The following is a 56237-nucleotide window of genomic DNA, read 5'->3' as shown; positions in this document are numbered from 1 at the left end:
GATCCCGTCAGCGCGGCCGATCGCGTCCAGGCCGAGTTGTCAGCGGTGGTGGCGCACCCGCACGAGTGAACGCGGAGCGTGTGCGGCCAGGTAGCCGGACATCACCATCACCGTGATGACCGCGATTCCGGCGGCGGCAGTCGCGAAACCGAGCATGGGGACCTCCTCGAGTTGCAGCTGTCGACCAGCGTGCCGGGCGAAGCTGACAAGACCCTGTGTCCCGGATGGTAATGACGTGTGCGGCCCGCCGCTGTCCGGCGCGCTCTAGGAACCAGCACAATGGGGACGTGACGGATGGCTCGGACATCGCCGTTCGGCGGGCGCGACCGGCAACTGTGCTGGTCGCCGCCGCGATCGCGATCGCGGGGCTCTGCTATTCGTCCTGGGTGCTCCAGTTCGCGCTGAAGATCGATCTCGACCCGGTCGACACGTTCCTCAGCGAACTGGACGCGGAGGGCAAGCCGTACCGGGAGGTGTTCGCGACCGCGGACCTGATCGTCGGGGTGTCGCTCATGCCCGCCGCCGTCGCGGGACTGCTGTTGTTCCCGCGCCGCAGGATGACCACCGTCGGCTGGATCGCGCTGTTCTGCTTCGGCGCGGCGACCATCGCCGACGTCCTGCTGCCGCTGCGCGACTGCACGCCCGGCGAGAGCGGGTGCGGCGGCCCGAGCGAACTGTTTCCGCAACTGCATCAGCCGCACGCACTGACGAGCACGCTGGCGGTCACCTCGATCGCGGTCGCCGCGTGCGCCTTCAGCCTCGCCGCTTTCCGCTACCGGCGCTGGCGGGTGTTGCGTGAATTCGGCTTCGTCGTGTTGGTGATCGGCGCGCTGGCGACGACCTGGATGCTGGTGGCCGACAATCTGCCGGGCAACTACGCCCTCGGGATAGCGCAGCGGATTCAGGTGGGTGCGATGTCGCTGTGGTTGATCACCTTGGCCGTGGCGGTGGTCTTGGAAGGTCGGGAGCGTGCCGAGCCGAGGTGATCCTCCACCGTCTCCCGTGGGTCGAGTCGGCCGGGACGGCACTGACAACTGCGAGTCAAGGGGTACGGAAAGCGGATGACGCTCCGCCGTGCACGGCGATCACCTTGCTCGTGCCTCGACTGTCCGGCACATGGTCCCGCTGAGCGCCCGTGCGATGCTTTCGCCCATGAGCGATCGCGTGAACATCTCCTCGGGTTCGGAGTTCGAAGACCTCGTCGGCTACTCGCGGGCGGTCCGGCTCGGCAATGTCGTCGCGGTCAGCGGAACCACCGCTTCGGCCCCCGGCGGCACGGCCGTCGGCGGCGACGACATCGGCGAGCAGACGAGGGAAACCCTGCGGCGCATCGGCTCCGCGCTGGAGGAGGCGGGCGCGAGCCTGGCCGACGTGGTCCGCACCCGCATCTTCGTCACCGACATCGCCCGCTGGCCCGAGGTCGCCGAGGCGCACGCGGAGGTGTTCGGCGAGATCCGTCCGGCGACGGCCATGTACGAGATCAAGGGCTTGATCACCCCGGCCCTGCTGGTCGAGATCGAAGCCGACGCGATCGTCGCCGGGTAGGGCGCCGAGCGGCGCACACCCTTCGCGTGCCGCCGTCCGCGAGCACACTGGTCGACGAGCTGATCGTGCTCGACTGCGGTCCGCCGACCGGACCCGCGATCGCCGGTGACCGCTGCAAGGGGGCGCCCATCACGCCACGCGGGCCCTCGGATTCCGGGTGGTCTCGGCTCACGTTCCCAGAACGAACCCGGCCCGTCGTTCGCGACGAGCCGGGTTCTCTCTCGCTAGGGTCGAAACCGTGACCACCGCCTCGCAGACCGCCGTGCAACTCGACACCGTCGCCGAGGCGACCACCCGCCTGCTCGACACCATCCGCTGTCTCGACGAGCACGCCGTCACCGAACCATCCTCGCTGCCCGGCTGGACCCGCGGCCACGTCATGGCCCACCTCGCCCGCAACGCGGACAGCCTGGTGAACCTGCTGCTGTGGGCCCACACCGGCGTCGAAATCCCGCAGTACGCCAGCGCTTTCCTGCGCGACAGCGACATCGAAGCGGGCGCGCCCCGCCCACTCTCCGAGCAACTCGCCGACAACGAGGCCGCCGCCACCCGCTTCCTCGGCCTCGCCCGCTCACTCACCGACGACGCTTGGCAAGCCCAGGTCCGCACCCGCCAGGGCCGCCCCATCCCCGCGACCGAAGTCCTCTGGATGCGCCTGCAAGAGGTCGAAATCCACCACGTCGACCTGAACGCGGGCTACACCCCCGCCAACTGGCCAGCCCCCTTCGTCGCCCGAATCCTCCCCCAGGCCACCGCCGACCTCACCCGCCTCACCACCGACACCCCCCTCGCCCTCCACGCCACAGACTCCGACTTCACCGCCACCATCGGCCCAACCCCCGCCACCCACACCATCTCCGGCCCCGCCTCCTCCCTCGCCGCCTGGCTACTCGGCCGCAGCCCCGGCTCGGACCTCACCGGCGACCTGCCGAACCTCCCCGCCTGGAAATAGCCCCCTCTCCCTGCCTGCATGAATATTGGCCCGTATGCCTCGGAGTGGGTCACCATTGCCAGGGGAGGTCTTTAGCCCACACAGGAACGTGCCGCCAGATTGGCTTCTGAACGATGAAATCGGTTGGACCCACCCCCTGAGGCAAGGGCGGCGCTGTGAGCAGCGGCGGAAGTCGGTTATCGGTCGCGAGATATTTCACGTGAGCGTTCCTGCCCTTGCCCAGTGCCGCCACGCACAACGCCTGGCGCATGACCAGGTGGCTCCCGCACCGCCGCTGATGGTGGTTGCGCTTGGCCGAGTTCGAGAAGCTTCACCACTTCCGGCGGCACTCCCCGGGCTTGGAGGCGTGCCAGTTCTCCAGCGCGTTCTTTGTTGTCGGCTGCCTCGCGGGCAGTGCGGGCTTCTTCGCGCGCTTTCTCCTCCGCTCTGCGGGTGTCGGCTGCTGCACGCTCCAAGCTGGCGGCGTCGGCTGCCTCTCGGGCCGCCTGTTCCCCAGTATCGGCGGCTTCCCGTAGCTGAAACTGTTCGGGCACCGGGAATTCCAGCGCCACCCGTTCGGCAGCCTCACGTTCGATCCGTGCACCGGGTGTTTCGCGCGCCTGCCTGGCTAGCTTGGCTTGTTCGTGCGCTTGTCGCTCGCGCTCGACTCGCGCGGAGGCTGCCGAACGGCCACGCGTAGCTCCGTCGCGGAATCTCAGCAGACTCCGGAACTTCTCGGCTCGCTCGCGTGCCTTCTTCGCCAGCTCCGCCAATTTCCCCCGCTGCTCGCGCTGCTGCGCCTTTTGCTGCCGCGCCTTCTCGCCGACACCAGGCAATTCGAGCTGCTGACCCCGCTCCAATTGCAGCCCGCGCGCCCAGATTTCGCGGGCATCCGCTCGGGGAATTATCTGATGCGTGAACCGGTCCCCGAAATCCTGAATCAGTCCTCTGATCAGTTCTTGAGCATTTTTCGAGATGAACTCGCCTTCGACCGAACGCAGCGTGTGATGATTGATCTCTCTGTTGTCGAGAAGTTCTCTGATTCCCCTGAGCTGCTTCTCGTCCTTCCGTCCTTCGATGCGGCCCGACTTTTCTTCGATAGAATCGGCACGGCTCCGGTTATGCTCGTTTTTGATCTTGTCGAACTGGATTCGTTCTATGCGGCCGTTGCGGTCTCGGAACTCATATTTGCGCGATCCCCGCGTGTATCCGTTTTCACGATCACGAAAGAATCTGTCGGTGCCGTTCTCGAAGATCCTGCCGCGCTCGTTCGGTTCGAAATCGTCGCGATCCCTACTGTAGCCGTCACCCATTGAGGCCTACATCAGATTGTAGTATTTCCTTCGCAGGTCGGCAGTGATGTGAATGAAGCCGTCACCGTATTCCATATTGTGGTGGATCATGGAGTCGATGTAGTCGAATACCGTGCATTCGTCTTCGTCACCGTCGTAATCCACCCATCGCAATGCCGGATTCACGCCGCCGCCATAGAACGATTTATCGTGACCATATTCAGTGTGGTCGACCCATTCGCCATCCACGTATTTCTCGAAACATGCGCCGAGGAAGCAAATGAATGCATCGGTCATATCCTGGTTTTCGGGAAGGTACGGCGTGTCCGGATCCGGGAACAGTTCTCTGCATACATCGTTCAGCCGGTCCAGGTCCGGAGAGTCTTCGGGCCACAGCTTCGAAGGAAGGCGTTGCAACCCCGCATGGTTCAAGAACTTCCGCACCTGCGCCGCACGCCGGTCGGGATCGACCCATTTCCCCCATTCGGTCTGCTCGACGGGTACGCCGAGGTCCATGGTCAACTGCTCGTCAGTCCCCATGCCTAGCTCCTTCTCGTCATGGTCCGAACAGGTCAGTGTCGCGCGTGCACGGTCACCGGGCAAGGAGCATCATCGCTCGATATACAGCCGTTCACACGGCAACCTGGGCCAGCCCTCAGCACTATCAGGGAGCACGTTCACGGCGTCGACGTAGTGCCGTTCCCGATGCTCCTGAACGAACAGTAGGGCGGCAGTGAGGCAGGCCGCGAAGTCGAACCGTGCGCCGTGCAGGAAAACCGACAGATGCACATCCGGTTCGTTCGGCAGCGGAGAAGTCATCACATGCCCCGTTCCCGGAACCACCGGTAGTCATCGCGAATCACGATCTCCGCCGCCACCCGAGTCGAACACTGCAACGGGTCGCAACCCTCTCGCATGTCCAGTGCCTTATCCGCAGCGTCACGGTTCATCAGCGGCAGTGCCGGGTTGCTGTGCGAAGTCAGCCGGTCATGCAGCCGCGCTAACGCCGCCTCAACGTCGAATCTGCGCGACTTGCCGCCCTGGAGTAGTCGCAGGTTAGGCCTGTTCGGGCTCATCACTGTCCGGCATAAGCCAGTACCCGCCGACGTTGCGCCCGCTTCGCTGCCGCGATGTCCCGTATTGCCCGCACTATCAGCCACCCGGAAGGGCGAACGTGGCTGTCGGGGCGCACGATCCACGCACGGAACGCGGTCCCGCGATCGGCTGGGCTCGGCAACCCGATCGTTCCGCCGTCGCGCACGATCGACACGTTGAATCGGAACATCTCAGCGAACAACGGCACATCATCGGGCACGTCCGGGCGGATGATGAACGTCCAGCGTTGCGACCGCGGATGCGACAGGATCGGCCCCAGCTTGTAACCCTGTTTCTGCATCCGGACTTTCACGTCGTGCCCCAATACGGCGGGCATGGTGATCGCCCACACAGAGCCGCAGCGGGCCACGATACGGCCCACATGCGGAGGGTCAACTCTCGCCGGTATATCGCACCCGTTCCGGTAGTAGTGACATCGAGACATCGGTGTGTCCCCGAACGCTTCTCGGCGCATCTGGCTCCCCTGCTCATACTCGTCGTAATAGGCGCACCCGGCCCCGGCAACCCCTTGATCGGTATTTGGGACAGGAACGGATTGCGGTAAGGGGCTCGCGGTTCCGTACCCCTGCCGGACGCATATTCAGATGACCACGGAACATGCACCGGGGAAACCGAATCGGCGTCCACAGCGCATCCACAACTAGCTGTGTGCGGGTCCGTGACCGGCTAGATTCGGCGGTATGGACGGTCACGCCGCTATCGTCGGTGCGCAACTCCGAGCGGCCCGAGAAGCCGCTGGAATGTCCCTGGCCGCACTGTCTGCTCAGATCCACTACAGCAAGTCGGTGCTTGCCTACTACGAGACCGGAGAACGCACACCGACGCTCGATGTCATAGCGTGTTACGAGAAGCATTTCGGTCGCATCCAAGACCCGGTAGCGGGTTTGCTCAACCTCGGAAAGGCTGATGTGGAACGGCGCTCTTTCCTACGTGTCGGATACTCCACAGCACTCAGCGCATCCGTCCTGCTGCCAGGCGGACTCGACCACCCGGCTGCCCTTCCGCGCAAGGAATCCCGAGTGCGCTACGTGGGGGAAGCCGATGTAGCCGCTGTACGAGACGTGATGCTCGTGTTCTCGCAGATAGATCAACGACTCGGCGGCGGACACGGGCGCACAGCCGTCGTCCAATATCTGACCAACGAGGTAACCGGCTACCTGCGGGGGTCCTTCGCCAGCGAGACCGTGCGCCGCCAGATGTTCTCCGCAGCGGCGGAAATGGCTTACCTCGTCGGGTGGATGGCATTCGACAACGACGAACACGCGGCCGCACAACGCTACTTCGCCACATCGACGCAGCTCGCCGCCGAGGCGGAAGACGCGCCGCTGGCCGGTCACGTGATGCGCGCAATGGCGCACCAGGCCGTCGACCTAGGACACCCCGAGCAGGGCCTACAGCTGGCCGAAGCATCCGTCAACGGCGCTCGCTATCGGTTGGCCTGCCCCCGCGAGCGCGCACTGCTGAAGGTCGTACACGCGAAAGCATTGAGCGCGGCCGGTCGGCCCGCCGAGTCAGCGAAAGCTCTTCTCCAAGCTGAGCAGGATCTCGCGGCAGCCTCCGACTCCGATCCCGAACCCACTCGGGTGTTCTTCTTCTCCGAGGCGAGCCTCGCCCACGAAACCGCGTGCGCACTGCGGGACGCGGGCAACCTCGCCGGGGCCGCTGACCAATTCCAGCTCAGCGTCCGCAAGCGCAAGGCCACCGCGTTCATACGAACCCATGCGGTGACTCTTGGTTACCTCGGCACGGTGCAGGCCCGCAGCGGCGAAATCGAGCAGGCTTGCACCACCTGGCGTTCGGCACTCGGCGCGATGGGCAGGGTGCAGTCCGGGCGCACCCGGAACGTGGCCCGCGACATACGCTCAACGCTGGCACCGTACCGCGACCAGTCCATTCCCGGTGTCCGCGAGACTGACGAGCAAGCAGCCGAGTATCTAGTCGCAAACAAGAAGTGAGACAGGGGTTCGTATGGCTGACGAAGTGTTCGAGGTAGCGCCGGTCGCGCACGTCGTAGGTGGCCGACGCGAACCAACCGATGATCACTGGGGCGGCACCGAGGCAATCATTCGCGTCGACGCCCGCCGGTTCACCGAAGAGGCGGTACAGGGGTTGGAGGAGTTCAGCCACCTGGAGATCGTGTTCCGGTTCCACCTGACCGACCCGACGGACCTGCACTTCGGTGCGCGCAGCGCACGCGACAATCCCGAATGGCCGAAGGTCGGCATCTTCGGGCACAGGAACATGCGACGCATCAACTGGCTCGGCGTCTCGCGCTGCCGCCTGCTCCGAGTGGACGGCCTGGACCTGCATGTCGCCGAGCTGGACGCCGTCGACAGCACGCCCGTGCTGGATATCAAACCCTGGTTCACGGAGTTCGGCCCTCGCGGAGACGTCCGACAAGCTGCATGGTCCACGGAAATGCTCAAAGACTACTTCTAGGTCGCACACAGAAACTCGAGCGCGGGTTCGTTCATCGCACTCTCGCTCAGCTGGTGCAGGAGGCGCGCGCTCGGACCGCTCCGGCTGCATGATCCGCGCGCCTCGTGCGCGACGTTGTTGTTCACGATCGGCGCGGAGGCGGCGACGGTCCAGCGCATCCTGCGGCACCGTTCGATCACCGTGACGACGCGCACCTACATGGACGTCATCGACGCCGTCAAGCGCGGCGCGGTGACAGGTAGGAACGCGCTGTTCGAGCGACATTGTCGTCAAACGGCGTCGTCAGAGATGCGAGAAGGCCCCTCCGTTGATACCGGAGGGGCCTTCTACCTGCGTGCGCCCGAAGGGATTCGAACCCCTAACCTTCTGATCCGTAGTCAGATGCTCTATCCGTTGAGCTACGGGCGCAGGTGTTATTCAGTTGTACCCGGTTTCCCGGGCTTGGCGGAGGCGAGAGGATTTGAACCTCCGGTCCCCGTGAAGGGACAACTCATTAGCAGTGAGTCCCATTCGGCCGCTCTGGCACGCCTCCTGGAGCCTTCTCTTCGAGGGCACCGGTCCTTTCGAACCGCCGAGCCAAAAGGTTACAGGAGCTACCGTCCAGATCACAAAACGGCTGGTCAGCGTAGGTTACTGTCGAACCAATCGAAGATTCTGGTCTGGGAATCGACCGCATCGTCCCCGTCATCCGCGTCTGAGGTGTCGGCGCGGTGGTGCGAGCCGGGGTAGGTGACGACCAGGCTGGCGACCGCGGCGCGAGCGGTGGCGTCCCGCAGCTGGTCGACCTGGGCGGGCGGGGTGGCCGGGTCGTCCACGCCGAACAGGCCGAGCCACGGCGCCTGGAGGTTCGGAGCGGCGCGCACCAAGGCATCGGCCTGGTCGGTGAGCGGCTCGATGATGCCGGGTGACGCGACGCTCACCGCGGCGCCGATCGGACGATTGGTCGCGACCAGGAACGCCGCGGTGCCCGCGGAATCGAAGCCGAGCACGCCGATGGTGTCGGGGAACACCCCGCGCCGGGTGAGCCAGTCGAAGCAGGCGTCGAAGTCGTCGAACAGCTCCTCGCCGAAGACTCCGCCGCCCGGTTGGCCGCCTCTCCGATGGAAGAGTTTGGGTGCGACAACCGTCCAGCCCTCGCCTGCCAGCGCGTCCATCAGGTCGCGCAATCGGCCGGTGAACTCGCTGGACTCGTGCAGCAGCACGATCCCGCCGCGTGCGTTTCCTTCCGGCTCCACCACCGTGATGGGCACCTGCCCACCGCTGGCCGGCCGCTCGTCTTCCTGGTCGCTCGCCCGCAGCGGGGCCGAATCGTCGTAGGTGCCCGACATGAAACCAGCGTAGGGCGCGTTGCCGATCTTCGGTAGAAATTGCACGTGAGGGCGTATAGACCAGAGATTTTCCGGTACGCCGATCGGGCTTTCCACGGCGCCGATTAGGGTTGGAGTGTGACAGCGCAGATCCGGCCGGACCTCGAATCGATCCCGGCGTACACCCCCGGCCGCAGCAATCCCGGCGCGGTCAAGCTGGCCAGCAACGAGACGACCGTCGGTCCGCTGCCCGCCGCCGCCAAAGCCATCGCCGAGGCGGCCGAACTGGCCAACCGGTATCCGGACAATCAGGTGACTGAGCTGCGCACGCTGCTGGCCGAGTTCCTCGGGGTCGGTTTCGAGAACGTGGCGGTCGGCTGCGGCAGTGTGGCGCTCTGCCAGGAGCTGGTGCAGATCACCTGCTCGTCCGCGTCCGACGAGGTGCTGTTCGCGTGGCGCTCCTTCGAGGCGTATCCGATCGTGACCAAGGTGGGCAACGCCACCGCCGTGCAGGTACCCCTCACGCCGGGGCAGGTGCACGATCTGGACGCGCTGGCCGCCGCGGTCACCGAGCGGACCAAGCTGGTCTTCGTCTGCAACCCGAACAACCCGACCGGCACCGCCGTCGGCAAGGCCGAGCTGGTCCGGTTCCTGGACTCGGTGCCGTCGCACGTGCTGGTGGTGCTGGACGAGGCGTACTACGAGTACGTCCGGCTGGCCGACCACCCCGACGGCGTCGAGATCGGCCGGAGCAGGCCCAATGTGGTTGTGCTGCGGACCTTCTCCAAGGCCTACGGCCTGGCCGGGCTGCGGGTGGGTTACGCGGTGGGCGACCCGGCCGTGATCACGGCCCTGCTGAAGGTGCACATCCCGTTCAGCGTGAACCGCCTCGCGCAGGCGGCGGCGATCGCGTCGCTGGAGGCGCGCCACGAATTGCTGGATCGCACCGACCTCCTGGTCACCGAACGCGCACGGGTGCGCGACGCCTTGGTGGCGGCGGGCTACCCGGTGCCGCCGAGCGAGGCCAACTTCGTCTGGCTGCCGCTGGGCGCGCGCAGCGCCGAGTTCGGCGAGGCGAGCGCGGCGGCGGGGGTGCTGGTGCGGCCGTACGGGACGGACGGAGTGCGCGTCACGATCGGCGACCCGCACGAGAACGATCTGTTCCTGAGCTTCGCCCGTGAGCCGGAGGTGCTCGCGCGGTTCCTGGGTTAACGCACGCCGATCGCGGGCGCGATCGTCGGCCAGGAGAGGGCGAGTTCGTCCTCCCAGTACGGCCAGGAGTGCGTGCCGGTGGCACGGAAGTGCGCGGTGATCGGGATGCCGAGCGACCGGAGCCGGTCGGTGAGCCGCCGGGTGCAGGCGTTGGTCGCGGCCTCCAGCGGGCCGCCGAACGTGATGGCGCTGGGTAGGTCGACGTTCGGGGTGCCGGGCACGTCGTGCACGCCGGGCAGGCCGCTGCCGACGGACAGATAGATCGTCTTGCCGCGCAACGCGTCCGCGTGCAGGGTGACGTCGTGCGCCAGCCAGGCCGGGTCGTCCTGCTTGCCGAACATGTTGTCCGGCTCGCCCATGTAGGTGGCCACCACGGCGCGCGCCTGCGCCTGGCCGATGTCGGTGCCCATCGAGAAGCAGCCGCTGTGCGCCGCGATCGCCTTGTAGAGCGCCGGCTGACGGAACGCGAGCATCATCGCGGCCTCCGCGCCCATCGAGACGCCCATGACCGCGTTGGTGCCGTTGCCGTCGAACTTCGCGTCGATCAGCGGGGGCAGCTCCTTGGCGAGGAACGTCTCCCACTTGTTGGTGCCGAGCACCGGGTCGGCCTGCTGCCAGTCGGTGTAGAAGCTGGCCGGACCGCCGACGGTGAGCACGACGTTGACGTCCTTGTCGGCGTAGAAGCGGTCGGCGTGCCCCAACTCGGTCCAGTTGTTGCTGTCGGGGCTCGCGCTGCGCCCGTCCAGCATGTACACCGTGGGACGCGGGTGTGACTGGTCGCGCGGCAGAAGGACCTGCACCTCGACCACACGGCTCATCGCGGGCGAGGCGACGAAGACCCGCAGCCAGCGATCGTTGATCGGTTCGACGCGCTCGATCCGCGGCGTCGAGGGCTGTTTACTGGTCGGTTCGGCCGGACCCGGCCCGTCGGCGGACCCGGTGTTGACCGGCGGCGTATTACCGGGCGCCGCCGTGACCTGGGGAGCACCGAACGACACCGCACCGGAGACGAGTGCGGCACTGATCAGGGCGCTGGAAAGCCAACGCCGCACCCGGCGGTGACAGAGCATGCGAACCATCCTGCCAGAGACATCGAGGGTGGGCCGAGGGCCGTCACCATGTCGAGGAACACCCACCGGACTCAGCATGCGGCCGCGGCCTTTGCCTGTGCCGCTCCGGGGAGAGACGCCGCTTCCGCGCCGAACACCTGCCGACACCGTGAACCCCAGGAGGTGATCCCCCGACAGCAGAAGCCGGACCGTCGACATCGCGCAGAAGCGAACCACCCAATCCTCGAAAAGCGGACCCGGTCAACGGTACTCGGCACGCCGGATCCGGTTCCCCGTCCGGGCGATCCAGCAAATCCAGCAAATCACGGCACACCATCAGCACACCCGCCGTACGCTGAGCGCCGAGCCTTTTCGGAATTCGAACCAGGACGGGCATGATCGCGTATCCACACCGCTGGCGCCGAGGTCATCGCCCTGTGTTTCGGCGAGGTATGCGGACCGGCCGCCCGGTTCGCATTCGCGAAAGCCCTTCCGGAATCGAAATCATGTTCGGGCGGGAGCTATTTCACGGCATCTGCCCTGTGCGCCTTCGCGGGCCGCCACGCGACTCCAGCGGTACCGGCTGCGCTCACGCGCGGATTCTCCTGCTCGACTCGCCTGTTTCATCGCAGCACCTATGCCCGACCGGAGAAAACCGTGAATCCAATGTCACCCGTCTCCTCGATCGAGAACGAATCGGACACAGCGACTTTCCGCGCCGATCTGGAACGCCGGATGCGGGAGTGTGACGAGTTCTACCGGCTGCCCGAATTGGCGCACCTGAGCGCCCAGCGCCGGTGCAGCGCGCTGGAGCAGCTCGAACAGACCGGCTCCTATCTCCAGACCGCCGAGGAGATCCTGATCGGAGCCAAACTCGCCTGGCGTAATCACGCCCGCTGCGTGGGCCGCAAACACTGGCGCTCGCTGAAATTGCTCGACGCCCGGCGGGTGCGCTCGGCACGCGATCTGGCCGAGATCTGCTGGCAGCATCTGCACATGGCCACCAACAACGGCGCCATCCAGTCGATGATCACCGTCGGGCCGCCACGGCAAGCGGACGGGCGCGAGTTCCGCGTCGTCAGCCCGCAGATCATCCGGTACGCGGGCTATCGCAACGGGGACGGCACGGTCACCGGCGACGCCGCCCATGTCGAATTGACCGAATTCGCCATGAAGCTCGGGTGGCGCGGCGCGGGAACGCCTTTCGACATCCTTCCGCTGCTGATCAGCACGCCGGACGAGCCTATTCGCTGGTTCGACATCCCGCCCGAGCTCGCACGCGAGGTGGAACTCGAGCATCCCGAGTTCGAGTGGTTCGCCGGCCTCGGCCTGCGCTGGCACGCGCTGCCCGCCGTGTCGAACATGAATCTCGAGATCGGCGGTATGACGTATCCGTTCGCGCCGTTCAACGGCTGGTATATGGGCGCAGAGATCGGCGCGCGCAATCTCAGCGACGCCAACCGCTACAACATGCTCCCGCTGATCGCGGAGATGATGTGCCTGGACACCAGGGCCGAGCGCAACCTCTGGCGCGATCAGGCCCTGGTCGAACTGAATCGCGCGGTGCTGTACAGCTTCCGCAAGGCGGGCGTGTACATCGTCGACCACCACACCGTCGCCAAGCAGTTCTGCGATCACGTCGAACGTGAGGAAGCCGCGGGCCGCGCCTGCCCCACCGACTGGTCCTGGATCAACCCGCCGATCTCGTCCGGGCTGACACCGACCTTCCACCGCTACTACGACCCACCCGATCTGGATATCAGGCCGAACTTCGTCCGCCGCGATTTCGGCGCGGACATCACGGGATAACCGCTCATGCACTCCATGAGCACGGGTCGGCGACGAGTGGAGCGGAGACGGAGGGATTTGAACCCCCGGTCGCTCTCGCGACGCTCGCTTTCAAGGCGAGTGCATTCGGCCGCTCTGCCACGTCTCCAGGGAACCGATCGTAGCCGACGGCTCAGCCGGAGTGCTTACCGATTTCCTCGTCCACGCGTCCGAATACGTCGCCGATCACCTCGAGCTGGGCCGGGGCGAGCAGGTCGATGAAGTGGCGGCGGACGGCTTCGACGTGGCCGGGCGCGGCGGCTTGCAGGCGGCGCAGGCCCTCGTCGGTGAGTTCGGCGAGCACGCCGCGGCCGTCTTCCAGGCAGGTGTTGCGGCGGACCATCTGCTGCGCCTCCAGCCGCCGGATCTGATGGGTGAGCTTGCTGCGCGAGGACAGCACGCCGTCGGCCAGCTCGCTCATCCGCAGCGAGCGGTCGGGAGCCTCCGAGAGCAGAACCAGAATCCGGTATTCGGCGACGGACAGGTCGCTGTCCCGCTGCAACTGACGATTCAGCGCCGTCATCAGGCGCTGGTGGCCGTCCATGTAGGCGCGCCAGGCGCGCTGCTGCGCCGGGGTGAGCCAGCGTGGCTCGGCCAGGACGCGACCGCTCGGTTCGGGATGCACGGTGGCCATTCTATGCTCGGCTAACTGCGGAAATGGGCAACTATCGCAGGTCAGCGCACCGTGGACAGCAGGGCGCGGTTCACCGCGACCGCACTCGTGCATCCGGAGAGGCCGAGCGCGGAGTCGAAATCGGCGAGCAGTGTCCGCAGCGCGTGCCTGACCCCTGCCGCGCCCGCGAGGCCGAGTCCGTAAGCCCACGGCCGCCCGTACAGCACCGCCTTCGCTCCCAAGGCCAAGGCGATGAGCACGTCGGAACCGGTGCGCGGACCGGAATCGAACAGCACGTCGGCGCGGTCGCCGATGGTGGCCACTACCGCGGGCAATGCGTCCAGCGCCGCGATCGAGCCGTCCACCTGGCGGCCGCCGTGATTGCTCACCACCACCGCGTCGGCGCCCGCGTCCACCACCTGGCGCGCGTCGTCGGGATGCAGGATGCCCTTCACCGCGATCGGGAGGTCGGTCCACTCGCGCAGACGTGCGAGGTCGGCGGGCCGCAGCGTGTGATTGCCGAAGAGTCCGACCCAGGTGAGGATGGCCGTTCGCATCGCATCCTCGCTCTCCTCCGGCGGGGCGGGCAGCTTGGCCCGGAACACCGGGTCGGACAGATAGTTGGCGATGCCCTTGCCGTGCAGGAACGGCAGGTGCGCCTGCTCCAGGTCGCGCGGACGCCAGCCCAGCGTCGGGGTGTCCACGGTGACCACGATCGCCGAGGCCCCGGCCCGCTCGGCGCGCCGGACGAACGAGCAGGCCAGTTCGTCGTCGGCGGGCCAGTACAGCTGATACCACCACGCTCCGGCCGCGGCGCCGACGTCCTCGATGGTCGAGGAGGCGGCGGTGGACAGCACCGTGCCGATGCCGAGTTCCTTGGTGACCTCGGCGACGATCACCTCACCGCCCTCGTGCAGCAGTTCGAGGACGCCGATCGGCGCGGTGAGCACGGGCGCGGCAAGCTTCGTACCGAGCACCTCGACGGACAGATCGCGGACGCCGGGCCCGGCGGAGCCGCGCAGCATTCGCGGCAGGATGCGATAGCGGTCGAAGGCCGACCGGTTGGCCGCGGCGGTGCGCTCCGCGGACGCGCTGCCCGCGACGTAGGCGAAGGCGGCCGGATCGAGCCGCTCCCGCGCGAGCGTCTCCAGACCCGCGGCGGTCATGGGCAATTCGGGTGTCGAGCCACCCAGACCGCCCAGGTAGATCTCGTTCTGGAAATCGATGAAGCCGCCACTCACCACCGGAACGGTAGTCCGTGACGCCGGTCACCGCAGGCCGCTTGCGGGATTGCGTTTCCGCGGCACGTTTCCCTCCCAGATCCCCTGCGCAAGGGGGCAGCGCGCAACCGCCGCTGCGGGCGGAGCACTATGGCACGGTGCGCGCGATAGTTCTGAAAGGTTCCGGCGGTCCCGAGGTCATGTCCTTGTCGGAGGTGCCGGATCCGGAGCCCGGACACGGCGAAGTGCTGATCGAGGTGGACGCGGCGGGCGTCAATCGGGCCGATCTGTTGCAGCGTCAGGGCTACTACCCGCCCCCGCCGGGAGCAAGCCCGCTGCTCGGCCTCGAATGCTCCGGTGTGATCGCCGAACTCGGCGACGGAGTGCGGGAGTGGGCGGTCGGCGATCGAGTCTGCGCGCTGCTGTCCGGCGGCGGTTACGCCGAGCGGGTCGTGGTGCCTGCGACCCAGGTGCTTCCGGTTCCCGACGCCCTGGACTTGGGCGCGGCGGCCGGGCTGCCCGAAGTGGCGGCGACCGTGTGGTCGAACCTGGTGATGACCGCGCGTCTGCGGGCCGATCAGCTGGTGTTGGTGCACGGTGGCGGGAGCGGGATCGGCACGCATGCCATTCAGGTCGCCAAAGCTCTCGGCGCGCGGGTGGCGGTGACCGCTGGCTCGGCGGACAAGCTGGCGCGGTGCGCGGAGCTGGGGGCGGACGTACTGATCAATTACAAGGAGGACGATTTCGTCGCCGTCGTGCGCGCCCAGCGATCGAGCGCGGGCGGCATCGGCGCGGACGTCATCCTGGACAACATGGGCGCGGCCTACCTGGGACGGAACGTCGACGCGCTGGCCGAGCACGGCCGTCTCGTGGTGATCGGCATGCAGGGTGGCGTGTCCGCGGAGCTGAACCTGGGTGTCCTGTTGCGCAAGTGGGGCACCGTGCACGCCACCAACGTGCGCGCGCGGCCCGCGACCGGCGTCGGCAGTAAAGCCGAGATCGTGGGCGAGGTGCGCAGGCAGCTGTGGCCGCTGGTCGCCGACGGCACGGTGGCGCCGGTCATCGCCGCCGAACTGCCGATCGAGGAGGCCGCCGAAGCACACCGGCTGCTGGACTCCGGCGAGGTGTTCGGCAAGGTGGTGCTGCGGGTACGGGAGCTGTGAGCGCCGCTCACTCCAGCGCCAGCAGGGCCCTGCCGAGCTGGTCGATCTCGAACTTGGTGGTGTAGGGCGCGAGGCCGATGGTCACCGCGCCGCCTTCGTCGTTGACGCCGAGCGCGTCCAGCAGCCTGCTGCCGCCGTGCACGCCGCTCACCGTGCCGATCCGGTTGTCGGCGAGCTTCGCCGCGACCTTCTCCGCCTGCATGCCGCCGAGCGTGAAGCTGACCGTGGGGATGCGGGTGGACGCGCGGCCGATCACAGTGAGACCGGGGATCGAGTCGAGCACGCTCATCAAGTGCTCGAACAGCTGGTCGTGGTAGTCCTGCAACGACGTGATCGACATCTCCAGGCGCTCGCGCCGGGTGCCGCGCGCCCGCTCGTCCAGCCCGGCCAGGAAGTCGATGGAGGTGGTCAGGCCCGCCAGCAGCGCGTACTGGTGCCCGCCGACCTCGAGCCGCTCGGCGCCCTTGGCGTAGGGGTTCAAGGACATGGACGGAATCCGGTCCAGGAAGGCAGGGTCACGGAAGACCAGCGCGCCGATCTGCGGACCGCCCCACGCCGGTGCGCTCAGCGCGACGACGTCGGCGTTCAGTTCGTCGATGTCGATCAGCGCGTAGGGCGCGGCGCCGAAGGCGTCGGCCACCAGCAGCCCGCCCACTTCGTGCACCCGGTCCGCGGCCACCCGGACGGCGGGGGCGGAGCCGACGATCGGCGAGGCGGCGGTGAGCGCGACCAGCCGCGCTGTGGGCCCGATCAGTTCCTCGAACTGCCAGGACGGCATCTCGCAGGTCTCGATCTCCACCTCGGCCCAGCGCACGTGCGCGCCGTAGCGGTTGGCGATGCGCAGCCACGGCGCGACGTTGGCCTCGTCGTCCAGCCGGGAGAGCACGATGCCGGTGCCGAGGCCTAGGCGAGAACTCAGCGATTCGGCGAGCCAGGCCAGCAGGACCGCGCGGTCGGGGCCGAGTACGACACCCGCCGGGTCGCCGCCGACGAGGTCCGCCACGGCCTCGCGGGCCGCGTCCAGAATCGCCGCGCTGCGCACCGCGGCGCCGTTGCGGCCGATATGTGAGAAGGAGGAGGTTCGGAAACCCGTTGACACGGCGCGGGATACCGCGTCCGGAACCAGCATGCCCGCTTGCGGGTCGAGATGGATCCAGCCGTCGCCCAGGGACGGTATCAGGCCCCGAACCCTCGCGACGTCGTAAGTCATGCTGGCCACTCTAAGGGCAGCGGACGAGCCTGTGTAACCGCGTTCCCCTCCACATCGTGGCGGGAGCACAGCAACCTGGGACTCAGCATGGCGACCGACTTTCGACAAATCCGAACCACACGACCCGAACAGAATAGAACGCCGACCTCCAGCGGCGACGTGGACCGGCGGCGCGCGCCGGACCGTGCCGCGAGCGCGGCCCGGGAGCACCGGCTTAGCGCGTTCGGACCGGACACGACATGATAGGGACCATGACGCACTCGGACGAGACACCGGACCACATCGTCGTTGTCGGACCCGACGGCAGGCCCCTGGCCATTCCGGCGGTAGCCGGATCGGAGGCGCCCTTCACCGCCCAGGTCGTGACCGACGACGACAGTAAGGACAAGTCGGACGACCGGGACGACTCCGGCGAATCGCTCGCCGACATGGTCGAGCAGCCCGCGAAGGTCATGCGGATCGGCACCATGATCAAGCAGCTGCTCGAGGAGGTGCGCGCGGCTCCGCTGGACGACGCCAGCCGCAATCGGCTCAAGCAGATCCACAAGTCCTCGGTGCGGGAGCTGGAGCAGGGGCTCGCCCCCGAGCTGCGGGAGGAACTCGAGCGGCTCACGCTGCCGTTCACCGAGGACGCCGTGCCGTCCGACGCCGAGCTGCGGATCGCGCAGGCCCAGCTGGTCGGCTGGCTGGAGGGCCTGTTCCACGGCATCCAGACCGCGCTGTTCGCCCAGCAGATGGCCGCGCGCGCCCAGCTCGAACAGATGCGGCAGGGCGCGTTGCCGCCCGGCATCACCACCGTCGACCCGCGCGCCGGCCAAGCGAGTCACGTCACCGGCGGGTCCGGCCAGTACCTGTGAGCGTGTGCCACTCGGTGGCGCGAGGCCGCAAGGGTAGTCTCGTGCACCGTGCCCGCCGCTGCCGCTCGCTCCGACTCGGTCTCCGATCCGAGTGCGGTGCGTCCTGAAGAGAGCTCAGTTGGTTCCGATGACCAAGCGCGTTCAGATGACACCTCGCCCGAGCACACGGCGCCGTCCGGCGACGACTCGCAGGAGCGTCCGGTGAACGCGGCCACCCCGGAGACGGAGACGTTGCACGCGGGAGCCACCGAGGCGAAGATCGTGCCGGACTCCCAGACGTTCCGGCGCGCGTTCCAGGATTTCGCGGGCGGGTTCGCGCAGCGCGAGCTGTGGCTGTCGCTGGGCTGGCAGGACATCAAGCAGCGCTACCGCCGCTCGGTGCTCGGCCCGTTCTGGATCACCATCGCCACCGGCTTGCAGGCCGTGGCGATGGGTGTGCTGTACGCGGCGCTGCTCGGCCAGCCGCTGCGCGAGTACCTGCCGTACGTGACGGTCGGGCTGATCATCTGGAACGTGATCAGCGCGAGCATCCTGGAGGGCTCGGAGGTCTTCATCGCCAACGAGGGCCTGATCAAGCAGCTTCCTTCCGCGCTCAGCGTGCACGTCTACCGGATGGTGTGGCGGCAGCTGCTGTTCTTCGCCCACAACATGGTCATCTACCTGGTGATGCTCGCCGCGTTCGGCGTCTGGCGGCACCTCGGGGTGGCCAGCCTGATGGCGATCCCGGCGATCGCGCTGATCTTCCTGAATTCCATGTGGGTGTCGATCGTCTTCGGCATCTTCAGCACCCGCTACCGCGACATCGCGCCGATTCTCGGCAGCACCACGCTGATGCTCTTCGTGCTGACGCCGGTCATGTGGACGACCAAGACCCTGCAATCGCAGATCGGCACCGGCGACCGCGCGAAACTGGCCGAACTCGTGCCGACATTCCACTATCTCGAGATCGTCCGGGCGCCGTTGCTCGGCGAGCCGCAGGAGCTGCGGCACTGGGTGATCGTCGGCACGATCACCCTGGTCGGCTGGATCGTGGCGATCTTCGCCATGAAGCAGTACCGTTCGCGCGTACCGTACTGGGTATAGGAGCGCCCCCGATGAGTCGTGTGAGTATCGAGACCCAGGAGGCGTGGGTCGAATTCCCGATCTTCGACGCCAAATCGCGGTCGTTGAAAAAAGCGTTCCTCGGTAAAGCGGGCGGCGCGATCGGGCGCAATCAGTCCGATGTCGTCGTGGTCGAAGCCCTTCGGGAGATCAATCTCTCGTTGAAGGAAGGCGACCGGGTCGGCCTGGTCGGGCACAACGGCGCGGGTAAGTCGACGCTGCTGCGCCTGCTTTCCGGCATCTACGAACCGTCGCGCGGCAGTGCGCGCATCCGCGGGCGGGTGGCGCCGGTGTTCGACCTCGGCGTCGGCATGGATCCCGAGATCTCCGGCTACGAGAACATCATCATCCGTGGCCTGTTCCTCGGGCAGACGCGTAAGCAGATGCTGGCGAAGATCGATGAGATCGCGGATTTCACCGAGCTCGGCGAATACCTGTCCATGCCGCTGCGCACCTATTCCACCGGTATGCGGGTGCGCCTGGCGATGGGCGTGGTCACCTCGATCGATCCGGAGATCCTGCTGCTGGACGAGGGTATCGGCGCCGTCGACGCGGAATTCATGAAGAAGGCCCGGCTGCGGTTGCAGTCCTTGGTGGCGCGTTCCGGCATCCTGGTTTTCGCCAGCCATTCCAACGAATTCCTCGCGCAGCTGTGCGATACGGCGCTGTGGATCGACCACGGCCAGATCCGCTTGCGCGGCGGCATCGAAGAAGTGGTGCGAGCCTATGAGGGGCCGGACGCGGGGAATCACGTCGCGACCGTGCTGCGCGAAATGGAAGCCGAGCGGGCCGTGACTAACGAACGAGAATTGGAGCGGAACAAGGCATGAGTGAGCCGACCGGGCAGGACACCCCGATCGACGAAGGGGCGCAGGCCCGGATCGGCTCGGCGTCGGAGGAGAGCGTCGAGTTCGACGCCCCCGCCGCCCCGCTCCCTGCGAAATCCGCTGCGACGGCCTCGGATTCGCCGCAGCGCGTCGTGGCGGTCGTGGTCACGCACAAGCGCCGTGAACTGCTCGCCGAGTCGCTCAAAGTCGTCGCGTCCCAGTCCCGGCCGGTGGATCACCTGATCGTGATCGACAACGGCAACGAGGCGGAGGTCGCCGACCTGGTGCGCGACCAGCCGGTGGAGTCCACCTACCTGGGCTCGGCGCACAACCTCGGCGGCGCGGGCGGCTTCGCGCTAGGCATGCTGCACGCGCTGAGCATCGGCGCGGACTGGGTGTGGCTCGCCGACGACGACGGCAGGCCCGAAGGCCCCGATGTGCTGTCCACCCTGCTGGACTGCGCGAAGCGGCACGGCCTGGTCGAGGTCTCACCCGTGGTCTGCGACATCGATGAGCCCGACCGTCTCGCCTTCCCGCTGCGCCGCGGCGTGGTCTGGCGCAGACTGCGCTCGGAACTCGGTGACGAGGATTTCCTGCCCGGCATCGCCTCGCTGTTCAACGGCGCGCTGATCTCCGCGCAGGCGGTCGACGTGATCGGCGTGCCGGACCTGCGCCTTTTCGTGCGCGGCGACGAGGTCGAGGTGCATCGCAGGCTGGTGCGCTCCGGACTGCCGTTCGGCACCTGCCTGCAGACGGCGTATCTGCACCCCAACGGCGCGGCCGAGTTCAAGCCGATCCTCGGCGGCCGGATGCACACGCAGTACCCGGACGATCCGGTGAAGCGCTACTTCACCTACCGCAACCGCGGCTATCTGATGTCCCAGCCGGGTATGCGAAAACTGCTTCCCCAGGAATGGGTTCGCTTCTCCTGGTTCTTCCTGGTCACCCGCCGTGACCCCGCAGGCCTGCGCGAATGGTTCCACCTTCGCTCCCTCGGCCGCCATGAGCAGTTCGGCAAACCCGACTGATCCGCCGCGGGTCGCGCCGTCGGCGGTGCGCGGCCACGGAAGTCGGAAATTCGGTTGTGCCGGGCGGGGGCCGGGTGCGAGAGTGGGTCGACTGCGAGAGCGGAAGGAGGTGTGGACCGTGACGAGGAACGTGCGGATTGTCGTGTCCGGGCGAGCTGATCTCAGTCGCGCCGCCACACGAGACTCCACCTCATTCTCCGCTCGCTGAACCCTGGTCGGGTTCGGCGCCCGACGAAGGATTCCTTCCCATCATGGTCGACCACGACCTTCTCGTCCCTTACGGCTGGACCGAAGCCGTTTCCGCCCGATACTCCTCGATGATCGAGGACGGTTGTGTGCCCGCGCGGGTGATCCGCATGGATCGCAGTGAATGCGATGTAGCCACACCGAACGGGCTCGCACGTGCCCGCTGCCCGCGCTCGGATTCCGAGGTCAGCGGGCTGTGCACCGGTGATTGGGTGACCGTCGACGCCACGTCGGCCGTGCGGCGCTTGCTGCCGCGCCGATCGGCGATCGTGCGCTCGTCGGTTTCCGGCCGGTCGCAGGGCCAGGTGCTCGCCGCCAATGTCGACACCGTCCTGATCTGCACCGCCGCCGACGGCGATGTGGACCTCGGCCGCATCGAACGCATGCTCGCGCTGGCCTGGGAGAGCGACGCCCAGCCGATCGTGCTGCTCACCAAGGCCGACGCGGCCGACGACCTCCCGCTCGACGAGGTGCGCGCCGTCGCGCCGGGCGCCGCTGTGCTCGAGGTGAGCGCGAACACGGGCTCGGGGCTCGATGTGCTCACCGCGATGCTCGACGGCACCGTCGCACTGCTCGGACCCTCCGGTGCTGGGAAGTCGACCCTCGCCAACGCGCTGCTGGGCGCGGAGATCTTCGCCACCAACGCGGTCCGCGACGCGGACAAGAAAGGCAGGCACACCACGGTGCACCGGGAACTGCGCCCGCTGCCCGGCGGCGGCACCCTGATCGATACGCCGGGGCTGCGCGGCATCGGGCTGTGGGACGCCACCGAAGGCATCGAGAAGACCTTCAGTGACATCGAATCCTTCGCCGCCCAGTGCCGTTTCGGCGATTGCGCGCACCGCGGCGAACCGGGGTGCGCGGTGCGGGAGGCGATCGATAGCGGCGAGCTCACCCAGCGCAGGCTCGACAGCTACAACAAGCTGGCGCGCGAGAACGAGTGGATGCAGGCGCGCACCGACAAGCGGCTGCGAGCCGAACGCGAGCGGGCCTGGCGAGACGTCACCAAGCAACATCGGAAGATGTTCCGGGAGCGGAACTCGCGACGCTGACCGTGCGGGGGCACGGTAGGGTGCCCCTCGCATCGTTCGCTATCTGGGAGGGATAGATGAGTCAACCCGGCGGGTATCCGCCACACGGCCAGCAGCCCGGTTCATGGCCTGGGCAGCCGGCGTTCGGTCAGCAGCCACCCGTCGGTCAGTACCCGCCGCAGGCGCCCGCGCAGTACGCGCCCCCTCCGGGGCAGCATCCGAGCCAACCGCATCTCGCCCAGCCGCAGGCGGGGCAGCCGCCGTACGGGCAACCGCAATTCGGCCAGCCCGCACCGCAGTACGGTCAGCCACAGCCATACGGGCAGCCGCAACCGTACGGGCAGCCGCAGCAGTTCGCACCGCAGCAGGGTTACGGCCAACCCGCCGATCCGCCGGGCATCACCATCGATGCCTCGTACTCGATCTGGACGTTCCTGCTCGCGCTGACCAAGCCGAAGATCCTGGTCAACGGCCAGCGGGTGCCCAACACCCGATGGGGCGCGAACCACATCCCGGTCGGGCCGGGCCAGTACCACGTCCGGGTCGCCACCCCGTGGTTGTTCGACATGGGTCCGGCGAACGTCACCGTGCCGATCGCCGAGGGACAGGCCGCGCGGTTCTACTACAAGCCGCCGGTTGTGATCTTCCTCAACGGCGCGATCGGACCGGTTCCGCAGAAGGCGCCGGGCATGCTGTTCCTCTACATCGTCTGGGCACTGGTCGGACTGATGTTCCTACTGAACATCGTGCTCATCGCCACGATCTGAGCCGCGGCCGGAGGGCGCCGGCACGCCGGCGCCCTCTCTCCGAACACCCTATGCAACTGGTTGCATAAGGGCGAGGTTTACGCTTAGTCTGCAAGCGCGTACAGCCGAGGGCCGGTGCTCGCGGCGGAAACGAAGGAGCAGGTCAGATGACGGAATCGGGATCAAAGCCGCTAGCGGGCCGCACGATGATCATGTCCGGCGGCAGCCGCGGCATCGGGCTGGAGATCGCCAAGCGGGCCGCGGCGGACGGCGCCAACATCACCCTGATCGCGAAGACCGATCAGCCGCATCCGAAGCTGCCCGGCACGATCCACACCGCCGCCGCGGAACTCGAGGCGGCCGGCGGCCAGGTACTGCCGTTCGTGGGCGACGTCCGCATCGACGAGTCGGTGGCCGAGGCGGTGCGCCGGACGGTCGAGCGCTTCGGCGGCATCGACATCGTGGTGAACAACGCCTCGGCGATCGACCTGTCCCCCACGGACGCGCTGCCGATGAAGAAGTACGACCTGATGCAGGACATCAACTGCCGGGGCAGCTTCCTGCTGTCCAAGCTGAGCATCCCGCATCTGCGCGAATCGGCGAAGGCCGGGCGCAACCCGCACATCCTCACCCTGTCGCCGCCGCTGAACCTCGACCCCAAATGGGCGGGCGCGTCGCTGGGCTACACCATCGCCAAGTACGGCATGTCGCTGACCACGCTGGGCCTGGCCGAGGAACTCAAGGGCGACGGCATCGGCGTCAACTCGCTGTGGCCGCGCACCACCATCGCGACGGCCGCGGTGAAGAACCTGCTCGGCGGCGAGGAGATGGTCTCCACCTCGCGCACCCCCGACATCTACGCCGACGCCGCCTACCTGGTGCTCACCTCGCCCGGCAAGGAGACCAGCGGCAACTTCTTCATCGATGACGAAATCCTGGCCGCGCACGGCATCACCGATCTGGACAAGTACCGCGTCACCCCGGGCGACGGCGAACTCACCACAGATCTCTTTCTCTGACTCGCCGGCTGCCGCGACGAGAACGCTCGCGCGGCAACCGGTTTCGTGAAAAGTGTCGGGCGCCCCGAGGCCGTTCGCGGCTTCGGGGCGCCCGGTCTCCGGCCTACGTGCGAGGAGTGGTGGGCCCCTCGATCCCGTACAGCCGCTCCCAGTTCTCCCGGCTGGTCAGTTCCGGCATGGCGGCGCGGTACTGCTCCTGCAACGCGGGCAGTTCCCGGCGCAGACGACGCAGCACACGCACCATCCGGCGCAGCAACTGAAGCGCGCGGGCCTTGTCGCGCCTGCGCACCCGGACGCCGGACTGCGAGGCGTCGGTGACCACTACGTGGTCGAACAGCGAGACATGCCACCAGTAGGCGTCTTCCCTGGTGACGCCGATGATGCCGTGCTGGGTACGGCCGAGCCACTGATTGATCGCGCGCTTGATCAGCACCAGCAGCACGCGACTGGGTTCGCCACCGGCACGGCGCAATTGGATGTCGGCCGAGCGGACCGGCGGCGTCGCGGCCGGGTGCTTGATCGTCTCGGCGTAATCCGCCCGGCTCGTGCGCGCGGCTGCCAGCGCTTCGATACCGCCGTCCCGCAGCACCTTCGGGCCCTTCAGGAAGTCCTCGATGCCCTGCAATGTGGTGTGCACCAGGCCGTACTGCATCGCGACCAGCTGCTCGGACATCTCCCGGAACAGCTTCCGGCTGATCTCCTTACCGTCCAGCTCCGTGTGCATCGAGCCGACGATCAGCGAGTTGCGCGTGCTGAAGTAGCGCGCCCAGTCGTCGTAGTCCTTCCAGTAGAAGTCCGCGTGCCAGACCGCGGCGTTGGGGAGCGTGACGGTGACGAAACCGTGCTCGCGCGCCCGGACGCCGTATTCCACGTCGTCCCACTGGAAGAAGATCGGGATCGGCAGCCCGATCTTCGCGACCACCTCGGCCGGGATCAGGCAGGTCCACCAGGCGTTGTAGCCCGCGTCGACGCGGCGCTCCTGGTTCTTCTTCAACATGCTGGTGTTGCGCAGCGCCTTCGGCACCTTCTGGCCGTGCCGCAGCCGGTTCAGATGCACCTCCTCCGCGCCGACGTTGAGGTAGTCGGGGTTGAGCAGGAACAGCATCTGCGCGCCGACCAGGGTCGGCTCGACCGTCAGGTTGGCGAACGCGTTCAGCCGCAGCACCGTCTCCGGCTCGCACAGGATGTCGTCGTCCATCAGGATGACGTCGGCGTGCTCGTTGACCGCCGACACCTCGTAGAGCCCGCGGGTGAATCCGCCCGCGCCGCCGAGGTTCGGCTGGCGAAGGTAGCGCAGCTTCTCGCCGAGGACCGGTGCGACCTCCTGGTAGCGCGGCCGGTTCTCGACCAGATCGGTGCCCTGGTCGACCACGTACACCGCGTCGATCGCGTCGATCACGGTCGGGTCGGAGGCGAGCGCCGCGACCGTCTCGGCGCAGTCGGCCGCGCGGTTGAAGGTGCAGATCGCGATGGCGACCGGGCGAACACGCTCCGGCGCGACGGCGGTCCAGCTCAGCTCCGCGATGCCGAGCGCGCCGCCGATGGCGTCGAACTCCAGCCACAGGGCGCCGCCGTCGACGTACTGGTCGAGCGGGGCGGTCAGCGTGACCGAACCGCTCGCGTCCACCCGGGCGGTGTCGATGATCCGGCGATGCCCCGCGATGTCGGAGGCCACCAGCCGGATTCTCGCCTTCGCGACCACCTCGAGCACCATGGTGGCCCGCACTTCGGTGACCGTGGTCCAGCGCTGCCAGTAGCTGGCGGCGAACCGGCCGAAATAGGTGTTCGTGTGCGCGGTGGCGCCCTTGTCCAACCGCAGGGTCTGGCGTTCCCGGTGCGCGCCGCCTTTCACGACGGCATACAGCTCGTCGCTCACCTTCGCCGACGGACCGGTGAAGATGCCGCGCTGGAGCACGAGCCGGTCCGGCGCCCGATGGTCGGCGCGCAGCGCGGCAGGCGCCTCAGCGGCCGTCGAGCGATCGTTTGTTTCGGTAACGGCCTCGATAGCCGACTGATCCATGAAATCCTCGAAATTTCTCATTGTGCCGGACGGGACAGACACGCCCCTCGATGCCTCACGGCGGGGGTGAGGATATCAACCGCCCTGTGCGCTTGCCCGCCGTACAGCCATGCCGACGTGTGCTCGAACCATTGCTAAACGTTCGCCGATTCGTTGTCGGTAGCGCCGCTCGTGCCCGCCCGCGCCCCGGTGAAGACGAATTTGTCGTAAGCCCAGAACCGGAACACCACGGCCACGATCTGCCCGATCAACGTACCGGAGATGTTGTCCGACAGCGGGCTGGACAGGTCCAGCACGTAGCGGGAGAAGCCGAGACAGCCCAGTTGCAGGCCGATCGCGACGACGTTGAACACGGCGTAGAGGAGGTACTCGCGTCCGGGATTGTCGGTTTGCTTGTGCGCGAAAGTCCACCATTTGTTGCCGAAATAGGTCACCACCGTCGCCACCGCGATCGCGATGATCTTGGCCGGAAGCGGGTAGTGATACAGCACGCCCTCGCCGCCCCAGAAGACCAGGAGGTTGTACGTGCCCGCGTCCACCAGGAAGCCGATCGCGCCGACCACCAGGAACGCCCCGCCTCTGCGCAGCGCGGTGAGCACCTTGCGCACGACCGTCGCGGTCTCCGGCGTCACTGGCTGGCCCGCGGGTGCGGTGGACTCACTGGATGGCACGGCCCGACGGTACCGCAGCCTCGGGCAACCGCCCGCGACGGGAAAATCGGCTCCCGCGCACGGTGAGGTCGGCCACGCACAAGCTGTGAGATCCCTGTACCCTCCCCGTGTTCCCACATTCACCACCGATCGCGAGGATTGACCCGGGTGGACTCCACCGAGCTCCGTATTGCCGCCGTGGTTCCGTGTCACAACGAAGAGGCCTCGGTCGCCAAGGTCGTGGCCGATCTGCAGGCCGCCGTGCCGGGGATCGTCGTCTACGTCTACGACAATCTGAGTACGGACGCCACCGCCGAGCGCGCCCGGGAGGCCGGAGCGATCGTGCGGCACGAGCACACCAAGGGCAAGGGCAATGTGGTGCGCCGCGCCTTCGCCGATATCGAAGCCGACGTGTACCTGATGGTCGACGGCGACGACACCTACGAGGCGTCGGCCGCGCCGCTGATGATCAAGACGCTGCTGGACGGCCCCTACGATCACGTGCTCGGCGTGCGCAAGCAGGACGAGGGCGCCTCCGCCTACCGCGCGGGCCACGAGACCGGCAACAGGGTGCTCAACGGCGTGGTCGGGAAGGTGTTCGGCGAGAACGTCGAGGACATGCTCTCCGGCTTCCGGGTGTTCTCCCGCCGTTTCGTGAAGAGCTTCCCCGCGGTGTCCCGGGAGTTCGAGATCGAGACCGAACTCACCGTGCATTCGCTGCACCTGCGGGTGCCGCAGACAGCGGTGCCGGTCGGCTTCCGCGATCGTCCGGCGGGCAGCGAGAGCAAGCTGCGCACCTATCACGACGGGTTCAAGATCCTCGCCCTGATCATCGGGCTGGCCCGGCACGAGCGTCCGGTGGCGTTCTACGGCCTGTTCGGCACGTTGAGCTGGCTGGTCTCGATCGTCCTGACCATTCCGATAATCGTCGAGTTCTACAACACCCACACGGTGCCCCGGTTCCCGACGCTGTTCCTCGCCTTCACCCTGCTGCTGCTGGGCAGCCTCGCCTGGACGGCGGGCCTCATCCTCGACGGCATCCGCCGCTCCCGCCACGAGGCCGCGCGCCTGGTCTACCTGCGCTACACCGCGGTGGGCGCGGACGATCCGCGGATCACCGGCGCCGGCGCCGCCGCCCGCGACGCCGGAGCCGGGCGTTGACGACCAAGGCGGATCCCACCTCGACGCCGGACAAGGATCTGGACGAGCCGACGGACACCGCACCACTACCCGCGACCGACACCGCGCCGCTACCCGCCGTCGACGCCGAGGCGGAGACTGCTCCCGGCACGGACCGGGCCCCGAAAGGCTTCGCAGGCCGCATGGTGACCCGGCTGGGCGGAGCGACGATCGCCTTCACCCTGCTTGCGACGATCTTCGGCGCGTTGTTCACCGTCCTCACCCCGCCGTTCTGGGGTCATGACGAGATCACCCAGTTCGGCCGCGCCTACCAGGTCGCGCACGGCGGTTTCCTGCCTCAGCGGATCCACGACGATCGCGGCATCGCCTACGGCGGCGACATCCCGTCCAGCATCACCGTGCTGATGGGCTACGCGTTGCAGGACTACACCACCAACCCGGACGAGCCGGATCCGATGGTGGGCGATCCGGCCCGCTACGACCGGTTGACGAGCGCCGCGGTGTCGGATGCCACCGAACCGGTCTGGTTCACCAATACCGCCGCTTACTCGCCGGTCCCCTACATTCCCGCCGCCATCGGCATCCGCCTCGGCGAACTCTTCGGGCTCGACGTGGGCGGCCTGCTGCTGCTCACCCGCCTGGCCGGGCTGGTGGCCTACCTCGTGGTGGTCGGGTTCGGCCTGTACGCCTTGCGCGCGCACCGGGTGCAGTGGTTGGCGTTCACCGTCGCCGTGCTGCCGATCGCGGTGTTCCAGGCGGGCACGGTCACCGCCGACACCATGACCAACGCGCTGGCCATCCTGGTCTCCGCACTGCTGGTGAAGGCCATGTTCCTCGGCGAGCGACTGGGCCGGGTGGAGATCGGCGCGCTGCTGGCCGCGACGATCCTGCTGCCGGTGAGCAAGCCCACCTATGTGCTGCTGGCATTGCTGGTCGCCTTGGTGCCCGCCGAACGGTTCGGTTTCAGCGGCCGGTGGCGCGGGATCCCGTGGATCTTCGCCGCGCTCGGCGCGCTCGCCTTCGCGGTGTGGATGAAGATCGCGGCACCGACCGGGGACGGGATGGGCCTGATGCGGCCGCCGCACCAGTGGCATTCGGTGCGTCCCGGCGATCAGCTCAGCGGCATCCTGCGCGACCCACCGGAATTCGTGCACGTGTTCGGCGAGAGCATCGCGCTGCGCGACCAGCGCTGGTTCAGCCAGTTCTTCGGCGAACTCGGCTTCGCCTACGTCGACGTGCCCGCCCTGTCGATGCTGGCCTGTCTGCTGGCGTTCGCGGTGAGTCTCGGCATCGCGGAACGGATGACGGCCCCGGCCTTCCGCCGCACCCTGATCGTCGCGCTCACCATGGCCGCCAGCGTCGCGATGATCTACGTGACGCTGTACATGTCGTTCACGCCGGTCGGCTACTACATCATCGATGGCGTGCAGGGCCGCTACTTCGTGCCGCTGGCGATCGTGACGCTCGCGGTGCTGCTGCGCTGGATGCCGCTGCGGCTCACCGATTCGACGGGCAAGACTCCGTCGGTGGGCCCGGCCGTCACCGTGCTGGTGGCATCCAGTGTCGCGCTGATCGCCGCGGCGGCGAAGTACTACACCATCGTCTGGGGCTGAGCCTCGATCGCGGCGCCTCGGAGCTGGTCCCCGGGGCGCCGTTGTCGTTTCAGTCGCCCGTCGCGCTGAGCGTCCGCTCCCCCGCCGCGGTGTAGGCCTGCTCGGTGGCCGCCTTGTATGGGCGCCACCAGGATTCGTTGTCCCGATACCACCGGATGGTCGCCGCGAGGCCGGCGCGGAAGTCCGCGTAGCGTGGCCGCCAACCGAGTTCGGAACGCAGCAACGTCGCGTCGATCGCGTAGCGCTGATCGTGGCCGGGCCGGTCGGTGACGTGATCGAAATCGTCGGGATCGCGGTCGAACTCGGCGAGGATCATCCGCACCACGGACTTGTTGTCGAGTTGGCCGTCGGCGCCGATCAGGTAGGTCTGCCCGATCCGGCCGTGGCGCAGGATCTCCCACACGGCGCGGTTGTGGTCCTCGACGTGAATCCAGTCGCGCACCTGGTGCCCCGCTCCGTAGAGCCGGGGACGCACCCCATCGATCAAGTTGGTGATCTGGCGCGGGATGAATTTCTCCACGTGCTGGTAGGGCCCGTAGTTGTTACTGCAGTTGGAGATGGTGGCGCGCACGCCGAACGAACGGGTCCACGCGCGCACCAGCAAATCGCTGGAGGCCTTGGTGGCCGAGTACGGGCTGGACGGGTTGTACGGGGTGGTCTCGGTGAACGCCGGGTCGTCGGGGGCCAGGTCGCCGTAGACCTCGTCGGTCGACACGTGGTGGTAGCGCACGTCGTGCCTGCGCACGGCTTGCAGCAGGGCATAGGTGCCGACGATATTCGTCTGCACGAACGGCCACGGCTCGGCGAGCGAGTTGTCGTTGTGCGATTCCGCGGCGAAGTGCACCACCGCGTCGACGCCACCGACCAGGTCGTCGACCAGATCTAGGTCGGCGATGTCACCGTGCACGAAGCGGATGCGGTCGGCCACCGGGTCGAGCGAGGCCCGGTTCCCGGCGTAGGTCAAGGCGTCGAGGACGACGACGGTCGCATCCGGGTGGTCGGACACGGTCTGCTGGACGAAGTTCGCGCCGATGAACCCGGCGCCGCCGGTGACGAGCAATCGCACCCCATGACTGTACGTGGGGCCGAGCCGAACCGGCGAAGGACTCGAAACCCGGTGCGGCCGAAAGCCACTCCAATATTTTGAACTGTGATGTTCGTCTCATTGACTTCCCAGCGAATGGAATTCTCGGATTGTTTTGTTCCGGAAAATGCCGGTCAGCGCCCACATTTCCGAGACCCCACCGAGCCGTGGGTCTCGATGGTGAACAAAATTTGAATAAACAGTCACAAGCGGTTCACCACGCGTTAGCTGGTCTAGATTTTGCTCGTCTAGTCCCCTCCGAACGTTCCGATTGAGGTTCGAAACAAATGCTGATGAGGAAATTCGCCGCGACGTCGGCACTGCTGATCGCCGCTCTCGGCGTCACCGCCGGCACCGTGAACGCGGCTCCGGCCCCCGAGGCCGATGGCGCGGTGAACTTCACCGCCCACGCGACCGACACCCAGTCCATCATCACGACCGATGCCGGTTCCATGGTCGTCGAGGATGGCACCTTCAAGGTCAAGGCCGCCAACGGCGACGTGCTGACCGGCATGCCGCTGACCTTCCGGGTGGACGACTTCGAGTTCCCGATCGCTGCCGAGATCGCGGACCGCACCGCCACCCTTACCCCCCAGTTCGACATTGCGCACGCGACCTACAAGCCGGTCGCCCTCCCCTTCGAGGACAAGGCGCCGTGGAAGACCGAGTACGACCGTGAGACGGCCGCCTTCAACCGCATGAAGGACACCATCTCGACCGGCGCCACCATCGGCACCCTGGTCGGCGGCATCGGGGGCGGTGCGATCGGTTGCGTGCTCGGCGGCATCGCGGGCGCCACCGTCGCCTCCGCGGCGATCGTCGGCCTGTTCGGCGCGTTCATCCCGGCCGCCGCCATCGGCTGCCTCGGCGGCATCGTCGCCGTCGGCGCCCTGGGCACCCTCGCGGGCCAGCTGCTGATCACCGCTCCGGTCGCGATCGGCGCCGCGATCCAGTACTTCACGACGATCAACCAGCCGTTCAACGCGCCGAAGTAATTCGCGAACGAACGCACAACTGAAAATCAGCGAAGCCCCGTCCGCGTGGACGGGGCTTCGCTTTTCCGAGGACGCGTCCGGCGCCGCGCAGCACTCCGGACAGGACGCGAGCCCCGTCCCGCCTGAAATGCGGGGCGAGGCTCGCCTCGAAAGGCCGGGCGGTCAAGCCGTCCGTGCCTGCTGGTCGTCCTCGATGCGGGCCCGCACGAACCGCGAGACCCGCGCCAGCGCCGCCCTGCTCTCCGGCAGGCCCGGCGCGATGCTCATGAAGGCGTGAACCTGGCCGCGCCACAGTTCCAGCGCGTTCGGCACGCCCGCCGCGGTGAGCCGCTGTGCCATCAATTCGGAGTCGAAGCGCAGCACCTCGTCCTCGGCAGCGATCAGCAGCACGGGGGGCAGCGCGGACAGCACCGCGTTGACCGGCGACAGCCTGGGATCGAGCGCCCCGTCGATCTCCGCGCCGATGCGCACCACCGCTTCCAGCGCCGACAGCGGGATATACGGATCCCGCGTCACATTCACATAGTCGCGCTTCGCCCCGTAGTCCAGGTCGAGCAGCGGGCTCAAGCCGACCAACCCGGCGGGCGCGGGCAGACCCGATTCCAGGGCGAGCAGCGCGGTCGCGAAGGTGAGGTATCCGCCCGCCGAGTCGCCCGCGAAGATGATCCGCCCCGGATCGGCGCCGTGACGCAGCAGCCAGCGATACGCGGCCAGGCAGTCGCGTACCGAGTCGGTGATCCGCGTGCCGGGCAGTTGGCGGTACTCGACGTTGATCACGGGCAGACCGGTGCGGCGGGCCAGGCTGGCCGCGATCGGGCGGTGGCTGCGGGTACTGCAGATCGCGAAGCCGCCGCCGTGCATATAGAGCACCGCGCCGTGGCGAAGCGCACGCGACGCACCGGCCGGGCGGATGATCTCCAGGCGGATACCGTGCAGCGACACCTGCTCCCGATCGATGCCGTGCGGCCGAGGACGCAACCGCGCCAGCCCGTCCACGGTGGCGGCGCCGAGAGGAATGGTCGTCCTGGTGACCGGGAAGGTTCGCAGCACCGGCCGGACCACGCCCATACAGGTGGCCAGCAGCAGCCGCGATTGCGCACTGGGGCCCTTCGGGTTCATCACCACGCCTGGCTCGCCGTCTCTGGTCGCCATCGCGCACCTACCTCACAACTGGTGCGCCGAATCACGACCGGGCCGAGGTCGCCCAGGCGAGCTGTCGGCGCTGACATCTCACGCGGTGTCTTTTCAGAACACCATGCGCATAGTGACCTACGCAACAGAATCGCTCGATCCGCGCCGCGGCGAAACAACCGTGACCGAATCGAGGGCTACTCGGAACCTCACCGAATCCCGGCGCCGTGAAACTGGCAGACTCCATGCATGCGCGGAATCATCTTGGCGGGCGGCACCGGCTCCCGGTTGCACCCGATCACGCGCGGGGTGAGCAAGCAGCTGGTCCCGGTCTACGACAAACCCATGGTCTACTACCCCCTTTCCACGCTCATGCTCGCGGGGATCAGGGACATCCTGGTGATCACGACCCCCGATGACGCCGCGGCGTTCCGGCGGCTGCTCGGCGACGGCACGCAGTTCGGCCTGTCGCTCGGCTACGTGGTCCAGCCCGAGCCGGACGGCCTGGCCAGGGCCTTCGTCCTCGGCGCCGACCATATCGGCGCGGATTGCGCCGCACTGGTACTCGGCGACAACATCTTTCACGGCCCCGGCCTCGGCACCAGCCTGAATCGCTTCCACGGGATCGACGGCGGCGCGGTGTTCGCCTACTGGGTCTCCGATCCCACCGCCTACGGCGTGGTGGAGTTCACCGAGGGGCGGGCGGTGTCCATCGAGGAGAAGCCGAAGACGCCGCGGTCGAACTACGCCATTCCGGGCCTGTACTTCTACGACAACGACGTGGTGGAGATCGCCCGGTCGCTGCGCCCCTCCGCGCGCGGCGAATACGAGATCACCGACATCAATCGCGCCTACCTGGAACAGGATCGCCTGAGCGTGGACGTACTCGCCCGCGGCACCGCGTGGCTGGACACCGGCACCTTCGATTCCCTGCTGGACGCGGCCAATTACGTGCGCACCATCGAAGAGCGGCAGGGCCTCAAGATCGGCGTCCCCGAAGAGGTGGCCTGGCGGATGGGCTTCATCGACGACGAGCAGCTGTGCAGACTGGCCGAACCGATGATCCGCTCCGGTTACGGCCGCTACCTGCTCGATCTGCTCGAACGCGGACGGGACTGGTGAGCATGGAGTTCCGGGAGCTCGCGGTGCCGGGCGCGTGGGTGGTCACACCTCGCCAGCACGGTGACGATCGCGGCATGTTCCTCGAGGGCTTCAAGGCCTCGGAGTTCGAGAAGGCGACCGGGCGACCGTTCGACCTGCGGCAGGTGAACTGCTCGGTGTCGGCGGCCGGGGTGCTGCGCGGCATCCACTACACCGAGGACCCGCCGGGCCAGGCCAAGTACGTGACCTGCGTGCGCGGCGCGTTCCTCGACGTGGTGGTCGACCTGCGCCCCGGCTCGCCGACCTACGGTCGCTGGGACAGCGTCCTGCTCGACGACGTCGACCGGCGCTCGGTGTTCCTGTCCGAAGGACTCGGCCACGCGATCCTGTCGCTGGAGGACGGATCGACCGTCACCTACCTGTGCTCACTGGAGTACCAGCCGGAGTTCGACCACGACATGGATGCGTTCGATCCGACGCTGGGCATCGAATGGCCGCGCGTGGGGCGGGACGGCAGCGAACTCACCTTCGTCCGTTCGGCGAAAGATACTGCGGCCCCACCGTTCTCCTGATCCGCAACCTCTGGTCGGCTCTGGATCGAGCGAGGGGAAGAAGCCGCACCAAGGCGCGGCTGGGTGAGATTGCGCCCGCGGCCCGTGCCGGACGGAGTTCGGCGCGGCATACGCCGAGCGCCGCCACCCGGTGCGGGTGACGGCGCGATGCGGCCGGTACAGCGGTCAGGCCACGAGTTCCAGTTCCTTCGACTCCTCCACCGCCCGCTCCCGGCCCCGGAACCGCGGCGCGAAGGCGAGCAGGGCGACGAGTGCGCCGACGATGGACACGCCCGCGGCGAACTCCAGACCGGGACGGTAGGTGTCGAGCATCCCGGCGGCCGAGATGTCGGCGTGTGCGCCGGAGGAGATGATCGCGGTGGTCACCGCGAGCACGATGGCCGCGCCGACCTGCATGGAGGTTTGCAGCACGCCTGCCGCGAGACCCTGCTCCTCGTCCTCGATGCCGTTGGTGGCCTGGATGTTGATGGCGGGGAAGCCCACCCAGCCGATGCCGATGAGCAGCACCGCGGGCAGCAGCATCGTCAGGTAGGAGGGGGCGGTGTCCAGCCGCAGGAACAGCAGGTAACCGACGGCCATCACGACCATGGTCACCGCGATCACCGGCCCGGTGCCGAAACGATCCACGAGCTTGTCGGAGAAGAACGCCGACAGCACCACAAGCAGACCGACCGGCAGCAGCGCCATCGCCAGCTTCAGCGGGGACCAGTCGAGGGTGTCCTGCATGTACAGGGTCACGATGAACTGCCAGCTGAAGTAGGAGCCCGCCACCGCGACGATCGCGAGACTGGCGCGGACCAGCGAGGACTTGCGCAGGATGCCGAGGCGCACCAGCGGGTAGCGCACTCGCTTCTCCACCGCGACGAACCCGGCGAACAGCGCGACGACCGCGAGGAACGAGCCGATGGTGCGCGCCGACGCCCAGCCGGCTTCCGGCGCGGCCACCACGGTGTAGACCAGCAGCAGCATGGCGGTGGTGGACAGCAGCGCACCCAGCAGGTCGTGTCCGCCTTCCTCGGCGGGCTTGTCCTTGGGCACCAGCACGTAAGCCGAGACCAGCGCGGCGAGCGCGATCGGCACCGGCAGCAGGAAGGTCCAGCGCCAGCCGACGCCGGTCATCAGGCCGCCGAACAGCAGGCCCATGGAGTAGCCGCCCGCGCCGAACACCGTGTAGATGGACAGCGCCTTGTTCCGGGCGGGGCCCTCGGCGAAGTTCGTGGTGATGATGGACAAGCCGGTCGGCGCGGTGAACGCGGCGGCGAGGCCCTTGACGAAGCGGGTGAGGATCAGCAGCGGACCGGATGTGACCAGACCGCCGGCCAGCGACGCGACCGCGAAGACCGCGAGGGCGATCAGGAAGACCTTGCGGCGCCCGAGCAGGTCGGCGGTGCGGCCGCCGAGCAGCAGCAGCCCGCCGTAGCCGAGCACGTAACCGCTGACCAGCCATTGCAGGGTCGAGGTGGACAGATCGAGTTCCGCGCCGATGGACGGGAGGGCGACACCGATCATCGAAACGTCGAGGCCGTCGAGGAACAACACGATGCACAGCGTGATCAGCATGCCCCAGAGCCGGGCTGACCATCTGGCCGGATCGGTCGCCTGAGCGGCCGAGAGCGTCGCTGGTGAAGTCATGCGGGAAACATTACATGCGCGTGCATTAAATGCCAACACATTTAATGCAGTTGCATACACTCGCCGTGCCCACTAAGATGGGGCCATGTCGAAGCCGACCACCGTGAGCACAGTCCGGCGCGCTCCCGCGCCGGCCGGGCTGGTTGCAGAGTGGCGCGAGCTGCTCGACCGGCACGCGGCGGTGAGTTGCGCACTCGAGAAGGCGCTGCAGAACGGGCATCACATCGGGCTCAGCGAATTCGAGACGCTGGACCGACTGGTGGACGCGAACTGCGGCGACTACCGCATGAGCGACCTGGCCAACGACATCTACCTCAGTCAGAGCGCGCTCTCGCGGGCCGTGGCCCGGCTGGAGCGCGACGGTCTCGTCCAGCGCACCATGTGCGCGCAAGACCGCCGCGCCGTGTTCGTGTGCCTCACCGAGAAGGGCCGCGAGGTCTACGAGCAGGCCCTGCCCACCCACCGGGAGGTCTTGAGCGACACCTGGGACCCGCCAGGGCCGCCGAAGTGCTGATCAGCGCCGGATAGGCCTGGTCAGAGCGATTTCCGGGCGTCTTCGATGCATGCTCGCGCGTCGACCGCCGCCGCCTCGATGCTCGCGAACGCAGCCCGGAAACGCGCGATCTCGTGTTCCTTGTCCACGTAGACCGGCCCGGTGAACGCCTCCAGGTAAACCACCGGCGGTTCGGACGGCTCGCCGGAGCGCACCTCGGGGAACTCCAGCAGCACGAACCGGCCCGACGTCATGCCGTCGTGGTAACCGCACTCGGTGGGCACCACTCGGAGCCGGACGTTCGGCAGTTCGGTCATGCGCAGCAGGTGGTCGAGCTGCTCCGCGGTTATCTCCGGGTCGCCGATGCGCCGTCGCAAGACGGCCTCGTCGACCAGCGCGTCCAACCGCAGCGGCGCGTCGGCGCGGGTGACCAGCGCCTGCCTGGCCTGGCGCAACCGCACTCTGCGGTCGATCTCGCCGGCGGACAACTCCGGGTGCGCCGCCGTGAACACCGCGCGGGTGTAGCCCTCGGCCTGTAGCAGTCCGGGGACGAGCTCGTTCTCGTAGGTGAACAGCCGGGTGGCCGCCTCTTCCAGCCCGATGTAGACGTCGAAGCCCTCCGGGATCACGTCGCCATAGGCGGTCCACCAGCCTTTGGCCTTCGTGTCGCGCGCCAGCGCGCGCAGCGGTTCGAGCAGGTCGGGCGGCGCGCCGTAGACCTTGCACATCGCCTCGACATCGAGGCCACGCAGCGAGGTCTGGCCGGTCTCGATCCGCCAGATCTTCGCCTCCGACCACTCCAGCTGCTGCGCGGCCACCCGCGTGGTCATCCCGGCACGGGTGCGCAGATCGCGCAAGTGCCTGCCGAGCTGCCGTCGCGGCATCGTCGATCCGGTCGTTCCCTGTGGTAAAGCCATGCTTCCCCCCTGTCCAGCCGCACCGTGCGTTTGCGCGGTCTGCGGCGCGGCGCGCCCTCTCCGGAGACCCGTGGTGGATGTGCCGGGTATCCGAACAGCATTGTTGACAGTGAAACTCACAGCGGTCACGGCACGCGTCTCAGCCAGGCCGATGGCTTCTGCGAGTCAAACCACTTCCGCACGCCGCGTTTTCGTCCCTACCTGCGCGGGTTGCGCTTGCGGAAGCGCCAGAACTGTACTGCTCGAACGTCTTCGGACAACTGGTTGACCGGCTCGGCCACGTCCGACAACGCCTGGAACAGGTCGTCGGCCAGCTCGCTGATGTGCTCCACCCTCGTCGCCAGGCGCGCGGCGTTCACCAGGAACTCGAGCATCAGACGGACGGCGGCCGCGATGGTCAGGCCGAGCGGGATGCCCAGCAGCGCGGCGAGCACGCCTAGCGCCGCGGACACCCGCCACGCCGCCACCGTCAGCGTGATCGGCACAGCGAAGGCGAACACCAGCCCCAGGATGTAGGCCAGCGGCAAGAGCGTGCGGGTGGCCGGGCGGTGGAACTGTACGTCGAGCAGGGCGCGCGCGGCGGCGGCGCTCCACTGCGCGAAGGCGCGGGGGCTGCGGAACGGCTCGGCGGGTTCCTCTTCGTCGGAGGCGGCCCCGGCGAGCCGCTTGGCCGCCGACTCCTTCCACGTGAGCCAGCGCGACTCGGCCTCGTACTCCTCGACGTCCGCGGATTCGCGGTCCGCGGGCGCTCCGGCGCCGTGGGGTTCGTCACTCATGCCGAGAATCCTCCTTGCCCGGGGCGCTCCGATCCAGCCGGAAACGCACGCCACCGGTATGTTTTCGCACCCGCGACCCCCAGCGGGCCATCCACAGCGACCTCACAGCTCCGGCGCAGCGAGTGGCCAGGTCCGGGGTCGAAAGTAGCTGCGTGGCAACCATGGCGAGCCACCTCGGGATGCCCGGCGGAACACGTACGAACCTCTCGGAAATGAGACGTAGGCGACACTCCGGAAATTTTCTCGGAGAACGCGTAACGCCCGTGGCGGCCCCCGCCGATACGACCCATGAATGCAGGACCCAAAGATCTACCGGGGAATGGAGAAGACAGTGCGCACCACGTTTCCGACTTCCGTCACGGCGGCCGAACTGACCGCCGCTGCGCAGGACTACAACCAGCGCGGGTGGACGGTCGCCGAAACGGCCAACGGTCTGAGCCTGATCACCGACGACGACCTGTCCGGCATCGAGGTCACCGGCGAACTGGCCGGCGAGGTCCGCCGCTTCCTGCGCGCGAACAACCTGTCCGGCGCGGTGATCGAGATCCCCGGCCCGGAGCGTCGCGAGATCCACCTGGTCACCGGCGTCCGCAAGGCCGCGATGGCGCTGCAGGCGCTGCGCGAGGCCGGGGCCACCGTGTACACCGACGGGGCCGGCATCCCGCTGCCGCCCACCCAGCTCTCGGCCGGCTCGGCCTGCTGGGGCGTCGCGCCCGCCGAGGCCCGTTGGGTGCCGCCGGTCGTCGCCCTCGCCGCGGCCGTGCGCGCCGCCACCTCCGCGCGCCGCACCAAGCTGACCATCGCCTGCTGACCATCGCCTGCTGACCATCGCCTGCTGACCATCGCCTGCTGACCATCGCCTGCTGAGCAACGCCTCCCTGATCGGATGAACCTGCTGATCGCGGGCCGGGGCCGCGCTACCCGGCCTGTTTGCGACCGGTATCCGTCTCGACGCTCCGGATCCCCACCCCGGAGCGCCGCCGGGTACCGGTCGTTTGGCGTTGCCGATATCGAGCGTTCTCTTTTCAGTTCCACCGCTGGACGACAAGATGGGGTATGGCCCCGATCACGCAAGCGCGCAATCTGCTGCGGACCTGCCCACTCTGTGAGGCGGTCTGCGGCTTGGACATCACCCTGGACGCCGACGACCACGTGACCTCGGTCCGCGGCGACCGCAACGATCCCTTCAGCAAGGGCTTCATCTGCCCCAAGGGAGCCAGCTTCGGCCATCTCGACGAGGACCCGGACCGGGTGACCGAACCGCTGATCCGTGATCGCGCGACCGGCGCCTGGCGCACCGCGACCTGGGACGAAGCTTTCGATTACATCGCCGAGCGGTTCCCCGCCGTCGTGGCCGAGCACGGGAACCAGTCGGCCGCGGCCTACTTGGGCAATCCGAACGCGCACACCGTGGCAGGCACGCTGTACGTGCCGATGCTGCTGCGCGCGCTGGGCACCAAGAACATCTACTCGGCCAGCACCGCCGACCAGATGCCCAAGCAGGTGGCCAGTGGGCTGATGTTCGGCGACCCGCTGACCGTGCCGGTGCCGGACCTGGACCGCACCGATTATCTGCTGATGCTGGGCGCCAATCCGCTGGAATCGAACGGTTCGCTGTGCACCGCACCGGATTTCCCGGGCAGGCTGAAGGCCCTGCGCGGCAGGGGCGGACGCTTCGTGGTGGTCGACCCTCGGGTGACCCGCACCGCGAAACTCGCCGACGAGCACCTGTTCATCCGGCCGGGCAGCGATGCCTACCTGCTGTTCGGCATCGTGCACACGCTCTTCGCCGAGCAATTGACCGATCTGCGCGTCGAAGTCACCGGGGTGGACGAATTGCGCGCGACCGCCGCGGCGTTCGACCCGGACACGGTCGCGGCCCGCACCGGCGTGCCCGCGTCCACGATCGTGCGGCTCGCCCGCGAACTCGCGGCGGCGCCGACCGCCGCGGTGTACGCCCGCATCGGCACCTGCACCGCCGAATTCGGCACGATCACGCAATGGCTGGTCGACGCGATCAACGCGCTGACCGGCAACCTCGACTCCCCCGGCGGCGCGATGTTCGCCACCGCTGCCGCCGGCGGCGTCCCCCGGACCAAGCCGTTCCGTGCCGGGCGCTGGACCAGCCGGGTCCGCGAGCTACCCGAGGCGATGGGCGAGCTGCCCGTCGCGACGCTCGCCGACGAGATCACCACGCCCGGCGAGGGGCAGATCCGCGCCCTGGTGACGGTCGCGGGCAATCCCGTGCTGTCCGCGCCGAGCGGCGCCCGCCTGGACGAGGCATTCGCCCGGCTCGACTTCATGGTGAGCGTGGACCGCTACGTGAACGAGACCACCAGGCACGCCGATGTGATCCTGCCTCCCCCGCGTCCCACCCAATCCCCGCACTACGATTTCGCGCTGCTGCAATTCGCCGTGCGCAATTACACCCGCTACTCGCGCCCGCTGGTGCCGCTGGGTGACCGGCCCTCCGAGCCCGCCGTCCTGGCACGTCTGGCCGCCGCGCTCACCGGCAGGCCGCACAACGGCTCCGACGGGATGGATCCGCTCACCGCCATGGACGAACTCGTCATCGCGGGCCTGCTGCACAAGGCCGGGCTCGCGGAGCGGCGCGGCGACCTGATCGGCGAGAACAGCACCGAGCAGCGTATCGACCTGATGCTGCGCTTCGGGCCGTACGGCGAATGGAACGGCGGCACGCTCAATCTGCAAGCGCTGCTGGACAACCCGCACGGCATCGACCTCGGCCCGTTGCGGCCGCGCCTGCCGGGCGTCCTGCGCACGGCGAGCGGCCGCGTGGACCTGGCCCCGCAGCCCCTGCTCGACGACGTGGCGCGGATGCGGGCTCGCCTGGCCGACGAGGCGCCGGAGATCGTGCTGATCGGGCGGCGGCAGCTGCGGTCCAACAACAGCTGGATGCACAACATCGCGCCGCTGGTGAGCGGGTCGAATCGTTGCACACTGCACATCAATCCAGCCGACGTGGCACGGCTGGGGCTCGGCGATCAAGCGGTGGTCAAGTCGGCCGCCGGGACCCTGACGGTTCCACTGGAGCCGACCGAGTCGATCATGCCCGGCGTGGTGAGCCTGCCGCACGGATGGGGCCACGCCGACAGCGGCCAGACCGTGGCCCGCGCGCACGCGGGTGTCAACGCCAATGTGCTCACCGATGATTCGGTGGTCGACGCGCCCTCCGGCAACGCCGTGTTCAACGGGGTCCCGGTCACGCTGACCCCGGCCTGACACACCGCGAACCACTCCCGCAAATGCCGACCGGCCGGAAACAGTTCCGGCCGGTCGGCTTTTAGCTAATCGTCCGAAATGCTTGGTACGTACGAAAATCGGCAGAATTTTCGATGCCGATTTCCACGTTTTACCTAGCGATCCTCATCTAAAATCGACACGATCTCGGTACGACCGCGGTTCAATGTCGAGCCTGGTGGACCCAGGATTCCGGCGACCAGAGGGGGCGGCGATGCCCGGCATGCACGGTGGCAGCAGCGGCGAGCGTGAGCTGCAGGAACAGTACGGAACACAAGATCGAGCACAGCGGTTCTACGACGATCAGATGCTCGATCGACTCAACCCGACGATGATCGATTTCATCGGCCGGATGGATATGGCGTTCATCGCCACGTCGGACAAAAACGGCGAATGCGACTCGAGTTTCCGTGCCGGACCGCCCGGTTTTCTGCACGTCATCGATGAACATACGATCACCTATCCGGAATACCGTGGCAACGGCGTCATGGCCAGCCTCGGCAATATCCTGGAGAACGCGCACGTCGGGATACTGCTCCTCGATTTCGTTCGCGACCTGATCGGACTGCACATCAACGGTTCGGCACACATCGTCGCCGACCACGCCCTGCGCAACGTCGTTTCCGACCTGCCGGTCAACCACAAGGGCCGCGTGGCCGAACACTGGGTCGTGGTCCGCGTGGAAGAGGCCTATATCCACTGCCGCAAGCACATCCCGCACCTGGTTCCCGCCCCACGCGAACAGCGTGAGTGGGGCACCGACAACATGCGGGCCAAGGGCGGCGACTACTTCGGAGCGAAAGCGGAGAAGAACGAACTGGCCGAGTCGCTCGTCAGCGGGCCCTGACCGGCGGAGCCGCTCCCAGCCCCGAATCCCCATCGTGCCCGCGGGGGCACACCATGGAGACCTCTTCTCGAGAAATGCCGCTGCTGTGCGCCACTCGTGGCCGGTGACGGGGTCAGGAGGAGATGGCTACGGTGGTGGCGTAGGTGTGATCGTCGTCGATGGCGGCGAGGAGGTAGTCGGCCAGGTCGGTTCGGGCGGTGCGTGGGCCTACCTTCTTCTCGGCGTGGAGTGAGATGCGGGGGCGGCCGCCGGCGGGGGCGTCGGTCAATCGGGTGGGGCGGACGGCTGTCCAGCGCAAGTCGCTCTGTGCGAGCAGTTGTTCCATGCGCGCCATATCCGCGTAGGTGTGCCGCATGACGTGGTGCAGGGCTCGGGCGAACAACCGGGTGCCCGGTCCGGCATCGGCGGGGACGCCGAGGCCCGCGGAGGAGATCACCAGGAGTCGTCCGGACGGGCGCATGGCAGCGATGATCTCGGTGGTGCTGGTGGAATAGACGGTGGTGGGGCCGCGCCCGGTGGCACCGAGTGCGGAGATCACCGCGTCGTGGCCGTCGAGTAGCCCCGTCAATTCGTTGGGTGTGCACGGATCGGCCGTCACCACGGTCACGCCCGGGGCGGGAACCGTATCCGCGGCCCGGCGAGCGATCGCGGTGACCCGATGCCCACGAGCCAGCGCGCGATCCACGACGATCCGCCCGGTACGGCCGGTGGCTCCGAGGACAGCGATGGCGGCCATCAGTGCGCACCCGGCCGGGAGGCGGACCGGGACAGTACGGGAACAGCTCGCGGGAGCGGCTTGCGCTGTGCCTTTTGCACGGCTGCGGTGCGCCGGCGTTTGCCGGGGTCTCGGACAACCGTATGTGTGGCGCGTTCGCTCGATTGCCCCTTGGCGGATCCGCCGCGTGCCACGACGGCGGCATCCGCATCGTAACGGTGGGTTTCGATGACGTCGTCGGCCGGACGGTTTCCTTCGGGGAAGCTTTTCAACCGGACGCGATGAGCACGGCGGAGCTCGTCGCCATCGTGGTAGACGGTCTCGGCGGATCGGACGCGATTCCGCGCACTCTCGCTGGGCTCGATCAGACCGCGGATGGTGGTGTGGGTAGTCATGGTTCTCTTCTCAGTCGGCCAGCAGTGCCATGGCGGCCCGGCGGGGTAGCAGCCGCAGCGCGGTGGCGAATGCGCGGTTGACCCGGCTGGTGTGCATGATGGGACCGGCATTGCCCGCCAGCGCTTTGCGGGTGCGGTCCGCGACCTGCTCAGGCATCCGGATCAACCAGGACGGCACATCGTCCGCGAACTGGGAGGCCGTAGCGGTGACCCCGGGGCACAGGGCCAGCACTCGCACGCCGCGTGCTTTCTGTTCGTGCCAGAGCGTTTCGGAGAACGCGGTGACGAAAGCTTTGGACGCGCTGTAGACAGCCATGCCGGGTTTGGGGGTGGATCCGAGCGTCGAAGACACGTTGACCAAGACACTTCCCGGTGTAGCGGCGGCGAGGAAAGCGTGGGACAGGACGACGACCGCTCGGCAGTTCAGATCCAGCGTGGCGAGCGCTGATTCGAGCGCGGCTGCGGAGAAATCGCCATGCCCGGCGGTGCCGGCATTGTTGATCAATAGGGTGTAGCCGCCGTGCTGGAGTCGTTGCGCGACGGAGCGCAGTCCGTCCTCGGTGCCGAGATCGGCGGCGAGATAGTCGTGGCCGCCGCCCAGTTCGGCCATCAGAGTTTCGAGGCCTTCCACACCGCGGGCCACAGCGGTCACCGCGTATCCGTCCTTCGCGAGAGAGACCGCGACCGCCCGTCCGATGCCCTCGCTGGCGCCGGTGACAAGCGCTCTCACCGCTCGGCCTCCGGCCGGGTTTCCGGGTCGAACAGGAACGAGACGCGTTCCATGATCGCCTGGCGTTTGGTGTTGTGGAAGCTCGCGATCCGCCACTTGCCGTCGCCTTCCCGCACCAACGTGTAGGTCTGGGTCTTGGACAGCTCCGCTGGGCGGTCACCTTCGTAGCGGTCGCCGCGGCTGGTGACTATCGCGACGTCGTCTCCGTAGAAACGCACACCGAGAAACGAGTCGGCGAGCCGAGTGCCCTTCAAGAATCCCGAGAACAGGGCCCGATGCGCCTCGGTGAGGTCGCGGCGTCCCGCGTAGTGGGTGCCGAGAAAGGTTGTGTAGGTGGCGTTCTCGGTGAAGGTCGCGCCGTAGGCGGCGGCGTCGCCGCGGCCCCACGCCGCCGTCATGTCGGTGAGGGTGCCGCACACCGCACGCAGTTCGTCGGCGTTGCCGCCATCCGGGGTGAGGCTCGTGCACTCGGCCACACCGGCATTCCGGACGTCGGAGGTCCGGTCCAGCCAGACGTAGCCACCGGCGGCGGCGATACCGAGGGCGAGCGTGGTGGCCCCCAGAACGCGTACGACGATGCGGCGACACGGCTTGCTGTGAGTGGTCGATTCGGTATCTGTGCTGGTCGAGGTCACGGAGGGAATCCCTTCAGTATTCATATCTGCGCAGAAGAACTATCTTCCTCAACGCGTTCTCTTCGTTTAAGAAGAGATTAGGGCGGGCGCTCGGGCTTGTCAACAGATCCGCGCGACACCGATCCCGGCCTGGGCTTTCGGCAAAGTCCGAGTTCGGTTGTGTCACAAACACGGTCGGCTCAGGGGTGGGCGGATGCCGGGCGACTGACCTCTTACGCATAGAACTGAGCCGACTATCGGAGCGCGCCGAATCCGGCGGGTATGGATGACGCCCCGGCGCGGCTGCGGCTCGGTCTCCAACGCGTTGATGAGGCGCTCGGCCGAGTAGGCATCGCCGAGCCGAACTCGGTCTCGGACGTCGGCGGTCTTTCGGGATGGGGAGTACCCAGCACCCGCCGTGAAACGACGGACAGACACCATCAGCGACCAGCGGCCGTCCCGGAGGTCACCAGCGGCGGTCGAACCAAGTGTCACGGACCGACAGCGGCCGGTATCCGGGAGGCGAGTGCGGCCGCGCACGCGACACCCGCGTCACACCGCCCGAGTCCGTCGGCCTCGAGTTCCTCGGCCGGTGGGGTTGTGCTCGCGGCATCGATTCCCGACATCCGCCGTGCTCTATTTTGTCTCGCCGCCCGCGACCTCAGTCGATGGCGAAGACGAACGAATACCAGTGTCCGGACAGCTTTTCGAACCGACGGGCGCCGCTCCCCACCGGCTCGGCGCTCGGCGAGTAGACCCAGCCGTGGACAGTCGAGCCCACGAACCCATCGGCGTCGTAGAAGTAGACGGAACCATCGGACCGGCGCTGCGCCGAACTGATCTCGAGCCCACCGAAGTTCAGATCACGGCGGCTACTCGGCCCGGTCTCGCGCAGCATCTCGACCGCGACTTCTTCCATCTCCGGACGTGCGGCGTCGAAGCCATCGGGCCGAAAGACCAACCCGGCGACCAGCCCTGCGAGCACAACCACCGGCACCGCGGCGACCTTCCAGGACCACCGACGCTCTCTGCCGACCAGATACAGCGTCTTGATCGCCCACACCAGCAGGGAAAGACCCAGCAGAATCCCGCCGACCACCGAACCGACGAGCCGATCCGGTCCGGTCGGGTCACCGGCAAACGGCACCCAATCCAGATGAGCGCACAAGAGAACCGCAACACCGAAGACTGTCCCCGCCAAGACCGCGCCCCCCGGCGCGGTGGCGGCGCCCGGTCCACCCTCGGTATGCCCATCAAGCGCACGGGATGTCTCGATCGGAGCCTCCTCGTCTCGACGACCGTCCCAACGCCCGATCCGCGCTCGGCGATGTCCGCATCCGCACTCTACCGGCGGTCGGCCCTCGGTACCGCAGGGCCGGACGTGAGCGGCAATAACTCGGAGGCGACCGTCATCTAATTGGAGACACGCGTTCAGTCGGCCGCATGACGTCCGCCGGCCGAGGGATCGCTCTGCCGTTCCTGGAAGGTGAATCGTGGCGCTGTGTGCACGCGCGACACGTACGCGTAGCGCATGTCCCGGCCACCGGGGCGGGAGACGACACCGTACTTCGATGGATCCCCGGCGAACCACACCTCTCGGGTGTTGTGGTTGACCAGCTTGCCTCGATCCCATGCCCAGGTGCTCAGGATGAGAGTCGAGACGATCTCGCCGCTCTGGCCGAGCAGGTCGATCCATTCATACTTCCCCGCGGAGATATAGCGAATCGGCCAGATCGTCCAAGGATGTCTGAAGAGGGCCTTGCGCCTGCGGCGGTTGATCCACACGAAGACACTGCCGAACATGGTGCCGAAGACGAAGAACAACGCCACGGGCTGAATCGCTACTTTGCCGAGTTTCGCCATGCCGTGCACACCTGGGTGATTGAACTCGTTGATCATCACAACGGTCAATGGACCGCATGCCAAGGCGCTCAACAGAAGGGGCCAGCGCAGTGCCCAGTTGCGGGACAACGCGGCTCGCGTCGGTGCCCACTTCGCCGCCGCGCCCTGTGGCGGCGGTGTGTGGCTCAGTTCAGCGTTGCTATCGGTATTCACAAGTCCAGACTCGATCCACCGGAGGGCGACGCCACGAACTCGAGAGAGGCTGCCATCGCGAACAACATCGCGGCGAACTCCGGACCCTGCTCGACCGAGGTCGTCGCGACTTCGATTGCCGCCACGGTCGCGCCATCGGAAGAAGGAATCAGCGCCTCCATCTGAAATGCGGAGCCGTCCTCAGCTGCTTCCGGAACAGCGGGTAAGTCGGGCGCGGGGTAATGACAGACAGCTTCGGCGAACAGCACGGGACGCGTGCCGATTTCCACTGGCTCGAGCCGCCAGGAAAATTCTTCGCGTAGTTTCGCCTGGCCCAGATCGAGAATCACCAATCGCGGATTTCGGGGTTCGCCGGCATCAATGCACGACACTGTCAGCCAGGAGGTAACCGACTGGCCCGCACTTCCGCGATGCACGCCGATTCCGCAATACACGGCACTCCGCGCGGCCAGCGCGCCGAGAAGGTACTCGAGCGTACCGAGAGCTGCGGGCACGCTATCCCGAAGCGAGCCGGTCATCGATTGCAGCAAGACCGGCTCCGCGGCTCCAATCGCCGAATCAATACCTGTCAGCGGTAACTCGTGATAGCCAGAGGGTATCTGCACCGAGATGGCTTGACGTGGAATACCTGGTCGTTTGGGCATATTGGTGTCAGCCTCCGAAAATGCCGCTCAGCGCTGTGCCAGCAAGTGTGCTGATGGCGCCTTCACCGCGCTTGAGGACGGTCAGCGCAACCGCCGGGTCGGCGACGCTGTGCGCGCCTTCGACGCCGGTGAATTGCAGCAACCGGTTGACTCCGTTGGTAGCTCCTGTCCTCGACAGGAGCTCCGTGACGTTTCCGACATTGTGGTCGGTCATGACCTTGTTGACGAGCCCGGGGTTGTGGGCAGCCTCGGACCAGGCCCGGGCCATACCCTCGAATCGGCCGACGTCGCCAACAGCGTCGCCGAGCAATGCCACCTTGCTGACCTTCCCCAGCGCACCTACTCCGGGAATCAGACCCAACGCATCACCGGAGATGTTCAACCCGGCGCTGAGACGCTCGCTGAGGCTTCCGTGCAAGAGATCGTCGCGCATTTCGCTGTCGGTGAGATCCAGCCCCAACGCGCCCGCGCCCGCAACAAGGGCGACGCCCAGAGCGATTGCGTCGACCGGCGGCGGAGTGATGACCGCGAGCAGGCCGGCGATGGCCGCCGTGTTGGACAAAATCGTGTGGAGAAGTTCACGGTTCTCGTCGATCCACTCACCAACGGCTTTCACGGCGTCGGCGATTCGATCCCAGATGCTCTTGTCCGGCGGGCTCGGCGCGAAATCCTTCGCCGCGGCGTCCAACGCCGCGGCGATGCGGCCCGCGAGGGCGCTGTGGGTGCTTTCGAGATCGCGTGCGCGGCCGATGATCGCGTCTATTTTCCCTTGCCAGTCGTCGACGGCGGCCACCGCCGCGTTGACCTTGGCAGTGGCATTGTTCAGCCGCGTTTGCGCGGCACGCAACTCGTCCGGATCGCTGAACTGCACGTTCGCCAAGCCCAGGTCGGGATTGGATCGAGCTTGTTGCAGCGCGCTCACCGCCTGCGTGTGTTGAGCGCGCGCGTCGGCCGCTTCCTGCTCCAGTCCCTTCGCCGTGTCGTGGTAGCCGACCAGGTTGGTGTGCCACTCGCCCAGCAGATCGACGGCTCGCTCCAGCGATTGCTGGGCGTATCCCAGATCGCTCGCCAAGGTGGCGTCGAAGTTCGTTCGAAATGCGTTGCCCGCGTCGCCTTTCCACACGTCATCGCTGTCCACCAGGCGATTCAGCAGGCTTCTGGTTTCCGTCACACCTTGTCGAGCGGTGTCGATCTCGCCCCGCAGGCTCGCCACCTCATCCGGCGTCCCGGGGACCGGATTGAATCCGAGGTTCGGGTAGGGGTTGACGCTCATCGGACGATGCCCGGCTGGTCGCCGTTGTCGGGCGCTTGCCCACTGACCGGATTCTCCCCTTGCCCGAGTGCCTTCGCGAAGGAGTTGTCGAGGGAGAGGTAGGCGTCATGACATTTCGACACGCCCTCAGCGGTAGTGGTGGCGGCCTCACAGATGCGCTCGATCCCGAAACGCCACCGCCGCTGGAAGCTGTCGGCCGCATCGTTGAGGGCCGGCGTGCCTATGTCGCCGTGTCCGCCCTTCGCGAGGGCTTTCATCGCATCGTCCAAAACCTGGCCGGCCTCACGAAGCGACTGCACCGTCTTGGCCAGAACGTCGATATCGACCTGCAAATACCCTGCCATCGCGCCCCCTTCTCCGCCGAAGAATCGTGTGGCCGTTGGGGTTCAGGTGTACGGCGCCGTGCTCGATCCCGCCCCGTGTGCCGACGAACACCGTATCCGATGACCTTCGCTCAGCGCGGTCGTACTTCCTGCGGAGTCACCCCGAACCGCGCCTTGAACGCGGCTCCGAAGGCGCTGAGCGAGCGGAAACCGCTGGCGTACGCGATGTCGGCGACGGTGCGGTCGCGTGGGGCTTCGCGGAGGCGGCGGTGCGCGCGGTCGAGGCGTTCGGCGCGGATCAGGTCGCTCGGTGTCGTACCGGTGTGATGTAAGGCCAGTTGGATCTGGCGCAGTGACCAGCCGAGGCTTCGCGCGATCGCGGTGGGCGTCAGGCTCGGGTCGTCGGCGTGGCGGCGGACGTGATCGCGGACCGCGGTGTCCACGGTGGCCAGTACGGTGGGCATCGCGTCGCGGCGGCGCAGGCAGAGGCCGAGTAGATCGACGATCGTGTCACAGGCGGAGGCGAACTCGGGACCGTCGACGGCCGCGCGCTGCTTGCCGAGTTCGGTGATCATGCCTGTGACAACCGATCCCAGTCCTTCCCGCAGGTCGATCAGTGCGGGTCCCGCCCCGAGTTCGAGGGGCAGCGCGCCCGCCGGGACGTTCAACACCCAGCCGCGCGCGGCCATGGGCTGGCGGAATTCCACAGGACGGGTCTTGGTGACCACCGCGCCGTGCCCCGGGACTACCTGGGCGGTGATGTCGTCCTGCCGAAGACGCAATGCGCCCGCTACCGGGATCATCACCCGCAGGCTCTCATCGCCGTCGTGCCGGATGTCCGCACGGGTTCTGGCGTAGACGATGCTGTCGGACCAGAAATCGATCAGCTGATAGCCCGCGTATCGCTGCACGGCCGTAGCGCCACGGAACGACGCCGGACTGGCGAAGCGGCACTGCAACGTGCCCTGGTTACGACAGACGTGCTCGGCCCAGAAGTCGGCCGACTCGCGGGGCGGGACTGCGCCGGTATCGACTCGTTCCACCCGATATGGCTCGGTGATCGACACGAGCATCCTCCAGACCGGCGTGCGCGCTTCCGTCGGACCCGTGCACGGATCAGGTCGAGCGCGCATGGGTCCAGGCCTAACGTGGGAGTCCGATCGTACAGATCACAGCCCAGAACATCGGCGCGTCAAAGCCGGCGGCGGGACCCGTTCGACGTAGCGGGAAGACGACCCGGCCGGGCACCGGCCCGCCGCTCACCGCGAGGAATGAGCACTGTCATGGACCGCAGGCATATCCACATACAGACTCGGCTCGGGTTGCTGCACGTCGTGCTGACCGGCGGCGGCCATCCGATCGTGATGTGGCCGAGCCTTCTGATGGACGCCGCCCTCTGGGACGCCCAGGTGGCGCACTTCGCACGGAATTTCCTGACCATCGCGGTGGACCCGCCCGGCCACGGCGGGTCCAGTCGTCTCGAGCGCCCCTTCACCTTCGACGAGTGCGCGGGCTGTGTGGTCGACATCCTCGATCAGCTCGGATTACCTCGGACGCATTTCATCGGGAACTCCTGGGGCGCGATGATCGGCGGCACCCTCGCCGCCGAATTCCCTGATCGCGTCGAGTCCGCCGTTCTGATGAACGGCACGGCGTCATCGGCACCGCTCGGTCAGCGGCTGCAGTACCGGACGCTGCTGATGGCGATCCGGATTCTGGGCGGGATTCGCCCACCGCTCACCGGATCGGTGGTTCGCGCGTTTCTCGGTCCGACAACCGAACGCACCCGCCCGCAGGTGGTCCGGCAGGTCGTCGACGTGGCGCGTCGCAATGATCCGGCATCGGTCGCGCACGCCGTGCGATCGGTGGTGATCGACCGGCCGGACCAACGAAGCCGGTTCGCCTCGATCACCTGTCCCACACTGATCGTCGGAGGCCGCGAGGATCGCACGTTCCCCGTGCCCGAACTCGAGATCATGGCGAAGTCCATCCCCGGCGCGGAACTCGTGGTCGTCGACGGAGCCGCGCACCTCGCGGCAGCGGAGATCCCCGACGAAGTGAACCGATTGGTCGAGACCTTTCTGACCCACCGCGGCGCGACGAGCGAATAGTCAGCGGATCTTGAAGATCACCAAGCGCTGGACGACGAAGTTGATGACGGTCGCGGTGCCCTGGGCGATGACGAAGGCCAGCGGCTGGCGCCACCACTCGCCTGGGAGGGTGAAGTAGAACAGGTTGTTGATGCCGACCTGCACCGCGAAGGTCACCGCGTAGAGCGCGACGACCGCGAGGAAGCGGACGCGGCTGGGCGGGGCCTGGAAGGTCCAGCGGCGATTGATCAGGTAGGCGGTTGTGGTGCCCGCCACGAAACTGATCGACTTGGCGACGATGACCGGCAGGCCCACCAGGTTGAGCAGCAGGCTGTAGAGCCCGTAGTCGACGACGGCCGAGAACCCGCCGGTGAGGGTGAACCGGATGATCTGCGTCTTGAGGTCGACATCGCTGCCGCCGGGCTCGTCGACCAGCGGCAACTCCGCCGGAAGCGGCAGGTGGGGTTCGGCTTGCACGCCGACGAGCGTAGCGTCGAACCGGCGATGACCGGGATTCGGCGTTGATCCGAGGTGTGCGCCACTACCGATGGGTAGAGCGACCCCGTTCCTATCTGGCGTCATACCTGTAGCCTCTATGCCGATGTCCACGAAAGCTCCGACCGCCACCAAGACAACCGGGAACGACAAGGGCGCCGGCGTCACGAACGACGGCCCCGCTGCGGGGAACGCGTTCGACCTTCCGACGCGCACCCGCACGTTGACCGGGTGGGGTCGCACCGCACCCACCTCTTCCGAAGTGCTCTCGACCAGCGATCCCGAACTGATCGCCAAGGCAGTCGCCATGGTCGCCGAGGACAACGACGGCAAGCCGGCCCACCTGCGGCGCGGCGTGATCGCCCGCGGTCTCGGCCGCTCCTACGGCGACCACGCGCAGAACGCGGGCGGCCTGGTCGTCGACATGACCGCGCTGAACAACATCCATCGGATCGACCGCGACACCCGCATCGTGGACGTGGACGGCGGCGTCAGCCTGGACCAGCTCATGAAGGCCGCGCTGCCGTTCGGGCTCTGGGTGCCGGTGCTGCCCGGCACCCGCCAGGTGACGATCGGGGGCGCGATCGCCTCCGACATCCACGGCAAGAACCACCACAGCGAGGGCAGCTTCGGCAATCACGTGCGCTCGATCGATCTGCTCACCGCCGACGGGCAGGTGCAGCACATCACGCCGAAGCGCAACGCCAAGCTGTTCTGGGCGACCGTCGGCGGCAACGGGCTCACCGGCATCATCCTGCGCGCGACCATCGAGATGGTGCCCACGGAGACCGCCTACTTCCTCAACGACGGCGTGAAGACCACGACGCTCGACGAGACCATCGCCGCGCACAGCGACGGCAGCGAGGCGAACTACACCTACTCGAGCGCCTGGTTCGACGTGATCAGCCCGCTGCCCAAGCTGGGCCGCGCCACGATCACCCGGGGCAGGCTGGCCAAGCTCGACGAGCTGCCCAAGCGGCTGCGCAGCAAGCCGCTGAAGTTCGACGCGCCGCAGCTGATGACCGTTCCGGACATCTTCCCGAACTGGACGATGAACAAGGTCACGCTGATGTCCATCGGCGAGGCGTACTACCGGATGGGCGGCAACTACACCGGCAAGGTGCAGAATCTGACGCAGTTCTATCACCCGCTGGACATGATCGCGGAGTGGAACCGCGGCTACGGCTCCAACGGCTTCCTCCAGTACCAGTTCGTGGTGCCCACCGAGGCGGTCGAGGAATTCAAGCGGATCATCATCGACATCCAGGCGTCCGGGCACTACTCGGCGCTGAACGTGTTCAAGCTGTTCGGCCCGGGCAACCAGGCCCCGCTGAGCTTCCCGATGCCGGGCTGGAACATCTGCGTCGACTTCCCGATCAAGCCGGGCCTCAACGAGCTGGTCGGCGAACTGGACCGGCGGGTGCTCGAGTTCGGCGGGCGGCTGTACACCGCGAAGGACTCGCGGACCACCGCCGAGACCTTCCACAAGATGTATCCCCGGATCGACGAGTGGATCAAGGTCCGCCGCAGCGTCGACCCCACAGGCGTGTTCATGTCCGATATGGCGAGAAGGCTGGAGCTGCAGTGATCAATGCCGTTGGCAACCCGCAGTCGATTCTGCTGCTGGGTGGCACCTCGGAGATCGGCTTGGCAATCTGCGCGGAGTACCTGAAGAAGGGACCCGCGCGCATCACCCTCGCGGCGCTGCCCGGTGATCCGCTGCGGGAGGGCGCGGTCGCCCAGATGAAGGCCGCGGGCGCGAGCCAGGTCGACGTCATCGACTTCGACGCGCTCGACACCGAGAGCCACCCCAAGGTGATCGACGCCGCGTGGGACGCGGGTGACGTGGACGTCGCGATCGTCGCCTTCGCCCTCGACGGAGATCCCGAGGAGCTGTGGCAGAACCAGAGCAAGGCCGTGCGGGTCGCCCAGATCAACTACACCGCCTCGGTCTCCGTCGGCGTGCTGGTGGGCGAGAAGATGAAGGCGCAGGGCTTCGGCCGGATCATCGCGATGTCGTCGGTGGCCGGTGAGCGGGTGCGGCGCTCGAACTTCGTCTACGGGTCGACCAAAGCCGGCCTGGACGGCTTCTACCTCGGGCTCGGCGAAGCACTGCGGCCGCACGGCCCGCGCGTGCTGGTGATCCGGCCCGGCATGGTGCGCACCAAGTTCTCGGCGCACGTCAAAGAGGCTCCGCTCACCGTGGACAAGGAAGATGTCGCGGCGCTGGCGGTCGCGGCCTCGCAGCGGGGGAAGGAACTGGTCTGGGCGCCGGGCGGCTTCCGCTACGTGATGATGGTGCTGCGGCACGTCCCGCGCGCGATCTTCCGCAGACTGCCGATCTGACCCTCGGCGAACGAACTCGGTGCCCGCGTGATCGGTGATCGCGCGGGCACCTATCGTCTGACGGAGTGGACCCTGTGAACCCGGAGGCGCCATGCGAGTAATCCAGTGCGACGAGCGCGGAGCGGTCCGTTGAGCACGGTGACCGCAACGGACGAAGCGCCGCCGCGGCCCGCCGATCCGGCCCCGGCGCCGGGGCGGAGGTCGCTCGCGATGCGGCAGATCGTCTCGGGCGCCGGTGAGGCCGCGCTCGCCGCGGTCGTCGCCGCGGTGGTGGCCGCCGTCGGACTCGTCGCGTTCTCGCTGGTGCAGTGGCCCGCCTTCAACGCATCGAACGTGACGCGGGCGCTGACCACGGTCGGGCAGGTCGCCGCCGCGGTCATGCTCGCGGTCGCGATCGCGCTGCTGCGGCTGCGCAAGTGGCCCTTGCTCGCGAAACCGCTGTCCTGGATCGGTCTTTCGACGTTCGTCACGTTCACCCTCGGCATGCCGCTGGCGGCGACGAAGCTGTATCTGTTCGGCGTCTCGGTGGATCAGGAGTTCCGCACCGAGTTCCTCACGCGGCTCACCGATTCCGCCGCGCTGCGCGATATGACGTACGCGGATCTGCCGTCCTTCTACCCGGCGGGCTGGTTCTGGATCGGCGGGCGGGTCGCGAATCTGCTCGGGATGGACGGCTGGGAGGTGTTCAAGCCGTACGCGATCGGCTTCCTCGCGGTGGCCGCCGTCGTCGCGCTGGTGCTGTGGTCGAAGCTGATCCGCGCGGATTGGGCAGTGGGCGTCGCTGCGGCGAGCACGGCGGTCACCCTGGCCTACGCCGCGCCCGAGGCGTACAGCGCCGTCATCGTGCTGCTGCTTCCGCCCGCCCTGGTGCTCGCTTGGGGGGCACTGTATCGACCCCTCGAGGACGTGAAGGCGGACGACACCGAGCATCGCACCGCCGGTGGGTGGGGCGCGGTCGCCGGTACCGGATTGTTCCTGGGCTGGGCGGCCACGTTCTACACCCTCTACTTCCTCGTGGCCGCCTTCGCGGTCGCTCTGATGGGGCTGCTGGCGGCCTTCCTGGCGGTGCGCGCGCGGCGCGGCGCCGACCAGCCGCGTCGCGCTCGCGTGACGACGGCCTCGGCGCGCCGCCCTTGGCGCGCGGCGGTGCCGCCGCTGACGCGGCTGGTGGTGATCGCGGCGATCGCCGGACTGATCGCGCTCGTCGTGTGGGCCCCGTACCTGGCGAAGGCGCTGCGCGGCACGACCGCGAGTTCCGGAACCGCCCTGCACTACCTGCCGGAGGCGGGAGCCGAGCTGCCCCTGCCGATGTTCCAGTTCTCGCTGCTCGGAGCGCTGTGCCTGATCGGCACCATATGGCTGGTGCTGCGCGGGGCGTCGTCGCGCAGGGCGCAGGCGCTGGGTATCGGGGTGGCGGCGATCTACCTGTGGACGCTGCTGTCCATGGTGGCGACCGCCGCGGGCACCACGCTGCTGTCGTTCCGGCTGGAGCCGGTGCTGCTGGTGTTGCTGTCGGTCGCCGGCGCGTTCGGGTTCGTGGAGGGCGCGCGGGCGATCTACCAGGCTTTGAACGAGCCCGCCCGGTTCCGGCTGGTGGCGATCGTCGTCGCGACGATCGGCGCGCTGGCCTTCGCTCAGGACATCCCGCATGTGCTGACCGCCGAGATCACCACCGCCTACACCGACACCGACGGTGACGGAAACCGGGCCGACCAGCGACCCGCCTCAGCGGTTGCGCGCTACCGCGAGGTGGACCAGGCACTCATCGCGCAGACCGGGCGACCGCGCTCGGACACGGTGGTGCTCACCGCCGACACGAGCTTCCTTTCCTTCTACCCCTACTTCGGCTTCCAGGCGCTCACCTCGCACTACGCCAATCCGCTCGCCGATTTCGCAGCGCGCGGGGCCACCATCAAGCGCTGGAGCGAACTGAAGACGTCGCAGGAGTTGCTCGACGCGATGGCGGCGAGCCCGTGGCGCGCGCCGGACGCGTTCCTGTTCCGGCGCAGCGGCGACAGCTACACCTTGCGGCTGGCCGAGGACGTCTACCCGAACGACCCGAACGTGGCGCGTTACCCGGTGAGCTTCCCCAAGGAACTGTTCGCCGACTCGCGTTTCACCAGCACGGACATCGGCCCGTTCACGCTGGTCACCGTCCGCCGCTGACCGAAGCGGCGAAATCGCCACGGTTGAACTCGCGCGAAGTGGATACCCCTCCCGTTTGTCGGTCCACGCACAGCGTGGTTGGTATGGAGGGCGCTGTCGAGGAGTGATGCGCAGGTGACACGTGCACAAGACGTCGAAACCGGCGCGGAGACGGAATCGGCGGAGGTCGCGGTCGCGACGGAAGCGACAGCGGCCGGAGTGCTCACCAGTCCCGCGCGAACCCGGCTCCCCCGCCTCCGGGCCGGTGGCGCCGATCTGCTCGTCGGTCTCGGCTACCTGGCACTGGCCGCGGCGGTGCTGTCGGGTCAGTGGCGCGACACCGACAGCGGATACCTGATCAAGAGCGGTCAGGACCAGACGATGTGGGAGTGGTTCTTCGC

Annotated in this window: 56 protein-coding genes and 3 tRNA genes (2 of these 59 cut by a window edge); 30 read left to right on the top strand and 29 right to left on the bottom strand. The window is 67.6% G+C overall.

The features are described 5' to 3' along the window. From ABZ420_RS17215 to ABZ420_RS17200, 4 genes are all read left to right on the top strand, one after another. Nucleotides 1-69: the 3' portion of a very short patch repair endonuclease gene (locus ABZ420_RS17215; RefSeq protein ID WP_040864358.1), read on the top strand. 360 nt of this gene lie to the left of the window's left edge; the window shows 69 of its 429 coding nt (coding positions 361-429); the start codon falls outside the window, past its left edge; its stop codon occupies nt 67-69. A 218-nt stretch (nt 70-287) separates the two neighbouring features. After that, the gene (locus ABZ420_RS17210; protein ID WP_357123260.1) at nt 288-986 is read left to right on the top strand and encodes a DUF998 domain-containing protein; all 699 of its coding nucleotides are present in this window, start codon (nt 288-290) and stop codon (nt 984-986) included. 166 nt (nt 987-1152) lie between these two features. After that, nucleotides 1153-1545 carry a RidA family protein gene (locus ABZ420_RS17205; protein ID WP_357123257.1) on the top strand — a complete coding sequence of 131 codons (393 nt, stop codon included), beginning with the start codon at nt 1153-1155 and terminating at the stop codon, nt 1543-1545. Between the two features lie 238 nt (nt 1546-1783). Next, on the top strand, nt 1784-2497 hold the full coding sequence (locus ABZ420_RS17200) for a maleylpyruvate isomerase family mycothiol-dependent enzyme (RefSeq protein WP_357123255.1): 714 nt from the start codon (nt 1784-1786) through the stop codon (nt 2495-2497). A 176-nt stretch (nt 2498-2673) separates the two neighbouring features. On the opposite strand, the gene ABZ420_RS17195 is transcribed toward ABZ420_RS17200, so the two are convergent. From ABZ420_RS17195 to ABZ420_RS17185, 3 genes are all read right to left on the bottom strand, one after another. Then, a complete protein-coding gene (locus ABZ420_RS17195; protein ID WP_357123252.1) occupies nt 2674-3789 on the bottom strand; it encodes a hypothetical protein in 1116 nt (371 codons plus the stop codon). 6 nt (nt 3790-3795) lie between these two features. After that, nucleotides 3796-4308, bottom strand: coding sequence for a hypothetical protein (locus ABZ420_RS17190; protein WP_357123249.1), 513 nt, complete (start codon nt 4306-4308; stop codon nt 3796-3798). A 535-nt stretch (nt 4309-4843) separates the two neighbouring features. After that, complete coding sequence (locus ABZ420_RS17185; protein ID WP_357123247.1) at nt 4844-5215, bottom strand: hypothetical protein; 372 nt, start codon at nt 5213-5215, stop codon at nt 4844-4846. A gap of 349 nt (nt 5216-5564) precedes the next feature. Here ABZ420_RS17185 and ABZ420_RS17180 point away from each other — a divergent pair, with 349 nt between their 5' ends. Together ABZ420_RS17180 and ABZ420_RS17175 are read left to right on the top strand one after the other, a co-directional pair. Continuing rightward, nucleotides 5565-6839: a helix-turn-helix transcriptional regulator gene (locus ABZ420_RS17180; RefSeq protein ID WP_357123244.1), complete on the top strand. Its 1275-nt coding sequence runs from the start codon at nt 5565-5567 to the stop codon at nt 6837-6839. Nucleotides 6840-6852: 13 nt separating this feature from the next. Then, complete coding sequence (locus tag ABZ420_RS17175; RefSeq protein WP_357123241.1) at nt 6853-7323, top strand: SAM-dependent methyltransferase; 471 nt, start codon at nt 6853-6855, stop codon at nt 7321-7323. A gap of 335 nt (nt 7324-7658) precedes the next feature. On the opposite strand, the gene ABZ420_RS17170 is transcribed toward ABZ420_RS17175, so the two are convergent. From ABZ420_RS17170 to ABZ420_RS17160, 3 genes are all read right to left on the bottom strand, one after another. Then, nucleotides 7659-7731: transfer RNA gene (locus tag ABZ420_RS17170), tRNA-Arg, on the bottom strand. A 34-nt stretch (nt 7732-7765) separates the two neighbouring features. Then, a tRNA-Ser gene (locus tag ABZ420_RS17165) sits at nt 7766-7855 on the bottom strand. Nucleotides 7856-7943: 88 nt separating this feature from the next. Then, complete coding sequence (locus tag ABZ420_RS17160) at nt 7944-8651, bottom strand: dienelactone hydrolase family protein (RefSeq protein ID WP_357123361.1); 708 nt, start codon at nt 8649-8651, stop codon at nt 7944-7946. Nucleotides 8652-8768: 117 nt separating this feature from the next. On the opposite strand from ABZ420_RS17160, the gene hisC reads away from it, so the two are divergent. After that, nucleotides 8769-9842, top strand: coding sequence for a histidinol-phosphate transaminase (hisC, locus tag ABZ420_RS17155; protein WP_357123238.1), 1074 nt, complete (start codon nt 8769-8771; stop codon nt 9840-9842). Here hisC and ABZ420_RS17150 read toward each other — a convergent pair. Beyond that, nucleotides 9839-10912: an alpha/beta hydrolase family protein gene (locus tag ABZ420_RS17150; RefSeq protein ID WP_357123235.1), complete on the bottom strand. Its 1074-nt coding sequence runs from the start codon at nt 10910-10912 to the stop codon at nt 9839-9841. The genes hisC and ABZ420_RS17150 overlap by 4 nt on opposite strands. Before the next feature lie 714 nt (nt 10913-11626). Here ABZ420_RS17150 and ABZ420_RS17145 point away from each other — a divergent pair. Further along, on the top strand, nt 11627-12700 hold the full coding sequence (locus ABZ420_RS17145; RefSeq protein WP_357123358.1) for a nitric oxide synthase oxygenase: 1074 nt from the start codon (nt 11627-11629) through the stop codon (nt 12698-12700). A gap of 42 nt (nt 12701-12742) precedes the next feature. Here the strand turns inward: ABZ420_RS17145 and ABZ420_RS17140 are convergent. The 3 genes from ABZ420_RS17140 to ABZ420_RS17130 form a co-directional block, all read right to left on the bottom strand. Further along, nucleotides 12743-12827: transfer RNA gene (locus tag ABZ420_RS17140), tRNA-Ser, on the bottom strand. Nucleotides 12828-12851: 24 nt separating this feature from the next. Then, on the bottom strand, nt 12852-13262 hold the full coding sequence (locus ABZ420_RS17135; RefSeq protein ID WP_357123355.1) for a MarR family transcriptional regulator: 411 nt from the start codon (nt 13260-13262) through the stop codon (nt 12852-12854). Nucleotides 13263-13393: 131 nt separating this feature from the next. Beyond that, on the bottom strand, nt 13394-14572 hold the full coding sequence (locus ABZ420_RS17130; RefSeq protein WP_357123232.1) for a lactate 2-monooxygenase: 1179 nt from the start codon (nt 14570-14572) through the stop codon (nt 13394-13396). Nucleotides 14573-14709: 137 nt separating this feature from the next. Here ABZ420_RS17130 and ABZ420_RS17125 point away from each other — a divergent pair, with 137 nt between their 5' ends. Then, a complete protein-coding gene (locus tag ABZ420_RS17125; RefSeq protein ID WP_357123229.1) occupies nt 14710-15714 on the top strand; it encodes an NAD(P)H-quinone oxidoreductase in 1005 nt (334 codons plus the stop codon). Between the two features lie 7 nt (nt 15715-15721). Here the strand turns inward: ABZ420_RS17125 and ABZ420_RS17120 are convergent, their stop codons facing one another. Further along, the gene (locus ABZ420_RS17120; protein WP_040864285.1) at nt 15722-16924 is read right to left on the bottom strand and encodes a cysteine desulfurase-like protein; all 1203 of its coding nucleotides are present in this window, start codon (nt 16922-16924) and stop codon (nt 15722-15724) included. 251 nt (nt 16925-17175) lie between these two features. Between ABZ420_RS17120 and ABZ420_RS17115 the strand changes: the two genes are divergently transcribed. The 7 genes from ABZ420_RS17115 (at nt 17176) to ABZ420_RS17085 (ending at nt 23779) form a co-directional block, all read left to right on the top strand. Beyond that, the gene (locus ABZ420_RS17115) at nt 17176-17781 is read left to right on the top strand and encodes a bacterial proteasome activator family protein (RefSeq protein WP_357123226.1); all 606 of its coding nucleotides are present in this window, start codon (nt 17176-17178) and stop codon (nt 17779-17781) included. Nucleotides 17782-18039: 258 nt separating this feature from the next. Beyond that, entirely contained in the window at nt 18040-18864 is an 825-nt protein-coding gene (locus tag ABZ420_RS17110; protein WP_085994814.1) for an ABC transporter permease, read from the top strand. A gap of 11 nt (nt 18865-18875) precedes the next feature. Then, nucleotides 18876-19712: an ABC transporter ATP-binding protein gene (locus ABZ420_RS17105; protein ID WP_040864282.1), complete on the top strand. Its 837-nt coding sequence runs from the start codon at nt 18876-18878 to the stop codon at nt 19710-19712. Next, nucleotides 19709-20737 (top strand): glycosyltransferase family 2 protein, encoded by a 1029-nt coding sequence (locus tag ABZ420_RS17100; RefSeq protein ID WP_357123223.1) that lies wholly within the window; start codon nt 19709-19711, stop codon nt 20735-20737. Before ABZ420_RS17105 ends, ABZ420_RS17100 begins: the two co-directional genes overlap by 4 nt. 251 nt (nt 20738-20988) lie before the next feature. After that, on the top strand, nt 20989-22035 hold the full coding sequence (gene rsgA, locus ABZ420_RS17095) for a ribosome small subunit-dependent GTPase A (protein WP_357123220.1): 1047 nt from the start codon (nt 20989-20991) through the stop codon (nt 22033-22035). Between the two features lie 56 nt (nt 22036-22091). After that, nucleotides 22092-22781, top strand: coding sequence for a hypothetical protein (locus ABZ420_RS17090; protein ID WP_357123217.1), 690 nt, complete (start codon nt 22092-22094; stop codon nt 22779-22781). A gap of 146 nt (nt 22782-22927) precedes the next feature. Further along, nucleotides 22928-23779, top strand: a complete 852-nt coding sequence (locus tag ABZ420_RS17085) for an NAD(P)-dependent oxidoreductase (protein WP_357123214.1) — start codon at nt 22928-22930, stop codon at nt 23777-23779. A gap of 103 nt (nt 23780-23882) precedes the next feature. Here ABZ420_RS17085 and ABZ420_RS17080 read toward each other — a convergent pair whose 3' ends face one another. Then, nucleotides 23883-25799: a glycosyltransferase gene (locus tag ABZ420_RS17080; protein WP_357123211.1), complete on the bottom strand. Its 1917-nt coding sequence runs from the start codon at nt 25797-25799 to the stop codon at nt 23883-23885. 134 nt (nt 25800-25933) lie between these two features. Beyond that, the gene (locus tag ABZ420_RS17075; protein ID WP_085994808.1) at nt 25934-26470 is read right to left on the bottom strand and encodes a GtrA family protein; all 537 of its coding nucleotides are present in this window, start codon (nt 26468-26470) and stop codon (nt 25934-25936) included. 147 nt (nt 26471-26617) lie between these two features. Between ABZ420_RS17075 and ABZ420_RS17070 the strand changes: the two genes are divergently transcribed. Together ABZ420_RS17070 and ABZ420_RS17065 are read left to right on the top strand one after the other, a co-directional pair. Next, the gene (locus ABZ420_RS17070) at nt 26618-27610 is read left to right on the top strand and encodes a glycosyltransferase (RefSeq protein ID WP_040864279.1); all 993 of its coding nucleotides are present in this window, start codon (nt 26618-26620) and stop codon (nt 27608-27610) included. Continuing rightward, complete coding sequence (locus tag ABZ420_RS17065; protein ID WP_357123208.1) at nt 27607-29202, top strand: DUF2142 domain-containing protein; 1596 nt, start codon at nt 27607-27609, stop codon at nt 29200-29202. Before ABZ420_RS17070 ends, ABZ420_RS17065 begins: the two co-directional genes overlap by 4 nt. 49 nt (nt 29203-29251) lie before the next feature. On the opposite strand, the gene rfbB is transcribed toward ABZ420_RS17065, so the two are convergent. After that, a complete protein-coding gene (gene rfbB / locus ABZ420_RS17060; RefSeq protein ID WP_357123205.1) occupies nt 29252-30268 on the bottom strand; it encodes a dTDP-glucose 4,6-dehydratase in 1017 nt (338 codons plus the stop codon). Nucleotides 30269-30573: 305 nt separating this feature from the next. Between rfbB and ABZ420_RS17055 the strand changes: the two genes are divergently transcribed. Next, a complete protein-coding gene (locus ABZ420_RS17055) occupies nt 30574-31281 on the top strand; it encodes a hypothetical protein (RefSeq protein ID WP_357123202.1) in 708 nt (235 codons plus the stop codon). A 162-nt stretch (nt 31282-31443) separates the two neighbouring features. Here ABZ420_RS17055 and ABZ420_RS17050 read toward each other — a convergent pair whose 3' ends face one another. Continuing rightward, the gene (locus ABZ420_RS17050) at nt 31444-32433 is read right to left on the bottom strand and encodes an alpha/beta hydrolase (RefSeq protein WP_357123199.1); all 990 of its coding nucleotides are present in this window, start codon (nt 32431-32433) and stop codon (nt 31444-31446) included. 228 nt (nt 32434-32661) lie between these two features. Between ABZ420_RS17050 and rfbA the strand changes: the two genes are divergently transcribed. Both rfbA and rfbC read left to right on the top strand, forming a co-directional pair. Beyond that, nucleotides 32662-33534 (top strand): glucose-1-phosphate thymidylyltransferase RfbA, encoded by an 873-nt coding sequence (rfbA, locus tag ABZ420_RS17045; protein WP_357123196.1) that lies wholly within the window; start codon nt 32662-32664, stop codon nt 33532-33534. A 2-nt stretch (nt 33535-33536) separates the two neighbouring features. Next, a complete protein-coding gene (rfbC, locus tag ABZ420_RS17040) occupies nt 33537-34085 on the top strand; it encodes a dTDP-4-dehydrorhamnose 3,5-epimerase (RefSeq protein ID WP_040864275.1) in 549 nt (182 codons plus the stop codon). A 165-nt stretch (nt 34086-34250) separates the two neighbouring features. Here rfbC and ABZ420_RS17035 read toward each other — a convergent pair whose 3' ends face one another. Next, nucleotides 34251-35717 carry an MFS transporter gene (locus tag ABZ420_RS17035; protein ID WP_357123193.1) on the bottom strand — a complete coding sequence of 489 codons (1467 nt, stop codon included), beginning with the start codon at nt 35715-35717 and terminating at the stop codon, nt 34251-34253. An 85-nt stretch (nt 35718-35802) separates the two neighbouring features. Between ABZ420_RS17035 and ABZ420_RS17030 the strand changes: the two genes are divergently transcribed. Then, nucleotides 35803-36231, top strand: a complete 429-nt coding sequence (locus tag ABZ420_RS17030; protein ID WP_357123190.1) for a MarR family transcriptional regulator — start codon at nt 35803-35805, stop codon at nt 36229-36231. Between the two features lie 20 nt (nt 36232-36251). Here the strand turns inward: ABZ420_RS17030 and ABZ420_RS17025 are convergent, their stop codons facing one another. After that, the gene (locus ABZ420_RS17025) at nt 36252-37094 is read right to left on the bottom strand and encodes a helix-turn-helix transcriptional regulator (protein ID WP_357123187.1); all 843 of its coding nucleotides are present in this window, start codon (nt 37092-37094) and stop codon (nt 36252-36254) included. 230 nt (nt 37095-37324) lie between these two features. Beyond that, nucleotides 37325-37903, bottom strand: a complete 579-nt coding sequence (locus ABZ420_RS17020) for a DUF4282 domain-containing protein (protein ID WP_357123184.1) — start codon at nt 37901-37903, stop codon at nt 37325-37327. Nucleotides 37904-38195: 292 nt separating this feature from the next. Between ABZ420_RS17020 and ABZ420_RS17015 the strand changes: the two genes are divergently transcribed. The 3 genes from ABZ420_RS17015 (at nt 38196) to ABZ420_RS17005 (ending at nt 42011) form a co-directional block, all read left to right on the top strand. Beyond that, a complete protein-coding gene (locus tag ABZ420_RS17015) occupies nt 38196-38714 on the top strand; it encodes a hypothetical protein (RefSeq protein WP_245548778.1) in 519 nt (172 codons plus the stop codon). A gap of 245 nt (nt 38715-38959) precedes the next feature. Next, nucleotides 38960-41146 carry a molybdopterin-dependent oxidoreductase gene (locus tag ABZ420_RS17010; protein ID WP_357123180.1) on the top strand — a complete coding sequence of 729 codons (2187 nt, stop codon included), beginning with the start codon at nt 38960-38962 and terminating at the stop codon, nt 41144-41146. 232 nt (nt 41147-41378) lie between these two features. Next, nucleotides 41379-42011 (top strand): pyridoxamine 5'-phosphate oxidase family protein, encoded by a 633-nt coding sequence (locus ABZ420_RS17005; protein WP_357123352.1) that lies wholly within the window; start codon nt 41379-41381, stop codon nt 42009-42011. Nucleotides 42012-42123: 112 nt separating this feature from the next. Here the strand turns inward: ABZ420_RS17005 and ABZ420_RS17000 are convergent, their stop codons facing one another. The 10 genes from ABZ420_RS17000 to ABZ420_RS16955 all read right to left on the bottom strand — a co-directional run bounded on the left by ABZ420_RS17000 (nt 42124) and on the right by ABZ420_RS16955 (nt 49827). Then, on the bottom strand, nt 42124-42747 hold the full coding sequence (locus ABZ420_RS17000; RefSeq protein WP_357123177.1) for an NAD(P)H-binding protein: 624 nt from the start codon (nt 42745-42747) through the stop codon (nt 42124-42126). A 384-nt stretch (nt 42748-43131) separates the two neighbouring features. Continuing rightward, entirely contained in the window at nt 43132-43851 is a 720-nt protein-coding gene (locus ABZ420_RS16995) for an SDR family NAD(P)-dependent oxidoreductase (protein WP_357123175.1), read from the bottom strand. Then, nucleotides 43848-44486, bottom strand: a complete 639-nt coding sequence (locus ABZ420_RS16990) for an SgcJ/EcaC family oxidoreductase (protein ID WP_357123172.1) — start codon at nt 44484-44486, stop codon at nt 43848-43850. Before ABZ420_RS16990 ends, ABZ420_RS16995 begins: the two co-directional genes overlap by 4 nt. Nucleotides 44487-44956: 470 nt before the next feature. Continuing rightward, a complete protein-coding gene (locus ABZ420_RS16985; protein ID WP_357123169.1) occupies nt 44957-45091 on the bottom strand; it encodes a hypothetical protein in 135 nt (44 codons plus the stop codon). 35 nt (nt 45092-45126) lie between these two features. After that, the gene (locus ABZ420_RS16980; protein ID WP_357123166.1) at nt 45127-45612 is read right to left on the bottom strand and encodes a DUF1109 domain-containing protein; all 486 of its coding nucleotides are present in this window, start codon (nt 45610-45612) and stop codon (nt 45127-45129) included. Between the two features lie 284 nt (nt 45613-45896). Further along, the gene (locus ABZ420_RS16975) at nt 45897-46520 is read right to left on the bottom strand and encodes a hypothetical protein (protein WP_357123164.1); all 624 of its coding nucleotides are present in this window, start codon (nt 46518-46520) and stop codon (nt 45897-45899) included. Continuing rightward, a complete protein-coding gene (locus ABZ420_RS16970) occupies nt 46517-47164 on the bottom strand; it encodes a hypothetical protein (protein WP_357123161.1) in 648 nt (215 codons plus the stop codon). The genes ABZ420_RS16975 and ABZ420_RS16970 overlap by 4 nt, the downstream gene beginning before the upstream one ends. Before the next feature lie 7 nt (nt 47165-47171). After that, nucleotides 47172-48437, bottom strand: a complete 1266-nt coding sequence (locus ABZ420_RS16965) for a hypothetical protein (RefSeq protein ID WP_357123158.1) — start codon at nt 48435-48437, stop codon at nt 47172-47174. Next, nucleotides 48434-48781 carry a hypothetical protein gene (locus tag ABZ420_RS16960; RefSeq protein WP_357123155.1) on the bottom strand — a complete coding sequence of 116 codons (348 nt, stop codon included), beginning with the start codon at nt 48779-48781 and terminating at the stop codon, nt 48434-48436. Before ABZ420_RS16960 ends, ABZ420_RS16965 begins: the two co-directional genes overlap by 4 nt. Nucleotides 48782-48891: 110 nt before the next feature. Beyond that, complete coding sequence (locus ABZ420_RS16955; protein ID WP_357123152.1) at nt 48892-49827, bottom strand: AraC family transcriptional regulator; 936 nt, start codon at nt 49825-49827, stop codon at nt 48892-48894. Nucleotides 49828-50043: 216 nt separating this feature from the next. Here ABZ420_RS16955 and ABZ420_RS16950 point away from each other — a divergent pair, with 216 nt between their 5' ends. Beyond that, nucleotides 50044-50871 carry an alpha/beta fold hydrolase gene (locus tag ABZ420_RS16950; protein ID WP_357123149.1) on the top strand — a complete coding sequence of 276 codons (828 nt, stop codon included), beginning with the start codon at nt 50044-50046 and terminating at the stop codon, nt 50869-50871. On the opposite strand, the gene ABZ420_RS16945 is transcribed toward ABZ420_RS16950, so the two are convergent. Further along, nucleotides 50872-51327: a GtrA family protein gene (locus tag ABZ420_RS16945; protein ID WP_245548774.1), complete on the bottom strand. Its 456-nt coding sequence runs from the start codon at nt 51325-51327 to the stop codon at nt 50872-50874. Nucleotides 51328-51445: 118 nt separating this feature from the next. Between ABZ420_RS16945 and ABZ420_RS16940 the strand changes: the two genes are divergently transcribed. From ABZ420_RS16940 to ABZ420_RS16925, 4 genes are all read left to right on the top strand, one after another. Beyond that, nucleotides 51446-52933: an FAD-binding oxidoreductase gene (locus ABZ420_RS16940; RefSeq protein WP_245660056.1), complete on the top strand. Its 1488-nt coding sequence runs from the start codon at nt 51446-51448 to the stop codon at nt 52931-52933. Next, nucleotides 52930-53691 (top strand): decaprenylphospho-beta-D-erythro-pentofuranosid-2-ulose 2-reductase, encoded by a 762-nt coding sequence (locus tag ABZ420_RS16935; protein WP_040864261.1) that lies wholly within the window; start codon nt 52930-52932, stop codon nt 53689-53691. Before ABZ420_RS16940 ends, ABZ420_RS16935 begins: the two co-directional genes overlap by 4 nt. Nucleotides 53692-53901: 210 nt before the next feature. Further along, a complete protein-coding gene (locus tag ABZ420_RS16930) occupies nt 53902-55857 on the top strand; it encodes a galactan 5-O-arabinofuranosyltransferase (RefSeq protein WP_357123349.1) in 1956 nt (651 codons plus the stop codon). A 114-nt stretch (nt 55858-55971) separates the two neighbouring features. Then, nucleotides 55972-56237: the 5' portion of a DUF6541 family protein gene (locus ABZ420_RS16925; protein ID WP_357123146.1), read on the top strand. It continues 1618 nt past the right edge of the window; 266 of the gene's 1884 nt are visible here — the first part of the coding sequence; the start codon lies at nt 55972-55974; its stop codon lies off the right edge, out of view.

This window comes from Nocardia sp. NPDC005745 (genome assembly GCF_040630775.1).
Taxonomy (GTDB): Bacteria; Actinomycetota; Actinomycetes; order Mycobacteriales; family Mycobacteriaceae; genus Nocardia.
This window is presented reverse-complemented; position numbering and strand designations above follow the sequence as displayed.

What these genes read in the sequence shown, in the direction of transcription:
- ABZ420_RS16950 (WP_357123149.1), top strand. Translation starts at nt 50,044, where the DNA reads ATGGACCGCAGGCATATCCACATACAGACTCGGCTCGGGTTGCTGCAC.
- ABZ420_RS16930 (WP_357123349.1), top strand. Translation starts at nt 53,902, where the DNA reads ATGCGGCAGATCGTCTCGGGCGCCGGTGAGGCCGCGCTCGCCGCGGTC.
- ABZ420_RS16940 (WP_245660056.1), top strand. Translation starts at nt 51,446, where the DNA reads ATGCCGATGTCCACGAAAGCTCCGACCGCCACCAAGACAACCGGGAAC.
- ABZ420_RS16960 (WP_357123155.1), bottom strand. Translation starts at nt 48,781, where the DNA reads ATGGCAGGGTATTTGCAGGTCGATATCGACGTTCTGGCCAAGACGGTG.
- ABZ420_RS17205 (WP_357123257.1), top strand. Translation starts at nt 1,153, where the DNA reads ATGAGCGATCGCGTGAACATCTCCTCGGGTTCGGAGTTCGAAGACCTC.
- ABZ420_RS17180 (WP_357123244.1), top strand. Translation starts at nt 5,565, where the DNA reads ATGGACGGTCACGCCGCTATCGTCGGTGCGCAACTCCGAGCGGCCCGA.
- ABZ420_RS17120 (WP_040864285.1), bottom strand. Translation starts at nt 16,924, where the DNA reads ATGACTTACGACGTCGCGAGGGTTCGGGGCCTGATACCGTCCCTGGGC.
- ABZ420_RS17160 (WP_357123361.1), bottom strand. Translation starts at nt 8,651, where the DNA reads ATGTCGGGCACCTACGACGATTCGGCCCCGCTGCGGGCGAGCGACCAG.
- ABZ420_RS17050 (WP_357123199.1), bottom strand. Translation starts at nt 32,433, where the DNA reads ATGGCGACCAGAGACGGCGAGCCAGGCGTGGTGATGAACCCGAAGGGC.
- ABZ420_RS17150 (WP_357123235.1), bottom strand. Translation starts at nt 10,912, where the DNA reads ATGCTCTGTCACCGCCGGGTGCGGCGTTGGCTTTCCAGCGCCCTGATC.
- ABZ420_RS17020 (WP_357123184.1), bottom strand. Translation starts at nt 37,903, where the DNA reads ATGAGTGACGAACCCCACGGCGCCGGAGCGCCCGCGGACCGCGAATCC.
- ABZ420_RS17005 (WP_357123352.1), top strand. Translation starts at nt 41,379, where the DNA reads ATGCCCGGCATGCACGGTGGCAGCAGCGGCGAGCGTGAGCTGCAGGAA.
- ABZ420_RS17100 (WP_357123223.1), top strand. Translation starts at nt 19,709, where the DNA reads ATGAGTGAGCCGACCGGGCAGGACACCCCGATCGACGAAGGGGCGCAG.
- ABZ420_RS16970 (WP_357123161.1), bottom strand. Translation starts at nt 47,164, where the DNA reads ATGCCCAAACGACCAGGTATTCCACGTCAAGCCATCTCGGTGCAGATA.
- rfbC (WP_040864275.1), top strand. Translation starts at nt 33,537, where the DNA reads ATGGAGTTCCGGGAGCTCGCGGTGCCGGGCGCGTGGGTGGTCACACCT.
- ABZ420_RS17145 (WP_357123358.1), top strand. Translation starts at nt 11,627, where the DNA reads ATGCGGGAGTGTGACGAGTTCTACCGGCTGCCCGAATTGGCGCACCTG.
- ABZ420_RS17090 (WP_357123217.1), top strand. Translation starts at nt 22,092, where the DNA reads ATGAGTCAACCCGGCGGGTATCCGCCACACGGCCAGCAGCCCGGTTCA.
- ABZ420_RS17115 (WP_357123226.1), top strand. Translation starts at nt 17,176, where the DNA reads ATGACGCACTCGGACGAGACACCGGACCACATCGTCGTTGTCGGACCC.
- ABZ420_RS17190 (WP_357123249.1), bottom strand. Translation starts at nt 4,308, where the DNA reads ATGGGGACTGACGAGCAGTTGACCATGGACCTCGGCGTACCCGTCGAG.
- rsgA (WP_357123220.1), top strand. Translation starts at nt 20,989, where the DNA reads ATGGTCGACCACGACCTTCTCGTCCCTTACGGCTGGACCGAAGCCGTT.
- rfbA (WP_357123196.1), top strand. Translation starts at nt 32,662, where the DNA reads ATGCGCGGAATCATCTTGGCGGGCGGCACCGGCTCCCGGTTGCACCCG.
- ABZ420_RS17000 (WP_357123177.1), bottom strand. Translation starts at nt 42,747, where the DNA reads ATGGCCGCCATCGCTGTCCTCGGAGCCACCGGCCGTACCGGGCGGATC.
- ABZ420_RS17195 (WP_357123252.1), bottom strand. Translation starts at nt 3,789, where the DNA reads ATGGGTGACGGCTACAGTAGGGATCGCGACGATTTCGAACCGAACGAG.
- ABZ420_RS17080 (WP_357123211.1), bottom strand. Translation starts at nt 25,799, where the DNA reads ATGGATCAGTCGGCTATCGAGGCCGTTACCGAAACAAACGATCGCTCG.
- ABZ420_RS17015 (WP_245548778.1), top strand. Translation starts at nt 38,196, where the DNA reads ATGCAGGACCCAAAGATCTACCGGGGAATGGAGAAGACAGTGCGCACC.
- ABZ420_RS17105 (WP_040864282.1), top strand. Translation starts at nt 18,876, where the DNA reads ATGAGTCGTGTGAGTATCGAGACCCAGGAGGCGTGGGTCGAATTCCCG.
- ABZ420_RS17010 (WP_357123180.1), top strand. Translation starts at nt 38,960, where the DNA reads ATGGCCCCGATCACGCAAGCGCGCAATCTGCTGCGGACCTGCCCACTC.
- ABZ420_RS17025 (WP_357123187.1), bottom strand. Translation starts at nt 37,094, where the DNA reads ATGCCGCGACGGCAGCTCGGCAGGCACTTGCGCGATCTGCGCACCCGT.
- ABZ420_RS17055 (WP_357123202.1), top strand. Translation starts at nt 30,574, where the DNA reads ATGCTGATGAGGAAATTCGCCGCGACGTCGGCACTGCTGATCGCCGCT.
- ABZ420_RS17175 (WP_357123241.1), top strand. Translation starts at nt 6,853, where the DNA reads ATGGCTGACGAAGTGTTCGAGGTAGCGCCGGTCGCGCACGTCGTAGGT.
- ABZ420_RS17135 (WP_357123355.1), bottom strand. Translation starts at nt 13,262, where the DNA reads ATGGACGGCCACCAGCGCCTGATGACGGCGCTGAATCGTCAGTTGCAG.
- ABZ420_RS17035 (WP_357123193.1), bottom strand. Translation starts at nt 35,717, where the DNA reads ATGACTTCACCAGCGACGCTCTCGGCCGCTCAGGCGACCGATCCGGCC.
- ABZ420_RS17085 (WP_357123214.1), top strand. Translation starts at nt 22,928, where the DNA reads ATGACGGAATCGGGATCAAAGCCGCTAGCGGGCCGCACGATGATCATG.
- ABZ420_RS16965 (WP_357123158.1), bottom strand. Translation starts at nt 48,437, where the DNA reads ATGAGCGTCAACCCCTACCCGAACCTCGGATTCAATCCGGTCCCCGGG.
- ABZ420_RS17030 (WP_357123190.1), top strand. Translation starts at nt 35,803, where the DNA reads ATGTCGAAGCCGACCACCGTGAGCACAGTCCGGCGCGCTCCCGCGCCG.
- ABZ420_RS16985 (WP_357123169.1), bottom strand. Translation starts at nt 45,091, where the DNA reads ATGTCGGGAATCGATGCCGCGAGCACAACCCCACCGGCCGAGGAACTC.